The 57671-nt window shown below is 50.0% G+C and carries 52 protein-coding genes and 1 riboswitch (2 of these 53 cut by a window edge); of the genes, 19 read left to right on the plus strand and 33 right to left on the minus strand.

Annotated features, from left to right (window positions below; all coding sequences use genetic code 11):
* Together CWM47_RS27960 and CWM47_RS27965 are read right to left on the minus strand one after the other, a co-directional pair.
* Positions 1-104, minus strand: partial view of a Y-family DNA polymerase gene (locus CWM47_RS27960; protein ID WP_100991911.1) — the beginning only. 1183 nt of this gene lie to the left of the window's left edge; only the first 104 of its 1287 coding nucleotides appear in the window; it begins with the start codon at positions 102-104; its stop codon lies off the left edge, out of view.
* A gap of 2 nt (positions 105-106) precedes the next feature.
* A complete protein-coding gene (locus CWM47_RS27965; RefSeq protein WP_100991912.1) occupies positions 107-568 on the minus strand; it encodes a LexA family protein in 462 nt (153 codons plus the stop codon).
* Positions 569-1281: 713 nt separating this feature from the next.
* On the opposite strand from CWM47_RS27965, the gene CWM47_RS27970 reads away from it, so the two are divergent.
* The 3 genes from CWM47_RS27970 to CWM47_RS27980 are packed head-to-tail and all read left to right on the plus strand — an operon-like array spanning position 1282 to position 4326.
* Positions 1282-2082 (plus strand): SDR family oxidoreductase, encoded by an 801-nt coding sequence (locus CWM47_RS27970; protein ID WP_100991913.1) that lies wholly within the window; start codon positions 1282-1284, stop codon positions 2080-2082.
* A 28-nt stretch (positions 2083-2110) separates the two neighbouring features.
* Positions 2111-3565, plus strand: coding sequence for a sensor histidine kinase (locus CWM47_RS27975; RefSeq protein ID WP_100991914.1), 1455 nt, complete (start codon positions 2111-2113; stop codon positions 3563-3565).
* 32 nt (positions 3566-3597) lie between these two features.
* On the plus strand, positions 3598-4326 hold the full coding sequence (locus tag CWM47_RS27980; protein ID WP_100991915.1) for a LytR/AlgR family response regulator transcription factor: 729 nt from the start codon (positions 3598-3600) through the stop codon (positions 4324-4326).
* 10 nt (positions 4327-4336) lie between these two features.
* Here CWM47_RS27980 and CWM47_RS27985 read toward each other — a convergent pair whose 3' ends face one another.
* A complete protein-coding gene (locus tag CWM47_RS27985; RefSeq protein WP_100991916.1) occupies positions 4337-5443 on the minus strand; it encodes a replication initiation protein in 1107 nt (368 codons plus the stop codon).
* A gap of 626 nt (positions 5444-6069) precedes the next feature.
* Here CWM47_RS27985 and CWM47_RS27990 point away from each other — a divergent pair.
* The 8 genes from CWM47_RS27990 (at position 6070) to CWM47_RS28025 (ending at position 11223) form a co-directional block, all read left to right on the plus strand.
* Complete coding sequence (locus tag CWM47_RS27990; RefSeq protein WP_100991917.1) at positions 6070-6795, plus strand: hypothetical protein; 726 nt, start codon at positions 6070-6072, stop codon at positions 6793-6795.
* Positions 6796-6854: 59 nt separating this feature from the next.
* Positions 6855-7124: a helix-turn-helix domain-containing protein gene (locus CWM47_RS40375; protein WP_100991918.1), complete on the plus strand. Its 270-nt coding sequence runs from the start codon at positions 6855-6857 to the stop codon at positions 7122-7124.
* A 461-nt stretch (positions 7125-7585) separates the two neighbouring features.
* The gene (locus tag CWM47_RS28000) at positions 7586-7777 is read left to right on the plus strand and encodes a hypothetical protein (protein ID WP_100991919.1); all 192 of its coding nucleotides are present in this window, start codon (positions 7586-7588) and stop codon (positions 7775-7777) included.
* 173 nt (positions 7778-7950) lie between these two features.
* Positions 7951-8628 carry a recombinase family protein gene (locus CWM47_RS28005; RefSeq protein ID WP_100991920.1) on the plus strand — a complete coding sequence of 226 codons (678 nt, stop codon included), beginning with the start codon at positions 7951-7953 and terminating at the stop codon, positions 8626-8628.
* Between the two features lie 640 nt (positions 8629-9268).
* Positions 9269-10081, plus strand: coding sequence for a hypothetical protein (locus tag CWM47_RS28010; protein WP_100991921.1), 813 nt, complete (start codon positions 9269-9271; stop codon positions 10079-10081).
* 108 nt (positions 10082-10189) lie between these two features.
* The gene (locus CWM47_RS28015) at positions 10190-10651 is read left to right on the plus strand and encodes a hypothetical protein (RefSeq protein WP_100991922.1); all 462 of its coding nucleotides are present in this window, start codon (positions 10190-10192) and stop codon (positions 10649-10651) included.
* Between the two features lie 32 nt (positions 10652-10683).
* Positions 10684-10908, plus strand: a complete 225-nt coding sequence (locus CWM47_RS28020; RefSeq protein WP_100991923.1) for a hypothetical protein — start codon at positions 10684-10686, stop codon at positions 10906-10908.
* A gap of 84 nt (positions 10909-10992) precedes the next feature.
* Positions 10993-11223: a hypothetical protein gene (locus CWM47_RS28025; protein ID WP_100991924.1), complete on the plus strand. Its 231-nt coding sequence runs from the start codon at positions 10993-10995 to the stop codon at positions 11221-11223.
* Positions 11224-11307: 84 nt separating this feature from the next.
* Here the strand turns inward: CWM47_RS28025 and CWM47_RS28030 are convergent, their stop codons facing one another.
* The 19 genes from CWM47_RS28030 to CWM47_RS28120 all read right to left on the minus strand — a co-directional run bounded on the left by CWM47_RS28030 (position 11308) and on the right by CWM47_RS28120 (position 35502).
* Positions 11308-12162: a DNA/RNA non-specific endonuclease gene (locus CWM47_RS28030; RefSeq protein WP_240625496.1), complete on the minus strand. Its 855-nt coding sequence runs from the start codon at positions 12160-12162 to the stop codon at positions 11308-11310.
* A 660-nt stretch (positions 12163-12822) separates the two neighbouring features.
* Complete coding sequence (locus CWM47_RS28035) at positions 12823-15345, minus strand: PAS domain-containing protein (RefSeq protein WP_100991925.1); 2523 nt, start codon at positions 15343-15345, stop codon at positions 12823-12825.
* Positions 15346-16280: 935 nt separating this feature from the next.
* Complete coding sequence (locus tag CWM47_RS28045) at positions 16281-17057, minus strand: hypothetical protein (RefSeq protein ID WP_100991927.1); 777 nt, start codon at positions 17055-17057, stop codon at positions 16281-16283.
* Between the two features lie 145 nt (positions 17058-17202).
* Positions 17203-18042 (minus strand): prolipoprotein diacylglyceryl transferase, encoded by an 840-nt coding sequence (lgt, locus tag CWM47_RS28050; protein ID WP_240625497.1) that lies wholly within the window; start codon positions 18040-18042, stop codon positions 17203-17205.
* Positions 18043-18184: 142 nt separating this feature from the next.
* A complete protein-coding gene (locus CWM47_RS28055) occupies positions 18185-19327 on the minus strand; it encodes an efflux RND transporter periplasmic adaptor subunit (protein ID WP_100991928.1) in 1143 nt (380 codons plus the stop codon).
* Positions 19328-19422: 95 nt separating this feature from the next.
* A complete protein-coding gene (locus tag CWM47_RS28060) occupies positions 19423-22689 on the minus strand; it encodes an efflux RND transporter permease subunit (RefSeq protein WP_100991929.1) in 3267 nt (1088 codons plus the stop codon).
* A gap of 11 nt (positions 22690-22700) precedes the next feature.
* Complete coding sequence (locus CWM47_RS28065) at positions 22701-24125, minus strand: TolC family protein (protein WP_100991930.1); 1425 nt, start codon at positions 24123-24125, stop codon at positions 22701-22703.
* Positions 24126-24183: 58 nt separating this feature from the next.
* Entirely contained in the window at positions 24184-24450 is a 267-nt protein-coding gene (locus tag CWM47_RS28070) for a hypothetical protein (RefSeq protein ID WP_100991931.1), read from the minus strand.
* Positions 24451-24567: 117 nt separating this feature from the next.
* Positions 24568-25956, minus strand: a complete 1389-nt coding sequence (locus tag CWM47_RS28075) for a sensor histidine kinase (RefSeq protein WP_100991932.1) — start codon at positions 25954-25956, stop codon at positions 24568-24570.
* Positions 25957-25975: 19 nt separating this feature from the next.
* Entirely contained in the window at positions 25976-26647 is a 672-nt protein-coding gene (locus tag CWM47_RS28080; RefSeq protein WP_100991933.1) for a response regulator transcription factor, read from the minus strand.
* Positions 26648-26786: 139 nt separating this feature from the next.
* Positions 26787-28100 (minus strand): chloride channel protein, encoded by a 1314-nt coding sequence (locus CWM47_RS28085; RefSeq protein ID WP_100991934.1) that lies wholly within the window; start codon positions 28098-28100, stop codon positions 26787-26789.
* Between the two features lie 131 nt (positions 28101-28231).
* Positions 28232-29398, minus strand: coding sequence for a Na+/H+ antiporter NhaA (gene nhaA / locus CWM47_RS28090; RefSeq protein WP_100991935.1), 1167 nt, complete (start codon positions 29396-29398; stop codon positions 28232-28234).
* 23 nt (positions 29399-29421) lie between these two features.
* The gene (locus tag CWM47_RS28095; RefSeq protein WP_100991936.1) at positions 29422-29796 is read right to left on the minus strand and encodes a DUF190 domain-containing protein; all 375 of its coding nucleotides are present in this window, start codon (positions 29794-29796) and stop codon (positions 29422-29424) included.
* Complete coding sequence (locus CWM47_RS28100; RefSeq protein ID WP_100991937.1) at positions 29783-31111, minus strand: voltage-gated chloride channel family protein; 1329 nt, start codon at positions 31109-31111, stop codon at positions 29783-29785. The genes CWM47_RS28095 and CWM47_RS28100 overlap by 14 nt, the downstream gene beginning before the upstream one ends.
* A 35-nt stretch (positions 31112-31146) precedes the next feature.
* A riboswitch (Fluoride riboswitch) is annotated at positions 31147-31211 on the minus strand.
* A gap of 217 nt (positions 31212-31428) precedes the next feature.
* Positions 31429-31608: a hypothetical protein gene (locus CWM47_RS28105; RefSeq protein ID WP_100991938.1), complete on the minus strand. Its 180-nt coding sequence runs from the start codon at positions 31606-31608 to the stop codon at positions 31429-31431.
* Positions 31609-31729: 121 nt separating this feature from the next.
* Positions 31730-33898, minus strand: coding sequence for a TonB-dependent receptor (locus CWM47_RS28110; protein WP_100991939.1), 2169 nt, complete (start codon positions 33896-33898; stop codon positions 31730-31732).
* 73 nt (positions 33899-33971) lie between these two features.
* Complete coding sequence (locus tag CWM47_RS38350; protein ID WP_157816072.1) at positions 33972-34289, minus strand: hypothetical protein; 318 nt, start codon at positions 34287-34289, stop codon at positions 33972-33974.
* An 86-nt stretch (positions 34290-34375) separates the two neighbouring features.
* Complete coding sequence (locus CWM47_RS28115) at positions 34376-35050, minus strand: IS630 family transposase (protein WP_157816237.1); 675 nt, start codon at positions 35048-35050, stop codon at positions 34376-34378.
* Positions 35038-35502 (minus strand): helix-turn-helix domain-containing protein, encoded by a 465-nt coding sequence (locus CWM47_RS28120; protein WP_100991941.1) that lies wholly within the window; start codon positions 35500-35502, stop codon positions 35038-35040. The genes CWM47_RS28115 and CWM47_RS28120 overlap by 13 nt, the downstream gene beginning before the upstream one ends.
* Before the next feature lie 335 nt (positions 35503-35837).
* Here CWM47_RS28120 and CWM47_RS28125 point away from each other — a divergent pair, with 335 nt between their 5' ends.
* Positions 35838-36062, plus strand: coding sequence for a hypothetical protein (locus CWM47_RS28125; protein ID WP_100991942.1), 225 nt, complete (start codon positions 35838-35840; stop codon positions 36060-36062).
* 81 nt (positions 36063-36143) lie between these two features.
* On the opposite strand, the gene CWM47_RS28130 is transcribed toward CWM47_RS28125, so the two are convergent.
* The 5 genes from CWM47_RS28130 to CWM47_RS28155 all read right to left on the minus strand — a co-directional run bounded on the left by CWM47_RS28130 (position 36144) and on the right by CWM47_RS28155 (position 42657).
* Positions 36144-38165 carry a heavy metal translocating P-type ATPase gene (locus tag CWM47_RS28130; RefSeq protein ID WP_100991943.1) on the minus strand — a complete coding sequence of 674 codons (2022 nt, stop codon included), beginning with the start codon at positions 38163-38165 and terminating at the stop codon, positions 36144-36146.
* A gap of 8 nt (positions 38166-38173) precedes the next feature.
* Positions 38174-38824 carry a hypothetical protein gene (locus CWM47_RS28135; RefSeq protein WP_100991944.1) on the minus strand — a complete coding sequence of 217 codons (651 nt, stop codon included), beginning with the start codon at positions 38822-38824 and terminating at the stop codon, positions 38174-38176.
* 26 nt (positions 38825-38850) lie between these two features.
* Positions 38851-40116 (minus strand): MFS transporter, encoded by a 1266-nt coding sequence (locus CWM47_RS28140; RefSeq protein WP_100991945.1) that lies wholly within the window; start codon positions 40114-40116, stop codon positions 38851-38853.
* Positions 40117-40506: 390 nt separating this feature from the next.
* Positions 40507-41577, minus strand: a complete 1071-nt coding sequence (locus CWM47_RS28150) for an AI-2E family transporter (protein WP_100991946.1) — start codon at positions 41575-41577, stop codon at positions 40507-40509.
* Positions 41578-42243: 666 nt separating this feature from the next.
* Positions 42244-42657: a PepSY-like domain-containing protein gene (locus CWM47_RS28155; RefSeq protein ID WP_100991947.1), complete on the minus strand. Its 414-nt coding sequence runs from the start codon at positions 42655-42657 to the stop codon at positions 42244-42246.
* A 158-nt stretch (positions 42658-42815) separates the two neighbouring features.
* Here CWM47_RS28155 and CWM47_RS28160 point away from each other — a divergent pair, with 158 nt between their 5' ends.
* The 6 genes from CWM47_RS28160 (at position 42816) to CWM47_RS28185 (ending at position 51002) form a co-directional block, all read left to right on the plus strand.
* Positions 42816-43490: a response regulator transcription factor gene (locus CWM47_RS28160; RefSeq protein ID WP_100991948.1), complete on the plus strand. Its 675-nt coding sequence runs from the start codon at positions 42816-42818 to the stop codon at positions 43488-43490.
* A complete protein-coding gene (locus CWM47_RS28165; protein WP_100991949.1) occupies positions 43491-44771 on the plus strand; it encodes a sensor histidine kinase in 1281 nt (426 codons plus the stop codon).
* A 61-nt stretch (positions 44772-44832) separates the two neighbouring features.
* Positions 44833-46170: a TolC family protein gene (locus CWM47_RS28170; protein WP_240625498.1), complete on the plus strand. Its 1338-nt coding sequence runs from the start codon at positions 44833-44835 to the stop codon at positions 46168-46170.
* Positions 46145-47080 carry an efflux RND transporter periplasmic adaptor subunit gene (locus CWM47_RS28175; protein ID WP_100991950.1) on the plus strand — a complete coding sequence of 312 codons (936 nt, stop codon included), beginning with the start codon at positions 46145-46147 and terminating at the stop codon, positions 47078-47080. The genes CWM47_RS28170 and CWM47_RS28175 overlap by 26 nt, the downstream gene beginning before the upstream one ends.
* A complete protein-coding gene (locus tag CWM47_RS28180; RefSeq protein ID WP_100991951.1) occupies positions 47077-50268 on the plus strand; it encodes an efflux RND transporter permease subunit in 3192 nt (1063 codons plus the stop codon). Before CWM47_RS28175 ends, CWM47_RS28180 begins: the two co-directional genes overlap by 4 nt.
* The gene (locus tag CWM47_RS28185; RefSeq protein WP_100991952.1) at positions 50265-51002 is read left to right on the plus strand and encodes a COG4705 family protein; all 738 of its coding nucleotides are present in this window, start codon (positions 50265-50267) and stop codon (positions 51000-51002) included. Before CWM47_RS28180 ends, CWM47_RS28185 begins: the two co-directional genes overlap by 4 nt.
* Positions 51003-51078: 76 nt before the next feature.
* Here CWM47_RS28185 and CWM47_RS28190 read toward each other — a convergent pair whose 3' ends face one another.
* From CWM47_RS28190 to CWM47_RS28200, 3 genes are all read right to left on the minus strand, one after another.
* Positions 51079-51849 carry a phosphatase PAP2 family protein gene (locus CWM47_RS28190; RefSeq protein ID WP_240625499.1) on the minus strand — a complete coding sequence of 257 codons (771 nt, stop codon included), beginning with the start codon at positions 51847-51849 and terminating at the stop codon, positions 51079-51081.
* 78 nt (positions 51850-51927) lie between these two features.
* Positions 51928-52341 carry an EamA family transporter gene (locus CWM47_RS28195; protein WP_100991954.1) on the minus strand — a complete coding sequence of 138 codons (414 nt, stop codon included), beginning with the start codon at positions 52339-52341 and terminating at the stop codon, positions 51928-51930.
* A 30-nt stretch (positions 52342-52371) separates the two neighbouring features.
* The gene (locus CWM47_RS28200) at positions 52372-53367 is read right to left on the minus strand and encodes a metallophosphoesterase (protein ID WP_100991955.1); all 996 of its coding nucleotides are present in this window, start codon (positions 53365-53367) and stop codon (positions 52372-52374) included.
* A 434-nt stretch (positions 53368-53801) separates the two neighbouring features.
* On the opposite strand from CWM47_RS28200, the gene CWM47_RS39410 reads away from it, so the two are divergent.
* Entirely contained in the window at positions 53802-54083 is a 282-nt protein-coding gene (locus tag CWM47_RS39410; protein ID WP_240625500.1) for an RES family NAD+ phosphorylase, read from the plus strand.
* 319 nt (positions 54084-54402) lie between these two features.
* On the opposite strand, the gene CWM47_RS28210 is transcribed toward CWM47_RS39410, so the two are convergent.
* The 3 genes in view from CWM47_RS28210 to CWM47_RS28220 are tightly spaced (at most 54 nt apart) and all read right to left on the minus strand, a layout consistent with a single transcriptional unit that may run on beyond the window.
* Positions 54403-55419, minus strand: a complete 1017-nt coding sequence (locus CWM47_RS28210) for a YncE family protein (protein ID WP_100994086.1) — start codon at positions 55417-55419, stop codon at positions 54403-54405.
* 54 nt (positions 55420-55473) lie between these two features.
* Complete coding sequence (locus tag CWM47_RS28215) at positions 55474-56604, minus strand: hypothetical protein (protein ID WP_240625501.1); 1131 nt, start codon at positions 56602-56604, stop codon at positions 55474-55476.
* Between the two features lie 2 nt (positions 56605-56606).
* A protein-coding gene (locus CWM47_RS28220; protein WP_100991956.1) for a BamA/TamA family outer membrane protein crosses the window boundary here: on the minus strand, positions 56607-57671 show its 3' portion. It continues 12 nt past the right edge of the window; the window shows 1065 of its 1077 coding nt (coding positions 13-1077); its start codon lies off the right edge, out of view — the gene reads right to left on this strand; its stop codon occupies positions 56607-56609.

Genomic DNA, 57671 nt, shown 5'->3' on the forward strand with positions numbered 1-57671 from the left:
TCGTGATTCGAGAGCACAATCACGGGCTTGTCTTCCAGGCGTGGCTGAAAGCTCCGTTCACAGGAAACGTAAAAGGCATTCGCGTCAACCAGGCCGTAGAGCATCGCTAGATCAGTTTTTGAAAGGCGAATGTAACCCGACCACACACTTTGAATTTGTCGCCTTTATTGACGTAGATCGGTAGGTATTTAGGGTTAGATGATTCCAGAATGAGTTGATTGCTATCGACATAGTTAATGCGCTTAACGGCAAAATCTTCCCCTAGTTGAACGACGACAATTTTGCCGTGAGTGACTTCGGGCGAACAATAGTACGCGTCCCATAACAGAAAGTCGCCCCGGTCTATACGATCCCCGATCATACTATCTGACCCTACACGAATGAAGTAAGTAGCTTCTGGATGATAGATGCACAAATCATCTAGGCTCAATACCCGTTCAATATAGTTTTCGGCTGGCGAAGGAAAGCCAGCCTGTACATAGTCCATTAAAAAGGGGATGGCGTATTTGCGCTGGACTAGGGCGCGAAACACATCCTGGGCAGCAATACGGTCTTCGGGTTCAATCATAGCAATGGCTGCAATAATGGATCAAACCGCTATGATACACTTTTGTTATATATAATACAAATAGCGTATAAACAGCATCATATTACTTGTCATATTTTCGTTCAATGATTTCTACGACAGAACGAGAAGTTGACCTAAGTTCACTCGTCCTTAGTCGGCCCCGGACCCACCTTCCAGGACATCCAATTGAAGCTAGGCAATTCCTTATCTAATAAATACGTAGGTGGGAACGGCCAAGCCTAATTCACTTTCTGCATACATTAAGGGAGCAACCAGAGATGACTACCTTGGTATCTCTTTTTTAGTAATTTCATACCCTTTTATTAGGGAGTCCACAAGCATATTTACTATGACTCTTTACGAGTTCAATACGTTATCAAGTGAGGATCAGTACCAACGTGTTTGGGACCAGGGTTCTTTCTTGCTAAGTCGACCTGTCGGCAAATCACGCGTTAGCCTATATGCGCTAGGTGATTTTTTTGTTGAGATTCGCTACGAACGAGCGAAGAATCAAATCACTGGTTGCCGATCTTTCTACAATAAGGTCGCTTTGGAGCCTTACTTAAGCTCCATTACCATTACCTCATTGTTTGAATAATTGTTACCCGAAATAATTCAAATTTGCATTCTTCGGTTTCCTTTGAATAACGGTAGCTATTACTAACCGCCGATAGTGAGTTTACAGTTACAAATTCCGTGTTTTAGACTTTCTTATGGAAAAGATTATTTTGATTACAGGCGCTTCAACGGGCCTGGGGGAGACCATTGCCAATTACCTGACCAAGAAGAATTACGTAGTGTATGGCACCTCAAGGTCCATTGAACACCTGCCAAAATCATTCAATACGTTGAACATGGATGTACGCGACGACAAAAGCATTCAGGATGCTATTCGACGGATCATAGAAAAACATGGTCGAATAGACGTACTCATAAATAATGCTGGTCTGGCCATCGCAGGACCAATCGAAGCCCTTCCACTGGGAGAAGTACAGCGGGTATTTGATACTAACGTTATGGGTACCCTTCGTACCATCCAAGCTGTATTACCATCGATGCGTACCCACAGGTCAGGACTAATTATTAACGTCAGTTCGATAGCAGCTGAGGCGGGTTTGCCCTTCCGGGGCGGTTACTGCGCATCGAAAGCGGCCGTGGATCGGCTGACTGAAGCACTACGATTTGAGGTTGCGCAGTTTGGTATTCAAGCCTGTTACGTGCAGCCCGGCGGGACTAAGACTGACATTAATAAAAATAGACTCCGCGTTTCCCTGCCTGACAACAGTGTCTACAAAGAGACATTTGATCGAACCTATGAATTAATTGACGAGAGCGTCAGTGGGGGGATCGAAGCCGACGTATTTGGGCCATTGATTGAGAAAATTATTGAGTCGAAGCAGGTCGAGCGAATGTACCGGGTTGGTAAGCCACTAGAAAAGTTTTCCGTGGTGCTCAAGAAGTTACTGCCTACGGCCCTTTATGAGCGAATGATTCTGAATCACTATAAAATGTAGCTCCGTTGGTAAATTCCTTTGTACGCCTATGACACCACAAGAAAATCCACTTAATATCCCCCAGCTACTGTCGCGGGCACTTCAAGCAATAAGGCGTCCAGTGGCTGAAAGTCAGCGTCGGTTGCTGTTAGTCGTTAACATTACTTATCTGGTGCTGGCAGTTGAGTATATCCTAACAGAATGGTTCTCCACTGGCAAGGCGGTACCCGAGCAAGTTTTATGGTATGTCTATGTGCTGGTTGGCGTTACTAATGCCATTTCGTGCGTCTATACTTATGTTAATATGAGTCCTGGTAAATCCCGGAAGATACTGGGGTTTACTATCGCTTTTAAAACAACCAATAAGTTTGAACAACGCCTGCGGTGGGCAAGCCTGATCGCCATCATGATGATGAGCTTCTGCTTTATGATTGGCCTGGGCAATCCCAGCAACGATACGTTACTAACCGATTTTGCATTGGGGCATTCACTAATCGTACTCGTTGCAATGCTGCTGGGTAGGGAAGCGTCGTTTATCTGGTTTTCAATTGTATTGAGTATTCTGGTATATACAACTTTTATCCAGAAAGGGTATTCCTACCAGTACAACTACATGACGCAAGCTGAATCGATGCGGTATGAAAGCGCGTTGGCCAAGGGAGAAAAATGGGCCGTCAACCGGCAAGAATTGTTGAAGAGCCAGCATATGAATTCTCCCAAAGCTTCCCGCTATTTCAACATGTGGTTTTGCTTTATCGTGGTAGCGTATCTGTCGGCCTATTTTTTTACCGAGAGCGCCAGAAAAGTGGATGATATTGTCCCCTCTGTCGAAAAGGATATGAAGGTGGCTATCGAGGAAGCACACCGGCAGGATATGGCAAATGCACTGGTTATGCAGGAAGCGCTAAATGCAGAACTGAAGAACTTAAAGGCTCAGATTAATCCTCACTTTTTGTTCAACACCCTGAATTACTTCTACATGAAAAGCTTGGATTACTCCCAGGAATTAGCCAGTTCCATTCTGATGCTTTCTGATATCATGCAGTACAGTGTACGGGAAAACGTAGATCGGGTAGGATTAGACGAAGAGATCAAACACATGCGGCACTTTATCGAACTGCTCCAGCTACGTAACAACAACAAACTATACATTGACTTTAAGGTAAAGGGGCCAGTGAACCAGATCCAGATACTACCTTTCCTCTTTATTGGTCTGTTAGAAAACGCGTTCAAACATGGTAACATGCTGAATGCCAATAAGCCTCTAATCATTACTATTGAAGCTACCCCTCCACACCTTAAATTTTATACCTGCAATCAGAAAAACCGAAAAAAGAAGGTCAGCTCAACGCTTATCGGCCTGAGCAACACGCGTCGGCGATTGGATTTAACGTATCAAAATTACTCTTTTGACGTTGATCAAGACGAAGAAAGCTTTTGTATTAATTTATCAGTAAACACGAATGACTTAAAAGGTGGATTTGAGTTTCATACTGTGGTATAACCCAATTCACTTTTTTATTAAATGAAAATAGTATGACCTGCATTGTTTTGGATGATGAAGAATTAGCCGTTAATTTTTTAGTTGATAGAAATATCAAGAAAGTTCCTTACTTAACGCTAATGGGGGCTTTCACCGATCCCCAGGAAGCCCTTCTTTTTTTACAGACCACCACCGTCGACTTGATCTTTTTGGATATAGAGATGCCAAATGCAAACATCGATGGGATTGATTTTATGAAACTGATGAAAGCCGACCAGCGGTACATCCTGGTAACGGCTCACCCTGAATACGCCCTAGAGAGCTATGAATACAATGTAGTCGATTACCTACGTAAGCCGTTTTCGTTTGAGCGCTTTGCTAAAGCCGTTCAGAAAGCACAGCACTTTGTAAAGCCAGGCGAAATAAGTAGTAAATCAGTTGATGCTACCAAACCAAAAGATTCGTTGTTCCTAAAATCAGATAAAAAACTGCAACGGGTATTGTTTGATTCAATATGCTACGTAGAAGCAGATAGGAACTACGCGACTATTTTTCGCGATGCTGATCAGATTGCTACTAAAATCACCTTAAATAAACTGGAGAAAGACTTACCAACTAGTCAGTTCATCCGGGTTCATAAATCCCATATCGTTTCCCTGGATAAAATTGCGTTTGTCGAAAAGGATCAGATTGGTATAACTCGAACCGAGGGAACCGTCACGATTCCGCTGAGTATCCAGCACAAGAAAACCTTCCTTCAGGCAATCGAAAAACGTTCCTAATACTCTAAAATCAGCCATTCTTAGGGAGCAGAAGGTTAATTATGTCGGAAACCGGTCTGTCTCCTTTTATTCGTTTGTCAGTGGATGAGGGAGTAAAACTTAATTGAGGCTCATAGGCAGGAGGCACAATCTGATTCTTACGAGGAGCTTTCAGCTTGTCTAGGCCCAGGCTCCGGGCCATGTATTTGCTCTTGTCTTTTACTTCTGGCCGTCGCTGGTTCTCAAATTCAGAATGCAGTCGAAATAACGTATCCAGCAAGCCCGGCTCCGTTATGATATGATCCTTCTGCCAGGGTTTCAGGGCGTATTTAGCCATCACCTGATAGCCCAAAATAACCCGCTGGTTTGGGTCAAGCGTCGCAAGACGTGCTTCATCATTCTCTACATGTTCAGTAGCTAAATGCTTTAAAGTCTTAACGACAAACTCAAGTTCAACTACTTTCTTGCCAACTTTCTGGACAGGAAACCAATCCAGGACATATTCTGCTTTTTGCTTCAGTTCGCGCTGACTAACTTCAAGCACGTATTGAACGAAATCGTTGTAGCGATAGCTTTCCGGGCAATTAAGAATATAACGCAGTTCATCAACCTGAAATCTGAATGTATTCTTTTGTACATGGTAGTGCATACACATGATCTCGTAAATGCGCATTGCGTAAATGGACGAAAGCGACCACATCACGTCCAACTCATACTTGGTGAAGCGTTTACCTAAGGCAGCAAAATGAGGGACCACGTCGGCCAGCACTTTTATGTCGATGTAACGGCGATTGTTTTCTATTCTGGAGCTAACGTAGGGAAAAGGGGTAACAAAAATGTATTCCCCCTTGGCTTCATCCTTGTAAGAAATCCGCTTTTTCGATAAGCCCTCAGCCGCTTCAGTGACCTGGCTATGGTGGTTTTTCGTCAATTCAGCGTATGGAATACTGAATTCAAGATTCCGATCCGGTTGAATCTTCCCTTTAACAGCCATATTGCCCAGTTGATTGACAACCAGGATGACGATTTTCTTCTCTAATTCCGTGAATTCCTGACGGGATAGGGTAAAGATATTCGACTGATAATTAGTCGAATGACGCTCGAAAATAGTAAGTTGACCTGCTGAATCTTCTTTCATAAACAAAGATTAAAAAAAGCATATACAACTACAAGGATGAATAGGCCATTTTTGTTTTTAACCTGTTATATAGCCCCACATTGACCTTGTAATAGGAGTTAGCTACTCCCCCTAAAACTTGTTTTTCCCCCTAAAATCGGGTCTTGTTCAGGGCTGTTTAGGTGACTAAATGCCCTATCTGGGGGACAAAACCAGTGAATTTGGGGACAAGATGGTATAAAAGTGGCTGTGTGTCACATTAATCATATGTAATAGCCAACTATTTACCTGTACCCCCTAAAACTTGTAATAGCACCCCTCAAAACTTGTAATGACCGATATCACCACTTAAAACTTGTTTTTCTCCACCTTAAAACTTGTTTTACTTCACCCTAAAACTTGTTTTACAAGGTATATTGCTACTCCTAAAACTTGTAATAAGGCCACTTAAAACTTGTTTTTCGTCCTATAAAATCCTAATAATTAGCTAGTTATGACCCCCCTAAATCAATCAAAAAGGTTTATTGATAAACATCAAAAAATCAAAACGCTAATCTTGATTATATAAAAGGGTAAAAAGTGAAATCTAATAATAACTATTTACCTTGCAGGGAAATAGTACTGTCTAATTTACTAACAATTCCATTATGGCTAAAGCCAAGCAATCCGATCTGGCTCCACTGCCTGCCATCCGCTTAGTATTAAAGCATTACAAAACGGAGCTGCAACCTGTTGTCCACCAAGTTAGCGCCATGCCCACTGAATCCGATCTGGAGTATTACTTCGTGTCGGCTGAACATATGGAACTGTTTCGACCATACCACCGGCCCGGTAAGCCGTATAAAAACTTCAAGCTTGTCAACTTCGAGCGTCCGGCCATATCGCTCACCTTTTACAACAAGCACAAATACCAAATCAGTCGGGGCATTAGGATCGAATCAGCCCTGGCCATTTTGAAAGAACAAAGGGATAATCTATACACAAAATCTTATTTGGATCAGTTGACGCCTGGCCAGCAGCAGAAACTCCAGGACATTGACAATCTGTTACGAGCCGTTCGACAAACGCCCGAAAAATTTGAGTTCTGTAGTTCAAACTACGAACATTATTATCGCTACTGGTACTGTTCATTCCGATTCTTTGAAGATACCGAGCTGACTAAAACCGGCACGGCCAATGATCATCTCTTAAAGCATGTGCAGGCCACTGACGGGCAGTCCACTATTGAGCGACTCAACATTATCTTTATAGATCCCAAATTTATCACGCGGCCAGTAGCGTACGATAATAAGCTCATCGACCGTGAGCTGGAAACCTATACGGAAAAGGTAAGCTATGGGAAGTCATCGCTTTATATCCGTTCAATCGAATAAGCCCAAAGTGGCTTTTAGCCACTTTTCGAGCCTTCAGTGCCGATTATCTTTGCCGTTCTATGACAAAGGTGAGCCCTATATCAGTGGCATTTGGAAAGGCGGTTAAACAAGCACGGCTGAAAAAAGGATGGACGCAAGATGATCTGGCTTATGAGAGTGGATTAGATCGCTCTTACATCTCCCAGATCGAAGGAGGACTAAGAAACCCGAGCTTGCCGGTAGTTTGGGACTTAGCAGTTAAATTGGATACCTCTTTCCTGACATTAATGGCCGCAGCTGTACAGTTAATGCCAGAAGCCTCAAGTGAATCGAATAAACCTAGGGAGTAGGTATAAACAGGCTCTAATCAGTTGGTTTACGTTAATTAATGTTTATGCGCCCTATAGGGTGTAAGTTCATGATCAGTGAATAGTAGGGTAGGGTTACCGTATATGGAGTGAACATAAATTTACTTATTGGAGCAGATCGATAGGTCGATCTGCTCCAATAGATAGTTCAGTACAATAAGCCGCAACGGCGGACAGTAACTTTTCATTTAAAGAGTCAAGTATTCTTTTTCCGACCTGGCGACCGTCCGACTGGAAGGGTACCTAAGAAATGAGCTTACTATAGGTAATGAATTTGGGTAGCCAACGAACCTATAAAAATAAAGTGCTAAATAAAATCTCTCTTGTTTCTGGATACACAATAAACCGCTTAAACGGACGTTTTTATTCTGTTACGTTACTTCAGCCCCATTGGTATAACCCGTGGGGCTTTTTTGTATTAATTACTACGTATTCTTTCTGGCATGGAAGATGTATCTGATCAGCTCCCGGCTCAACCCGAGCAACCAGCTCCGGAGAAACTGCGGTTTGATGCCGCCAATGATTTTCTGACCATCTGTGACCGATTATCGACCGGCTATGACAGTGGCTATTATTGGGAAGATGTACAACGAGCCTTACGCATTGCCGCAGGTTTAGAAAAGTGGCCAGACTAATTTCCTCTCAAGTGGGCTTCGTTCATTAAGTAACCAAAGATAAAGGTTTATTTAGTTTAACATGAGTCTACCTATCAACGAAAGATCTTTGTCTAAGTTTTACATTTTTTAAACGTGCGTTTAGAAAATGTAAAATAACCTTATCTTTACAGAATAACCTTTGAATTTGTGCCGTGGAACATCAATTTGGACACAAACAGTACGTCGCCTACTTTCGGGTGTCGACTCAACGACAGGGAGCCAGTGGACTGGGTCTCTCGGCGCAGCGCACCAGTGTTAGTTCCTATATCTATAATCGGGGAGAGATTGTCGCTGAATTCACCGACATCGAGTCGGGCAAAAAAAACAACCGACCCCAACTGCTTAAAGCCATTGCGCTTTGCAAGGAAAAGGGAGGCGTGCTACTCATTGCCAAGCTTGACCGGTTGACACGGAACGTAGCCTTTATTTTTACGCTCAGGGATTCAGGCGCCGAGTTTGTTTGCGCCGATATGCCTGAAGCCAACACACTTACCATAGGGGTGATGGCCACGATGGCCCAGCATGAACGGGAAGTCATTGGTGATCGTACCCGCAAAGCACTGGCCGAAAAGAAACGGGCTGGCTATGTATTGGGCAAGCCTGAAAATCTCACCGCAGCCGCCACTCAAAAGGGATTAGCAATTCGACAGCAAAATGCCCGCGAGCATGAGAACAATCGCCGCGCAGCTGCCTTTGCTCGGTCGCTGCGCGGGGCAGGGGAGAACTGGAGCAAGATTGCCGCTACGTTAAATGAACACGGGTTCCGTACTCGGAAGGGAAAGCAATTTCAGGCGGTGCAAGTGCAACGGTTAATTGCACTTTTCAACTAATTGGAGCGATAAACTGAACGAAATCATAAGATTTTAAAATTGTACTTATTAATGAAACAGCTGGTAATAATACTGACAAAATAGAATTAGACAAAATAGTACGTTTCCAATAGGCTTGTCATACTTAAAATGACAAGCCTGCTATTTCCCGCTCCTTCTTTTTCAAGCATACGTATTCCATTGAACGGGCTGCCACCCATGGCGATGTGGGGCAACACATCAAGAATTACCAGAATGAGTTACAAAACTAATCCCTCATGGAGCAACTCAGCGTTAGCCAACTTAAAGAACTTCAGCAGACGGACGAACTGTTGCGTATCGTGCGGTAGCAGCCCGATGCCTACCAGGCCTGTTTTTCCAATTACCACCACAAATAGTACTACTGGTATTGTACCTGCCGCTATTTTGATGATCTGGCAACTCTGAAAACCACCACTTCTAGTGAACGCTTACTCAAGCACACCGAGTGAGTTGGCCATGAGGTGCCTGACGGCTTAATATCATTTTTATTGATCCTGAGTACATTACTGAAGCAGTGCCCCACGATCACAAATTAATTGTCCGGGAGCTACCCGATCCACCTTCAACAAGGCATCACTACTTTATATATTCGTAAAACCTGATTTAAAGTCCTACCCCAATGGCACAAAAAAAGAAAACCAAGCCGTTTCCAGATTACATTATTCGAGATTGGGAGGTGAGTGACGGCGTAAATTTTGCAATCGCCTTGAGCAGGCTTACTGGCTGGCTACTACACGTTGACTGGTGGACGCCTACGGACGACAAGGAAGTCGCTGAAAACATGAAATCGTTACGGGTATATGTCGGCAATAACGCCAGTCAAGTGTATGACTTTAAAGGCAAGCAATCTCTGGCAACTTTTGTAAAGAACATTATTCAACCGATATCGCAGAAACGAGGAGCAAACTACGGCAGTATTCTAACAAGATTTTATAGTGAAAGCCAATTATTCAGTTTACCAATGAGAGTAAAGCCTACTGAAAACAAAATAAATACGGCACAAAAAATAATTATTGATAATAAAGATTTTCTAGGAAAAATTCCGAAGCGGCAAGCGCCAAACATTCCTGCACACATTGCCGCTGACTTTTCCTATAGAAGCTGTAATCTTTTTGCAACGGCTCTGAATGATTTGAGAGATTATAAACCGGTAGCATTAATGGCTAAAAAATACAGTGATTTATTCGGTGGAGGTGAACTTGGCTATGTCCATAGCTTTGTTTTCGATAACGATGGAAACGCTATTGACATTTGGGGAAAGGACACGGTAGAAAATATAGCCCAGAGATACGGCGTGGTAGAGTATGAATTAAGCGAACCGGAACATGTTAATGTTAATCAAAAGCTAAAGACTAACTCACCAGAAAACTATGAGAAAATGTACGAAAAATCGGTAGCCATTATTAATGAATACTTTCCTGCGATCAAATAGAAGTTTTCTGACTAACTGGGCCACTAAATGGCCCGGCGTACAACCTTTATTTTGTAAAGCCCCTTGCCCATTGTGAATGATCACCTGCCCTCGCCTCATCATTCCTTGATGCGGAGTTTCTTGCACCAGAGCCATGTTCAGCATGTTTCCATTATTGGATTACTGGCAATGGCTTACCAGACGCGCGTTCTGATGAGCGAACCGGAAAAACCCCTTCGCGAAGATATTTCTCTAGCGGGTTGGCCACCCCCATATATGTCCCATCTGATGGATGAATTAGATGTAAACTCCTTCGAGCTAACTCAATATGCTCGGCTAGGTAATGATTTTTGGAGTTCTCAACTCAGACTGATGCCCATCTTTCAACGCACAATCGTTATGGGCTTGGCTACGATTATTCTTACCCCGTCGGCGAGCAACATGAATCCCAACCGATACACCCCCTGGATGGGATACTGGTCAAATGAGCTCAATTTAGATAGCCTAACCATGTCACGTTGGATGGAAGTTCAGGGCATCACATTGATCAATTATTTACTGGCTCGCGGGTTTATCCCTAGTGAATTTTAATTAATCGAACCAATTAACTGAACTACCCTACCATGAGCAATAGTAAGCTGAGTAATCTTCTAACCGATAATCAAACATTGATTGACCAAGCGCGGGCTTACCTGGCCGAAAATAGCATTGACCATACTCTATCCGAATGGATTACGATTAGCGAGTATGCGCAACGGTATAATCTGGAGAGTCAGCTTATAGAAGGATTGATCACTGGGGAACCATACCTGCTGACGAGGTACAGTACTTCGGAGAGCCTAAAATAGCCGATTCACCCCAGGCTATTTTAGGCTCTCCCCTATTAAAGGACACCGTTCGTTACCACACGCACAGCGCTACGTCCAAGAAGCATGTTCGACAAAGTAGTTATGTTGCTGTTGGAGGGCGCCTTCCGGGTGCTCGGACCCATTGCCGTATTTATGATGCGGTTTGAGAAAAAGCGCCCGCCTATAGAGCCAACTAAGGACGAAATAGATCGCTATAGTCGGGAGCGAGCCTATTACGAGGCAGGTCCAGGAAAGGAAGAAATTGCCAGTCTGGCCAGTGCCATGATTGAGGCCGCTAAAAAAGCCCCACGCTGATAGCGGGATTATAAACGGCGAATTGTATATGATTCGGAAGATCTACCCAAGTTTTGCACCTGATAACGAAACAGACTCGTATAGTCATAGCAAGCTATTGTCTGCCCTCGCTTCAATCATCCGCTGCATACTCTCCGGTATGTTCGATAGGAGGTTATACCCGGTCTGCTTCTCTACCTCATCCACACTGACCCGGTAACTTCCCCAAGCGCCTTCACCCGTTGCATTGGAATTGGGCATCCAAACGGCAATAACCCGTGTCTGCGCGTTGATCCGATTCACATCATCCGATCCTACCGGCAATACCACAATCACCTTCCACAGCGCGGCCGGAACGCTCAGTTTACCACTGGCTATACTGCTAGCCTTGCCGTTATCGCCCTCACCACCTTTACCCGCAGTTCCGGCGATGATATATAATTCATTTCCCTGAGCCACCAGCGTTCGGGCGTAGTCCTCCAGGCGTAGCCAGGATTGCCGGTTGACTTGTGGAGCTTGGGGTACAATATTAGTTAGGATAAAGGTCGTCTTATTCTCCTCGGCCGTGCTATCCCGATCGTCCGAAGGGCAGAGGTGGCCTCTGTCAAAGCCACTATTGGTATAGTCAGCATGGCGAGTCTGATACCAGGCAGCCGGTAGGGATTGATCAGGAATGAAGCTACCCGCATAACGCGATGCTGATCCCTTCCAGGCTGTGCTTAAATGCCAGCTACACCAGTTGGCAATGCCCGTCGACTGATTGTATGATAGCGAATACGTAGAGCGGGTGATGAGGTAAGCATTGGGGCTGGACTCGGCAGGTCTGGCGCCATCCGGATTACCCAAGGCCATGTTGTCATCGCGGGTGGGTGTCGTATTTTGTGGAACCAGTACGGACGGCTGCTGGCATTGGCTAAGGGCTAAAAGCAGTAGCATCGCGATGCTAATTCGGCTAGCCATCCAGCGTGATTGTTTAGGTAAAGTTGGAGTCATGAAACCGGTCAGCCCTCATTAAATGAGGGCGAACTTAGCTTTATTTTCTGATTTAGATGCAGCGGGAAGCCTACTGATTTCGCTTGAAGCATACGTCTTAATAATGCGATCATCTATGATTTACCGCCGTCGGCGAGGGATCAATATAGGGTAAATCGAAAAAAAGGGACCGCATCGGCCGGCGGCCGCCAAATTCGTCACTTGGGAAAAAGTCTCACAAACTCAGCTAAAATGTGAGATTTTGATTTTGATTAATGAGATGACAATTTGAGATTGAAGTTTGAACAGAATGACTTTGCCAAGACAAGGACTGTATCCATTTCTTTAAATGGGTGTTATTTGAAACACTTTTAAGGGTATAAGTATATTCGAACAACAAGCCGACGGTCTACTACGGAGCACCGGTTGCCGATAGACTCTGCCCACTCCGATAGGCCTCTTGCACCAGAAAAGTAGATAGAGTGTCTAAAGAGAAGCAAGGTGTGCTAAAATAATCACTTGGTTTTTCACTACGTCCGTCTTAATGTGGGTTGCAACTACCAAAGCGGACCACCGTGCGGTTCCCCGCCGGGACGCGGTCAGATAGCAAAAGGGTTCCGAGTCAGCCTGTTTTCGGGGTATTAACTTTTAACCAGCGTAAATAATTTGATCAGGAAAATAAACGCTAAAGGTGGCTCCCTGACCGGGTTGGCTGCGAGCGGTAATCGCACCACCGTGATTGGCCACTACTTTCTCACAGATCGCTAAGCCGATACCGGTTCCCGCGTACTGGCTTTTGCCGTTTAAACGCTGGAAGACCTGAAAGATGCGGTCCAGATACTGCTCCTCGAAACCAATGCCGTTGTCTGATACGTCAATGCGATAATAAGCCGCAGCCAGACGGGTTGGCTTAACGGAGGAAGGGAGGTCAATAGCGGCTACCGATTGACAGCTTATCCGAATCTGAGGCAAGACACCGACCCGGTTGAACTTCAAGGCATTGCTGAGCAGATTTTGAAACAGTTGGTTCAATTGGGAGGAATTGCCCCACACCGTTGGTAACGAATCGACCCTTACGGATGCACCGGTTTCTTCAATCAGCAAGTCTAAGTCAGCTAAGGTCCTTTTCAGAACATCCGTCAGCCATACGGGTTGGCTACTCTCCTGCCCCGTCGCAATCCGCGAATAGGTCAGCAGGTCCCGAATCAGGATCGACATCCGGCTGGCGGCCGTCTGCATTCGCTGAAGGTGATCGACTCCATCTCCCAACTCCACGCCATACTGGCTTTTAAGCAAATCACCGAACGACTGAATCTTCCGTAGGGGCTCCTGCAGATCATGGCTGGCAATGTAGGCAAACTGCTGGAGGTTGGTATTCGAGCGTTCTAAATCATGGACGGATGCCTGCAATTGTTGAGTGCGCTGGTGCACTTGCTGCTCTAATTCAGTCGATAAGAGTCGGTAGCGACGCTCGCTTTGCTCAAGTCTTTGTCGGGATAGCACCCGTTCGGTTACCTCGTTCGCCAGCACCATCACCCCGGTTATGATCCCGAAGGAATCACGGAGTGGCGTATAGAGTAAATCAAAATAGACATCTTCCAGCTGGCCACGCCGGTTCAATTTGACCAGTAAATTAGCCCCGGAGAAAGGCTCACCACTGTCATAAACGCCTTCCAGCAATTCGATGTATCCTTGCCCTTTTATCTCGGGTAATGCCTCAATGACGGGCAGGCCAATAATGGATGGATCTTTATCCCACACCTCAAAAATCAGATCATTGCCAATCTCAATGACCATTTCCCGTCCCCTAAACAAGCCAATGGCCATGGGAGCCTGCTCGACGATACTGCGGAAACGGGATTCACTGGCTTTCGACTGCTGTTCAGCTAGCACTTGTTCGGTTACATCAACCGCCATTTGCATAATCGCATAGATCTCGCCTGATGCATTGAGGAGCGGTTTGTAGGAAAAGTCGAAATAATAAGCACCCAATAGGCCATCTACTTCTAATTCAGCCCGGGCACCCCTTGACTCGTAGGCTTTACCGCTCGTGAAGACCTCATCCAGAATGGCCAGAAAGGGTTGTCCAGCCAGTTCCGGTATCGCTTTGGCTAGTGGTTGGCCCAGAACGGACGAATCTTTGCCCCAGTAACCCAGCATGATTTCATTGGCTACCTCAATGTTTAATTCCTGACCCACAAACAGGCACGTAGCGACGGGTGCTTCCTCGATTAAGGAGCGAAATTTAGCTTCACTTTCTTCAATGGCTTTCCGAGCGGTTACCTGTTGGGTAATCTCAACACACAGCACAATAATGCCGGAAATGGTACCGTCTGACTCATAGTAAGGATCGTAGACGAAGTTGATAAAGGTTTGTTCCATCCGGCCGTTCCGTTCCAGGGTAACGGGCAATTCGCTGGCCACAAAGCGTTCGCCCGTCGTATACACACCGTGCAGTAATTCTTCAAAGCCCTGACCGCTGGCCTCGGGTAAAGCCTCGAACAAGGGCTTGTTGATGACCTGCTGGCGGCTTCGTCCCCAAAATTGGAGCACCCGTTCGTTAGCCAGGGTAATAACAAACGCAGGACCGCTGAACAGCGCGACCGCGACCGGTGCCTGCTCGACAATACTGCGGAAGCGATTTTCACTGGTTTTCAATCTGTTGCGGTCCTGTACGGCACCCGTCGTTTCGGTGCAAATCACCAGCACACCCGCCGCTTGACCCGACTCGTCTTTGACCGCGCTGTAGCCAAAGGTCCAGTATACGTCTTCTAACTGACCGTTTCGGTAGATAGGAATCAGCTGATCTTCGTTCCAGATCGCCTCACCACCGCCCAACACCTGGTCGATTAAGGGTTTGATCGTTGGCCATATTTCGGGCCAGCAATCGGCCCCCTGTTGGCCGAGCGCGGTTGGATGTTTGCCCTTATCCCCTAAGCTGGGTCGGTACGCATCGTTGTAAAACTGAATCAGATCAGAGCCCCACCACAAGAACATCGGGGATTTGGTATTAAGCAGGATGCTCAGCGTAGCGCGTAGGCTTTGGGGCCACCCATCAGGCGTACCTAATGAGGTGGTTTGCCAGTCATACTGACGGGTCAGTTCACCGAGCTCCCCACCGCCTGAAAGAAACGGATACGCATTGACCGGAGTAGTTGCTTTACTTAACATATTCAGGTACAACTCAATCCAGAACGTATTTGATTAATTTACCCAGACCCTATCCCCAAGAGGCTGGGCCAGCCCGATACTGTCGACTTAGCTGGCGGAATGGCTCACCGGTCTCGCAGACGCTTTAACGGATGCTTTTCTAGCCAGTTAGCCAGATTCCGTATGCCACTAATTAGATTGGACAGATAGTAAAATCAGTTGTCCCAAAAAACGCTCCCATGTGAGACGAAGGAAAATTTATGTGTATGCCTCTTAAATGAAATATTTAAATATACTGTAGCATATTAAATATCAATTTAGGTGACATTCGCTATTTAAATAACTTAGAGGCAGATACATAATCCTTATTTCTTTTCAGACTGACAAAACCTGTAGGAATTAACCAGACCATAAGAACCGTGCGAATCGGTCGTCAATAGTTGCTCATTGGTTAGTTGATTCAGCAACTCCATCATACAGTCATCCTGACTGAATACTTGTCGACAAGTTCGCCGGTTCAAGTTGTAAATGGTACTTGTGGGGGTCAGACTAAAATAATGGTAGTCCCCAGACGTAGTCCCCCAGGCTTGGGTAAGGTATACCATCAAAGGTCCTTGTTGCCTTACTTCGTAACTAGTCCCGTCTTTAAGCCGAAACGATTTATTATCTTGGGTACGGTATCCCCAAATTGAATCAGCTGGTAGCCACCAGTGATGCCCTGTTCGGCCAATGATGTGTACCTGGTTGGAACGGGACCTTGTTCGAATCGTTTTTACCCACGTTTCCCCTAATGAACTTGTTAGTTTACGGGATGTACGAAGTACCTGCAATGCCGGTTGATTGCAGCCAAAGAGGGTCAGTGTAAAAAAAAGATAACACCAACCGAATCGTTTCATAAGGCGGGCGAGGTAGTTACTTTGGTTTACACAGGACATAGTTAGTCGAATAAAGAGAACTTAGCGAACCGACCATTGCGGACGTAAATAAGTTGCTGTCAGGTGGAGGTCGCGTTCCGTTTGCATGCGCTGATCAATTAAAAAACTCGTATTAATAAATTGAGTGACAAAGTCTTCCGGAATTATTTGGCCTGTTTTTAACGACCAGCTTAACCGGTTTAGGGAAGGTATTTTCAGAAAGGACTGGTTTTGTCGGTCAACGGTTCTTTTCAGCAATTCAAATCGATTACTCCACTGCTTATAAACGGAACCGGACTTCCCCCAACTCAAAAAGCACCTTTTTCTAACCAGCTTTGGGTAGATCGTGTCTGACAAGTTAACCGTTCGATCACCATTTAAGGCGACAAGCGCTTGTTCCAGTCGGGTAACATCAGCTTCTTTTTGGGTGTATTTGGCCTGGATATCGGCTAACCAGAAGCCAATGAACTGATCCACTAAATCCGTTCTGGCGAGTTGATAACGCCAGGAAAAAGTTTGGAAAAGGTCACGGATAAGTTGTTGGCGATGGTTTAGTTCGTTCAGGCGTTTTCGTTGATAAATTAATTGAATATAACTCAGTCTGGCTTGTCGATGAATCGTCTGACGCAGGACCTGGTACTTTATTTGTTCCTTACGAAGGGCCTGACGAGATGGTTGACCAAGAAGTTGCTGGCCTAATCCACTCGCCTTTTGGGTTACACGCAGAGCTTTTTGGGCGGCCTGGCAAGAGTCAATCCATATGTGAGCCGACCGTAAATAAAGGTTATTACTGTCAAGAGCCGCCAAGTAGGTATCCAACGTTGATTGGCCACAACAAGGTAGTAAACTGCAAAGGGTTAGCATCGTTGCCAAACCTAACCACGTAAACTGGCGCATAAACCGTAATCAATCACGTAAATACTCCGGGAATTTGCACCCTTATTGACACCAAAACGAACCTGGCTTATCCAGGCAAATGGCGATGTAGTACGGAGTTATAGCTCCTGAGTAGTAAGTACACGCCAATCAACACGGCAGGAACACTTAATAGCTGACCCACATTCAAACGCATCTGATCTTCAAACGCAACCTGGTTCTCCTTCAAGAATTCATATAAAAAACGTAGGCTAAAGACCCAGATCATAAATACCCCAACCAGTAAGCCATGGGGTGTTTGCGCCCTGTAGCGAGACCAGATCCCCAGCAGCACACCAAACAAAAGAAGACTGGTCAGGGCTTCATATAATTGGGCTGGGTGGCGCGGTACGGCAGAATACGCCGTGTTGTTTGCGAAGATAAATCCCCAGGGCAGATTTGTCGGTCGGCCAATAATTTCGGAATTCATTAAATTACCCAGCCGAATAAAGAAGCCGCTTAGGGCCACAACGATAGCAATCCGGTCGGCTACCCATAGAAAAGAGGCTCCCCGTGCTTGTCGGCTACGCACGTAGAAAAATATACCTAATAAAATTCCAACAGCGGCCCCGTGGCTGGCTAAACCCCGGTAGGGTGGTAAGAGTACGTCCAGGGGATGTTGCCAGAGCATCGTGGGTTCATAAAACAGGAAATGCCCCAACCGAGCACCCGTGATTGTTGATATGACTATATACAACAGGAGTGAATCGACTTCGCCTACCGGCTTGTCCTCCTGTTTAAAGAGATAGGTAATTACCTGAAGGCCAATAATAAAACTCAGACCAAAAAACAGCCCATACCAGGTTACCGCAAACGGCCCTAGACGAAACAGTTCTGCTTTTGCCGTCCAGATAATAACACTGGGCAAGAAGTTCATGCGGGGCGGCATAAGCATGTTTAGGTTTATAGAATTTCGTTAGCCATTGACTTTCCGGTTCGCCATCAACGCCAAGCCAGGGGTAGTATTCAGCTAAATCGATGTCCATACCGGTCATCGAATGGCCTGGCTTCTTTTAGCCAAACGCCTGTCCCTAGTTTACCGCTTCGTGACGGGCGACTTTTGGTTCAGCAACGGTTTTAATCGCCATATTATCCCGAATATCATCCGACCCATTGACGAGCACCTGATCGGCGGGTTTAAGATGGCCAATTACTTCGATCTGATCATCTGACTCATTGCCGGTTTGAACGGTTACCCAATGTGTTTTCCCGTTCACTACCGTAATCACGTAGCTGCCTTCCATCGAAATGACCACAGCTGATTTGGGCACGTACAGACTTTTACTTTGCCGTTGAACCGGAAAGCCGACCGTCGCGTACATCCCCGGCATAAGTTGCAGTCCCGGATTTTTCACCTCGATCTCAATCAGTTCAGCCCGCACACTCCGTTCGACGTTGTAGGAAATTCGGTTAATCTTACCTCTAAATACTTTGCCCGGAAAGGCATTTACCGAATACGTCACGGGCGCATTCTGCCGGATCTGGCCCGCATACACTTCCGGCACGGTTACCTGCAGGCGCAACCGCCCAATTTCTTTAAGTTTCAGCATTGGCTGCGCATCTTTCTGCGTCGGTCCAACCAGCGCGCCAGGACTCAGGATGCGTTCCGTAACGACCCCATCGAAGGGAGCCGTAAGCATCAAATATTGCTTCATCTGCCGGGCTCCCGCGACCCGTTGCTGCTGACTGGTCAGATTAGCACTATCCCCCATGACAACCGCCTGGGCCTGCTCTAACTCCTGGGGGGCTACCGCTCCCGCCGTTTTAGCAGCCTGCACCAAGCGCCGATAATTACTTTTACTGATAGTAAGTCGACCCCTGGCGGCTGTTAGTTCGGACAGCATCCGACTTAACTCCGATTCCAGTTCGGGCGCTTCCATAATGGCCAATACCTGTCCCTGATGCACTTTATCGCCTACATCAACGGGCATGCGTTTAATAAAGCCGTTCACTTTGGCGTAGAGGGCCACATCGTAATAGGGACTGAATTCGCCTGGTAACGCCAATTGTTTGGCCCGGGTCTCGACGGAAACAGGGACCGTCTGGAAGGCCGTCTCGGGGCTCGTTGCGGCTTGTTGGCCAGCTGATTTTTTTGACTGTTCGTCCGAGGAGCAGGCCGGCAGGAAACAAGCCGTTCCGAGCAGCAACACGCTGTAATACAACAGGTTTTTCATGAGAATCGATTGATTGGTGCCCGGCCTGACGTTCGGTGTTCCGGCTATCAGGGACCGGTCATACTAACCGGACTGAACATCAGGCCTTGGGCGGGTTAGTTGGGGTGCGTGGTTAAGAGTTGTTTTTTCAGCGGGTCAATTCCATCATAAAACTCACTTTCTTCGTCGTTGGGATTCAGGGAGGCTGATTTGACGGAAGCTTTGCCCTGGACGCTGGCAAAAATGACGGGTAGAATCAACAGGGCCGCAAACGCCGAGAAAAACAGCCCGCCAATTACTGCCCGGCCCAGCGGAGCGGATTGATCGCCGGCTTCCCCCAGCCCGGAGGCCATGGGAATCATCCCGGCAATCATGGCCAGCGAGGTCATCATGATCGGGCGTAGCCGCATACCACCTGCCGTGAGGGCCGCTTTGGTCGAGTCGTTATAGACCAACCGTAACTGCTCAGCATTGGTAATTAAGAGAATGGCGTTGGCAACCGATACCCCAACCGACATAATGATGCCCATGTAGGACTGCAAATTGAGCGTACTGCCCGTCAGGCTTAATAACCCCAGCGATCCGGCCAGCACCGCAGGAATCGTTGACAGGACCACAAAGGCCACCCCAAAGGATTGAAAGTTGGCCATCAAGACCAGGAAGATTACCACAATGGCCAGGCCCAGACCCGTTTGCAGACTCCCAAGTGTTTCGCGCAGCAATTGGGCCATTCCCTGTAACTCAACCAGAGTACCTTTGGGCGGGGTGCCTAGTCCGTCAATCACTCGCTGTACATCGCGGGTAGCCGTTCCCAGGTCTTTATTGAAAATATTAGCCGATACCGTCACGAGTCTACGCGGGCCGCTGCGGTCATACTCGCCCGGTACGGTGGTCCGTCTGATGGTGGCCACGTCGCCCAGCGTGGGCCGGAGTTGACCTTTGACCAAGGGAATATTTTCCATGTCTTCCAGAGAACTCATCTCGTATTCAGGCAGTTGCACCTGAACCTGATAGGCATAACCGGTTTTTCGATCCAGCCAGAGATTCTTGGCCGTGAATCGGCTCGACGAGGTCGCGGCCACCAGACTTTTCGATATGTCATCGGCCGTGAGGCCAAACTGAGCCGCTTTGATCCGGTCAAACTGAATATCCAGCGTAGGGTAATTCAACGGTTGTTTAATGCGAATATCCCGCAGATAGGGAATGGATTTGAGCCCATCCTGTAATCGCTTGGCGTAGGCCTGGCCATCTTCCAGGCTTTTGCCCCCGACCTGCACCTCAATCGGCGTTGAGGCACCCTGACTCATAATTTTATCGGTCAACTCGATGGGTTCGTAGGAAATGCCCACGCCCGGTAGTTGTTTCCGCACAGCGGCCCGCAGGTTATCCCGGAGGACGTCCATGTTGCCGGAATAGTCTTCACTTAGGGCTACCTGCACGGTTGCTTCGTGAGGTCCGGCGTTGAACACGTAGAGATTACTGGTCCCGTAACTGGACGGTGTCATGCCCACAAAAGCCGAGGAAATCTCGACGTTTTCTTTACCGACCAACTGCTCGATGATGCCCAGTACCTGCTGAACCCGTTCTTCTGTCCGTTCGATACGCATGCCCTGGGGCGCAATGACGCGTACCTGGAATTGTTTGGCATTGCTCTTAGGCAACATATCCTGACCGATGTTCATAAACAGTAGTCCCGCCAGCCCGAACGTAATCAGCACGTAACAACTGATGACCAGCGTTCGATGACGTAGCAGCGTTTCCACCAGGGAGACGTACCGCGCTTTAAATTTATCAAATCCCTTTAGCTCGTGTTTCGTCGTCTTTTCGTAGTGGGCATGGTTTTCTACCTGATCCAGTTCCTGCGAGTCGAGTACCTGGACGGCCTCTTCGTGGTCCCCTTTATGATGCGATTTCATCCACCAGTTCGATAAGACCGGCACCAGCGTCAGGGCCAGAAAAAAAGCCACAATCATGGCAAAGCCAATCGAGAGCGAAAGCGGTAAAAACATGGCCTTGGGCACGCCACTCATTAAAAAGGAGGGCGCAAAAACAGCCAGAATACAGATCAGGATCAAAAATTCGGGGAAAGCAATTTCCAGACAGGCATCGTAAATCGCCCGAGCTTTGGGTTTGCCCATCTCCAGATGCTGGTGAATATTTTCAATGGTTACCGTCGCTTCATCAACCAGGATACCAATGGCTAGTGCCAGCCCGGATAGGGTCATGATGTTGATGGTCTGGCCAGCTGCATTTAAGCACATCACAGCCGCTAAGATGGCCACTGGTATGGTTAAAACCACGATCAGCGAGCTGCGCCAGTCGCGCAGAAACAGCAGTACTGTGAGGCCCGTTAGGACGGCCCCGATGATGCCTTCGCTCATCAGCCCACTCACGGCGTTGGAGACGTAGACCGACTGATCGAATTCGTAGCTGAGCCGTACATCGTCAGGCAAGAGACTCTGCATCTCAGCCAGTTTGGCTTTCAAAGCCGTCACCACCGCCATGGTCGAAGCATCTCCCGTTTTGGTTACCGGGATGTAAACCGCCCGCTTCCCATTCACCAACGCGTAGCCCACCGTCTGATCCGCTGCATCATTAACCGTGGCCACGTCGCCCAGCAGGACGGTTGGTCCCGTACCTAGTTTAAGGGGAATTTGCGCGAATTCACCCACGGTATTGATGACCGAATTCGACGGTGTCATGTAAGCGTAGTCTTTCATGCGCACCACCCCCGCCGGCGAAATCTGGTTGGCCTTCACCACCGATTGGACAATCTGATCGGGGGTCAGGGCATAGGACTGCATCTTGGCCGGATCGACTTTAATCACCACGGTTCGCTCGTTGCCGCCGAAAGGTGGCGGGGAGGAGGCCCCCGGAATCTTGGCCAGCAGGGGTCTGATCTTGGTCGAGGCCAAATCCTGAATCTCGGATAATGACCGGGTCTTGGAATTGAATACGAGCTGACCGACGGGCAGCGTCGACGCATCGAAACGGACCACCACCGGCGGCTGCGAGCCAGGCGGCAGGTAGGAAAGCACCCGGCTGACCTGGTTAGCCACCTCGCCTGCCGCCTGGGCCATGTTTGTGTTTTCGTAAAACGAACATTTGACCAGCGTCAGCCCCTGGACGTTTTTGACATCCACATCCTTCACGCCCGAAACGTAGAGCATCTGGTTCTGGTACCGGGTGGCAATAAAGCCTTCCATCTGGGAGGGCATCATGCCGCCGTAGGATTGAGCGATGTAGATGGTTGGGGCGTTTAGTTTGGGGAAGATATCGACCGGGATGTTCAGCACGGCCATGACCGAGAACACCAGCAGGCCCAGCACCAGCACCACAATGGTGACCGGTCGGGTGAGTGCAGACGCGATGAGTTGGTTCATCTGGAGCAGGGTTATTTGGTAGTCAGTTTAATAAAATCCGTGAGGTCGCCTTCGGCAGCGGACTTAAGTAGGAGCGCCCGCCAGACATTATTGGTGGTGACGAATTGGTCGATTTCCGCCCGATTGAGCAGGGTAAAGGCCTGGGTAAATTCGTAGATGTTTGACAAACCCGCTGCGTAACGGGCCTGGGCCTGTTGATAAGCCGCCCGGGCCGCCCCCAATTGCACCGGGGCCTGCTGAGCGGCCTCATAGGCGTTTTGAATTTGCAGATCGGCCGTTTGCTGCTCGGCTTTGATCCGGAGCACTTCCTGATCGTAAAGGTACTGTTCCCCCTGCGTTCGAAGGACTTGCGCCTTGGTTTCCTGCCGGGTCCGAAACACATCACTAAAGCGCCAAAACGTACTCACCCCCACAAAATAGTTGGCTACCCGGAAGGGCAACCCCGCTCCCAGCGATGGGTTATAGATGAAGTTACCTTCGGGGGTCGTGTTGTCACTGATCCCCGACCCCCTGGCCCAGAACGAGCCATTGAGCGCGATAGCGGGTAAATAGGATTTTCGGATGGCTTCCACCCGGGCCTGGCTAAACTCAATCTGCCGTCGGAAGTAGGATAGGACCGGATGATTGGCCAGCTTTTCGGCTGAAAACTGGAAATCGGGGGGGATGGCTGCCTGAAAGGTAGTGGTATCCAGCTGGAAGGTCGAACCGGGTAGTCCCATAAACTCGCCCAGTTGCACCCGTTGCTGCTGGGCGAGTCGGCGACTCTCAATCAGTAGCAACCGGGCTTTGGCCACCTCGGCATCGGCCAGTACGCTATCGACACCAGGCCGTCGGCCCGAGCGGGTATTGGCCTGCATCACGGTCCGAAAGGCGTCGATCCGGGCCAGGTTAGCGGCCTGTACCTTGACCGTCTGGTCAATAATCAGGGCCATTAGATAGACATCCGCCACCCGAACCCGGTGCACGAACAGTTCCTGAGTATAATCGGCATTCGCTCGCTGGATCGCCGATTTGGCCAGCGCCAGTTCCGCTTTGTTACGACCGAAGGTAATGGCTTTCCAGTTGACGTTTAACGAACTCAAACTTCCCCAAACTGCATCGGCCGTCGGCCCATTGACTTTAACCCCACTGGACACCGAGTTGGTTGACCCTTCATTGGGAAAGGTAGCCCCCCGAACATTGTTGGAGGTGGCGTACAGGGCCTGTGCCTGAAAGGAGGCAGCGGGCAGGAAACTGGCTTTTCGGGCGGCCAGATCCGCTTGGGTGGCCTGGGTTTCGGTCAGTTTTTGTTTGATGGACGGGTAGTTCTGGGTTGCCAGTTCCAGAGCGCTGGCTAGTGTCAGGGTCGAATCGGCGGGTACCGATTGTGCCGACAGACTACTGATGATCAGTAGTGACTGGATAGCAAGGCAATAGCTAAAAAGAAGGGTACGCATACGTACAGGGATCAGAATAAGTCACAATAGAAAAAAATAGCCTAACCAACCCGCTTGTCTAAGGATCTGATACCGAAAGGGATGGAAAACCCGTTGGGGCCACCTTATTCTTCAAAACCGTAATGACACTGTCTTTCCGGATGTTTTCCCGGCTACAGCTCGATAATTGCTGAAGGAGCTGGGCCGTTTCGGCTTCGATTGGTTCTGAATCGGCAAACCAATGGGCGTTCGGCCGGTAGAGCTGGTAGACGTTTATCGCCAGCGACGCCAGGAGCCCAATGCCCAGCATAACCGCTAAAAAATTAAAGGAGGTAGTCCGCTTCATACATCCGAGCCGTTTTAGCCTTCGGACACAAAGATGCGGTTGCGGGATTAGAGCCGTCTTAGCCCGAGATTAGAATTCATTAGAATGGGGAATTCAGGGGCGAAGCGAAACGTCAAGCTAAGCCGTCCGAAGTACTTTGGCATCATAAGCGGGTAGTTCGATGCGCACGATGGTACCCGTCGCTGGGGAGGATACCAGACTTATTTCGCCCTGATGACGCACAATGATCTGCTGGGTGATGGCCAGCCCTACGCCAAACCCCTCCGCCTGCCCCGCGTTTTGCCCCCGGTACAAGGGTTCGAACACATGGGGTTGATCGGCGAGCGGAATACCGATGCCTTGATCGGTAACGGTGATCACGTGTAGGGCAGTGTCCGGCTGGGTGAACAGATCGACCAAAACGGCCTGCCGGGAATATTTGCAGGCATTGTCGATGACATTTTGCAGGGCCGTCGTCAGCAGGATTTCATTGCCCATGACCTCGAAAAAATCATCGGCGGGCATCTGCCCAAACTGAAACGAAACGGTACAGTCGGCTCGCTTCTGCTTGACCTGACTAACCGCCGACATCACGCATTCCTCCAATCGAGTCGGGCTCATGGCCAGCGAACCGTCGCCCGTGTTGGCTAGCTTCAAGAGGCTATTGGTCAGCCCAACCAGTTTAGTTAATTCCCGCATGGCCACCTCCATACTGATTCGCCAGTCGGCGGGATTGGTATCGTACTGGTGGGAGGTTTCGAGTGTTCCCAATACTGTCGTTAAGGGTGTGCGGAGTTCATGGGAGGCGTGGGATACGAACTGCCGCTGGTTCTCAAAGGTGGTTTGAAGCTGGGTTAATAACTGGTTAAAGGTCATAGCCAGCTGGGCAATTTCATCGGTTTGGTTGCCTTCATTCAATCGAAACGTCAGATGGGCGTCGGCCTGTACCCCTCTAACCCGGCTGACCATGTTGGCAAGGGGACGCAAAAACAGGCCCACAAAGTACCAGCCCGAAATCATGATCAGCAAAAAGCCACCCAGATTAGCGACGAGCAAGATAACCAGCAGGTTCTGTTGTTTGGAATGGCCCAGTCGGTCATAACCGGTTACAAAGATGGAATAGGGCAGGCCCTGGTCCCGGTACACGATCCCAACGCCTTCGTTGCGGTTGATGGTAAACTGAATGGAGGGTTGTTTGGCCAGTGCCGGAATGAAGCGAGCTTCTTTTTGCACGTAAGCGGGCGACTGATTGGTAAACACCAGGTTGCCTTGCTGATCAAAGATGCTGATATGCTCTTCGGTGAGGGTTTGCAGATCCGTGGCATTCAGGGCGCGATCCAGTACACCCTGACTGGAATGACGGGAAATCATGACCCGCCCAAATAGCCGGGCTTTCCCCTGCAAACGTACGGTAAATCCCTGCTCCCGGTAAACCGAGTAAAAGGTATAGACAAAGCTGGTGAAGGCAATCTGGATGGCCAGACCGATTGCCGTAAACAGGATCGTTAATTTATGTCGGATTAACATGATCGTCGGCCTCGTTCAGTTAGGATTCATGCAGCGAGTAGCCCATGCCGATTACGGTGTGTAAGAGTTTGGAGGAGAACTCCTTATCAATTTTTTTGCGCAGGTAATTGATGTACACATCGATCACATTGGTATTCGAGTCAAAGTCTGTATCCCAGACCCGTTCGGCCAGCTCAGCGCGGGAAATGATTTTGCCTTTATGCAGCAGCATGTATTCCAGCAAGGCAAACTCTTTGGACGTCAACTCAATGCGTCTTTCGGCGCGGGTAACCACTTTTCTGTCTAAATCCAGGGTCAGGTCGGCCAGGCGCAAGATAGTAGAATGACTAAGCACATGGCGTTTAGTAATGGCTCGAATCCGCAGCAGCAGTTCCTTAAAGGCAAAGGGTTTAGGCAGGTAATCATCCGCCCCCGCGTCAAAGCCTTTGATTTTATCATCCAGGGTATCCAGCGCCGTCAGCATCAGAACCGGTATTCGTTCGTTCTCCCGTTTGATCAGTCGACACAGGTCAAACCCGTTTAAGGAAGGCAAATTAACGTCCAGAATGACGGCATCGTACTCATTTTTCTGAAAGAGTTGTTTGCCGACGTAACCGTCATAGGCTAGGTCGGTACTGAATGATTCGGCCTCCAGTCCTTTTTTGATGAACGAAGCTAGACTAACTTCGTCTTCAACGAGCAATATCTTCATAACCGTACTAACTGGTATCTCAATGAGCTAAAGGTATACCAAATAAATCCTTTCCTTGGGAGCCCAGGTTCTGCCGTTACCCTAGAACCCTATATCTATTGGCTAGTAATTCTCCGACCAAAGGTAGTTCGGGTGACCATCATTCCCGACGTTTTTTAAACCAATCCATAAACCAAAGCTCCGAGTTTTTTATCGTATTTCGTACGTCGCTGATCTGTTTTCCTGTCTCAATGGTAATCGCCCGTGATTTGCTGATACTCAGGATCTGGGAAGTGTACAGACTTCGATGCCCGGACATCAGAAACGCAATGACACAGGATACGGCGGCATAGGGTGCTACCGCTGCGCCAAACAACTCGATGGCCAGAATGCTCGACGCAATGGGCGTATTGGTGGTACCCGCCAGCAGACTAACAAACCCAATGGCGGCAAACGTACCCGGATCCGCCCCAACCGTATGACCAAAGAAACTACCCGCCGTAGCCCCGATGAATAAAACCGGGGTAATAACGCTACCACTCCGGCTAATACTTAGGGTGATAATAGTGAAGAGTGCTTTGAGCAGGAAAGCGTAACCCAGTACGGTCGCCCCTTTTATACTCCCCTCCATCAGATTAAGTCCCAGCCCCAGGTAGTCCCGTGAAAACAGGAGCGTTAGTCCAGCCAGGATTACCCCGCCCAGCAGACCCTTCCAGGGACGCCAAATGGGAATGCGATTGGTAAAGGCCGTGCTGTATTGAATTGCGTTGATGAGGGCGTAGGCACACAAACCAAAGAAAATGCCTCCCGCTAGCAATCGGATAAAGAATCCCTCTTCAAAGGTGGGGACAAAATGGAGCGGATAATAAAAGAAGGTAACCCCCAGGGCTGATGAAACCTGAAAAGCGGTAATGGAAGCCACGAAAGCCGGGAGCAGCACGTCATATAAAATGACCCCGACGGCCAGCAGCTCGATGCCAAACAGGGCACCCGCCAGGGGTGCGCCAAAGACGCATGAAAAACCTGCACAAAAGCCGCATAAGACCATTTTTCTACGGTCAATATCATCCACCCGCAATAGATTAGCACATACACTGCCAATACCCGCGCCAATTTGAGCGCACGGACTTTCTTTCCCGGCCGAGCCCCCCGTTGCCAAAATGAGCACAATATTGACGACTTTCGTCGGGATGAAACTGCCCTCTATTTTGCCATAATTTTTGTTGATCGCGGCAATTAATGCATCGGTACCAACATGCTTTTTTAGTAAGAACTGACTTAGTAAGTTAGCGATGAAAAAGCTAAGGGGCAGTAAGTAAAATACGTGCTGATACTGGTTGCTTTGCTCGATAACGAAATGAATGAAGAGAATGAATCCTGATGCTGCTAGTCCCACCAGACATCCAATCAGACTGGAAATGAACAGCCATTTAAGGACGGTAAAAAATAGAACCACTTCTTCATTAACGCGCATACCACAAGGAACACATTTTACGGGTAAATGTCCTGATGAGACTCAACATTCATTGTCTTAATTTAGGCCGGGAACGCTGCAGTCAGCCTTTGGCTTATAAACCTGTTGCATATTAAAATTATACAATGGCTTTATACTTGTTGGGCCTTTTTTGTCGTCAAACGTAGCATTAGTAAACCCAATAATCCAGACACCAATGAACCAGTAAGTGTAGCCAGCTTAGCCAAATTTAAAAAGTACATCTCCTTAAAGGATAGGGTGGCCACAAATACGGATATGGTGAAGCCAATACCGGCCAGAAAACCCACCCCCACTAATTGCGGCCAGGTCGCACCCGCAGGCAGACGAGCCAGTCGGCTTTTTATCAGGCTGAAACAGGTGAATAAGACACCCAGCGGTTTCCCGATAATCAGTCCCAGCAGTACGCCCAAACCAACTGGTTGAGTAAACATAGCAAACGCATCAGAAGTAAGCGTTATGGCAGTATTTGTCAACGCAAACAAAGGGAGAATACCATAATTGACGGTAAAGTGCAGTCGATCTACCAGGCTAGTAATTCGGTTTAACGGCATTACGGAAGCCAGCAAAACCCCAGCCAGCGTTGCGTGAACGCCCGATTGCAGGACGCAAAACCACAACCCAAAACCGACCATTAGATAGGGCCATAAAAGTGAAAGATTGCACCGGTTGAATACGATCAATAGGCCCAACAACCCTACAGAGGCTAGCAGGTAAGGTGCCTGTAATGACTTTGTATAGAAAAAGGCAATGATGAAAATTGCCCCGGAATCGTCAATAATGGCCAGGGCGGCAAGAAAGACTTTCAATGAAACCGGAACCCGCTTGCCCAGGAGGGAAAGTATGGCCAGTGAAAAGGCTATATCCGTTGCGGCAGGAATGGCCCAGCCGCCAGCCGCATCCGTATCCGCGTTCAGGCTTAAATAAATCAGGCCTGGGACTAGTATACCTCCCAAAGCGGCCCCAATGGGCAGGATCGACCGGCTTAGATCGGACAGCTCCCCAACCAAAAGCTCACGTTTGATTTCAATCCCCACCAGGAAGAAAAAAATGGCCATTAGCCCGTCGTTGATCCACTGTTCGACCGGTAGTGTCAGCCAGGAAAACCCAATGGGCATTTCCCAAAAATGGAGGTAGCCCAGACCCACGGATGAGTTGGCGACCAACATTGAGCAAACGGTGGCCAGTAAAAGAATCAACCCGCTTAACTGCCCGTTTCGATTCAGTTGGTCGAACCAGCGATGGACCCACCAATTTGGGTACGTTTCAGGGAATGGCATCGTATTGAACGGATTGCGGGTTTCTATGCCCGCTGGATGAGTTGATAGGTTTGTGGATTTTCCAGAATCACATGTGTATTGGTCAACAACCTTTGGTGCTGCTGGATAAAGTCTTTCAGTGTTTGGGGTTCATCGACCAATTCAATGCATACTGGCATCTGCCGGGGCGTTGCTTCCGCATGGGTAAATACCAACTCCGCATCGCGTAAAAACCCGGCTCGGATCGGGTATAAAATTGCCTGCTTCAATCCTGCCAGTTTCGCTTCTTTCAGAATGGCATGGGCCAGATTTTTGCCGAGCAGCTTCTCCCACATACTGTCGGTGGGCACCCGTTGGCCGTGATGAAGATAGATACGCACCGTGGAAAGATTCAGCAAGGTAAAATCAGAGGTTCTCATGGGCCTGTTTTTTGGGGTTTGTTCTCAGATCGGATAATCGTTTGCCTTCGTGGTGGCCATAAACGAGGTGCTTGGGTTGGCCCACAACTTGTGCTCCATAAATGCCGCGATGCCCAGAGAAGAAGTATGCCATGACGCAGGCCACGAATGCATAAACCCCACAGTCCGCCCCGAACAGTTCCACCGCCATCAGGGTGCAGGCCAGGGGCGTATTGGCGGCACCAGCAAAGACTGCGACAAACCCCAGCCCAGCCAGCAGGCCCATTGGTAAGGGGATAAAATAGGCCAGCGCGTTGCCCAGCGTTGCCCCGATAAAAAACAGGGGAGTAACTTCACCACCTTTAAAGGCCGCCCCCAGTGTCAGGGCCGTAAACAGCATCTTTAAGGCGAAATCAAAGGGAGGTAACGAGCTGGTGAAGGATTCGACAATCGTGGGAATTCCTAGCCCGATATAGTTGGTGGTTCCCAAGCCGAACACCGCCAGCGCGACTAGGGCACCGCCGATTACAGGCCGCAGAGGAGGATAGCCAACCCGTTTTTTGAAAAATCCGCTAATGCCATGCGTCAGGTTGCTAAAAACAACTGAGCACAGACCGAAGCAGATCCCGGCGAGCATGGTCCACAGTACCGGCATAATCGAGATTGGAGGAACCAGCGGAATGTGATAATGCGTATGACCAACACCCCATGCCTTAGTGGTGAGGTCAGCGAAAATGGAGGCAGCCAGCGCCGGGAACAAGCCACTATATTGCAGCCGTCCCAGCATAAAAACTTCCAGGCCAAAGACGGCCCCAGCCAGGGGGGTACCGAATACCGAGCCGAACCCGGCAGCGATTCCGGCAATCAGGATTAGCCGCCGGTCCCGTGGGCGCAGCCGGAACAGGTGCGTGAATTGATCGGCTATTGAGCCACCGATTTGCAGCGCCGTACCCTCCCGGCCCGCCGAACCGCCGAACAGGTGCGTGGCGAGGGTGCCGATCAACACAAACGGGGCCATCTTGAGGGGGATGATCCGGGAAGGACGATGAATATTTTCCAGCAGAAGATTATTTCCCGCTTCCACATCCTTGCCCAGGTAGTGATACAGGCAACCGATCAGGAAACCGGCCACCGGTAACAGAGCAATAATCCATTGATGACTTTCCCGCCAGTTCGTAGCCCAATCCAATGTAACCAGAAATAGAGCGGATGCCGAGCCGACGCACAGGCCGATCAGGGCCGAAAGCAAGAGCCACTTGCCCAGAAAAAACAAAATAGGCTGATGCCAGAAAAGCGAAGTAACGATGCGAGGAATCTTGAAATGAGACGATGACATAAACTAATACCTATCAATGAACAAAACAGTGTTTGAACCAGATAGGCGTCATCAGCCCTGAGGGCGGTTTCAGCAGGAAGACACCATTTCCTGTAACGAGTGCAAACATAGCGGAAAACAGGCAGAGATGCCACATTCACTATCGCTTTTGTTCATATGCAAACGGCTCGTATTGTTGCAAAAACTAATCATCAACGCATTCCACAAGGAGAAGTTGGAGGATACGATAAGAGGCTTCCTTATCAAAGAAAGCTGTTCAATCGAGTTGAGTATACCTCCTGTCAACGATCAAGTTCGTTATCTTCATTTAGATTGTATCAATGCGACGCCTTTTCGAAGGGCATGATAAAGGCCCGAATCAGGAATTTATCATGCCCTTTCTCTTTATACTCCTGAACCGCAATCATAGTAGTCTCCGCTTTTGGGGCTTCATTAAAGCTGAACAGAAAAATTGAATCTACCTGCTCGCTTCCATTGGCAAACCAGTTGTCCAGCAAGTTAGACGAATCGTCTCCTGAACCTGCTACGTCAAACTGGTCATGACTTTAAGCATAATCTTGCTATCCAGTAAAAGAGAGCAAGTCCATGTAAAGACAAACGGGTTTTCTGTACAAGAGGCTACAGGCTTAGTTTGAATCCGCCATTGTAAATGAACCCATCCGTTGGTGCCCAAATGTTGTTGAACTGCGGATTCTGTATGGTGCCTGTGTAGGAAGGCTCGAAACGGGATTGGCGTGCATCGGTGAAATTTTCCGCATTGATAAATAGGCTAACGTGCTTCCATTTGTATTCCGCCGACACGCCCATGACCCAATAGGCAGGCTTGTTATCCCCGTTCCGAATGGTTTGTTGGCCAATAAAAAACAATTCATAGCCTAACCGCAGACGAGGTTCGAGTTCATACAACAGGGTCGTGTAAATCCGGTTTTTTGAGGTGAAGGGCTGTTGTTGGATCACTCCCCCGTAACGGGTCTTTGCATCAATGTAGGTGTAGCCCGCATACAGGGCTAACTCATCGTAGGTCAGCTTGACATTGGTCTCAAACCCTTTGGAATCTATATACCCCGCTGCACTGGAAAAAGCATATTGGCCGTTTGCATCGGGCGTGCTGTTGAGCACGGCGGGATGGTTGAGACGGGTGTAGAAAAACAACTGATTGATTGACAGGCTAACCGTCTCGAAGAGCATCGTTCGATAATTCATATCAGCATTGCCTCCGATGGAGGTTTCAGTACGCAACGTAGTCAGATCGAGCGGACGAACATTTTGGTAACCCCGCTCTTCGGATTCATCCGAAAAAGGAGTTGGTGACCGATACCCCAACCCACCACCGAGCCGAGCCGTGAAATGGGGTGAGAACTTGTACAGCACCGACACACGGGGCAGCACCAGCAAGGCTTTCCGGCTCGTGTAATCGGTCCGTAAGCCGGTTTCTACGACCAGTTTATCGGTCGGCTTCCAGTTGCTTTGCGCGAAAGCCCCCGCCGTCGTCAGGCTGTAATCCAGCGGTAGGGGCGTGGGCTTCTGTTGGGTGAATTGATCCGTCCACAGGTTGGCTCCAACAACCCATTCAAAGACCAGTTGTGGGCGGTTGTAACTAAGTTCGGTAAAGCTAGCCACTTGCCTACCACCAAAGCTATATCCCGGACGGGTCAATGACCGGGTAAAGGAACTGACACTATTTTTTAAGGTGAGTCCGGCTTGATTCGCTACTGTTTTATCGACTCGGAATTGAGTGGAAAAGCGGTCGGTTTTGTTGCGCTCGAAATACTGATGGAGGTTGTCACTCTGCCCAGCCACGACCTGCATATCGCCCCCCAGCCGGTTCTCAAACGTGGTGTTCAATCCCAAACTAATCGTGGTGGTGGGATCGAGGTAATAGAACAGTTTTGGATTTAGGGTATAGCGGACAAATTGCGGAATATCGGAGAAGCCGTCTTTGTTGACATCATAAGCTGCTTGGGTGTTGCGGGCGGTGTAGAGCGTCAAACCGATCCTGCCGAATCGCTTCGCATAGAACCCACTCAAATCCAGGGCCTGCGTTTGATTATAATTGGCCAGTACCGTCAGTTCCCGTGTGGCAGTGGGTTCTTTGGTAATTAGATTAATGAGTCCAGCAATGGCCCCGCCCCCGTAGAGCGTGGAGGAAGCCCCTTTGAGGACTTCGACGCGCCGAAGATTGAGGGGTGGGATTTGGATAATACTTAGCCCACTGGCAAAGCCCGAATAAAGCGGAAAGCCATCTTGCAATAACTGTGTGTACTTGCCATCCAGCCCTTGAATTCGGATCGTGGCATTGGCAGAGGTAGCGGACGTTTGCTGGGTTTGAATGCCGGTACTTTCCGACAGCAGGGTTCGGATATTGCTGGGTTGCCCACTGACTTTCTCGTCCAGCTCTCCGGCAGAAATAATTTCCAGGCGGGATGGAATATCGCCGATGGTTCGACTGCTTCGGGTAGTGGATACGGTGATTTCGCCTAATTCTTCACCGGCAGGCGCTAGCAGAATGGTCAGTGTGTCGGCCCGTTTTAGCGGAAATTCGTACTCGTTCTCGACTTCTTTATAGCCGATGAATCGCATTTCAATTTCATGCTCACCGGCTGGAATATCGGTCAGGGTGACTAGTCCGTTCGCATCGGCAGCGGCTCCCCGTTTGAGGGCTTTAATTTGCGCGGTCGCACCGGGTAATGGGGTGTTGGAGGATGCATCCAGGATGCGAACCACAAAGGTATTTTGAGCCAATGCAGAGGAAGAAATCAGCAGCAATAGACATAGACTGTTTTTCATTGGAGTGGGATTTAGACGACATGAGGGCACAGCTCCGCCCAATGGGGGAGCCTGACAAGGCACGGCTACTGGTCTAAATCAGCCACTGACAACATTGGAGGTAGATTCGCCTGAAAGGGCGGGAGATTAGTCGATAATTGCCCCGGCAAAAACCAGTAATCGGAGTGAGAAACAGAGCGGCAGGTTGTAGCGTCTGGCTAACACTGCCCGTCAACCGCCAGGGAGATACGGTAGCCGATTGAATAGAATCGGCGGCATACTCGACGGGTAAGTACGCATCGTAACAATCGCCCCATGTATTGGCGATCTCGTCTGTATTCACTTCAAAGGCTGAAATGAAGAAGCAGAGGGTCAGCAGGGGTAACAGCCAAAGACGCCAGCGAGTATTCACGCCCTAAAGATAGGACGATTGCAAAGCCCTGCTTTTACCATTTTGTTATTTCTTTCTACTAGTACTCATCCAATTTAATCCTTACATCAATCTGCCTTGTTAGCTGGATTGACTTGCTCATACCACCGTTTGAGTTTATTCTCAGCCGTAGCTGCGGTAAAACTCCAATGCACCTTAACGGCACGTTGATTGCGCTCACTGACCCAAAAGCTGACCTGCCGCTCCAATTCCTCCAGACTGCCAATGCGTCGATTCAAGCACTGGCGGGCCAATGCCGAAAATTCGATCTCCGCTGCGTTCAACCAAGAACCATGCTTAGGGGTATAATGAAACACCAATTTGCGACTCAATAATCGGGCTTGGGCTAGCGGTAAATGCTCATAAAAGGAACCGTATTTATGGGTATTCAAATTATCCTGCACCAAATCAATGTACTCAACATCAGCATAGTAAGTTGTCACTATCTGGTGCATAAACTGTGCATAATCGGCCTTTGTGCGCTGCTTGCGCACTTGAGTGTAGCGTTGACCTGTGTCCGTATCATAAGCTAATAATACCACACACGTTCCTTGTCTGACATACTCATTATCCTCTTTAGCGGATTTGCCCGGCTGAATGGGTAGGGCTGCTATCACCTCGTCCAATAATTGACACGGTCGTTCATCGAAGCATAACCGCGCTCGGCCTGGTGGAGTTAGCTGGTTATAAACGGCCAAAACGTTCTCCATTTTGGCCAAGTATTCACCATCTACCTGCCCGATGCACCATTGCTTTTTGAGCCATGGCTTGAGCTTACTTTTTTTAGGGCTAAACGTACCGACTCGTCATCAATGTGGATCTCGAGTTTGACTAAGCGTTCATTAATCAGACTTGCTGTCCAGCGAGTACGCCCATCAGGAGCCTCGCTACAGGCGATTTGAGTGATATGGGCCTCCACTTGGGGGGTCACTTTGCGGGGTTGGCCGGGTCGGGCTTTCTCACCAATGGCTCTTTGCAACCCCTCTAGCTGATAGCGTTTACGTAAGTTGAAGACCGTGGCCAGACTGATACCCAATGATTGGCTAATCTGTAGTGGGTGTTGCCCCTGATGGGAAAACTGCAAGGCTCTGGCTCGGGTCAACTTACGGGCAGCGTCTTTCCCTTTACGAACGAGTTGGTCAAGTGTTGTGAGATCGGCTTCCGACAGCACAAACGGTTTAGCGATTTGGCCCATGTCGGAAAGATAGCTATTTTTATCTAACCATTAAATTGGAAGAGTACTAGTCTGTTCAACTATAAACGAGCGTATGCTTGTGAACAATGACAGATGAAAAGCTGTAAGGGCCCCTATTAGTTTGTTAATCCCATTTTGCACAGTCTCACGAAAACGCTCCATAACGTGAGCTGAAGACTAACTTTACAACCTATAAACTACCTTTGGAGCCGCCGTGGCATGGCCCGGCGATAATTACGCCCGTTTGCAACAAATATCCCTGGAGTGTCGGATCGTCAAACATTCAGGGTAGGCGCGTGTTGATAACAGACCAACAGTACCCAAAACCTACAATTATGGCACACGAACATCACAAAGAAGCCGCTTATCACTTTCGTAAGGCGGCTGAATACCACGAGCACGCCCAGCAGCTTCATGAAGCCGGTGATCACGAAAAAGAAGCCCACGAGGCTTATGTGGCCTACGGCCATCACAATGTAGCCGACCAACACGCGCAGGCAGCTGCGGAACACCACGCCGAGAAGCATGACACCAGCGGTCATCGCGACCCGATTAACTAACTGTCATCAGCAGCCTATAGAGCCTAAAACAGACCAACAAACCGCTGTTTTTAACTTGCGGGGTGTTGGTCTGTTTTAGGCTTATTTAAATGTCAGATTCTGCACCCGCACGGCGTTCAGGATGGCCAGCATGGCTACGCCTACATCGGCAAAAACCGCTTCCCACATGGTAGCCAGCCCACCCGCGCCGAGAATCAACACAATTGCTTTCACCACCATCGACAGGGTGATGTTCTGCCAGACGATTCGACGCGTGGCCCGGCCAATGGCCACGGCCGTGGCAATTTTGGCCGGTTCGTCGTTTTGAATAATGACGTCAGCCGTTTCGATGGTCGCATCCGAGCCGAGCCCACCCATGGCAATACCGACATCGGCTAAGGCCACTACCGGTGCGTCATTCACGCCATCGCCGACAAACGCTAACTTGGCTTTTGAATTGGTGGCCTGCTGTGCTTTTAACCGCTCTACTTCCCGAACCTTGTCTTCCGGCAGCAAATCGCCGTGCCACTCATCTACGCCCACCTGTTTGGCGACCGCTTCCACGACCGCTGCTTTGTCGCCCGACAGCATCACGGTGCGAATGCCATCGGCTTTCAGGCGTTTGACCGCATCGGCGGCATCAGCCTTTACCTCGTCGGCGATGGTAAAATAACCCGCGAAGACTCCGTTAATAGCCGTCATGACGATCGTAAACGGAATTTGGGTTAGGGCTTCATCAAACGATACATTGAATTTGCGAAGGAGTTTGGCATTGCCCGCCAGCATTTCTTTTCCGTCGACGGTCCCTTTTAGACCATGCCCGGAAATTTCCTCTACATTTTCGACGGTCACCGTCTCGTACCCCTTTTCCCCGACGTGGACACGGGCATGCTCAATCAGGGCTGTGGCGACCGGGTGAGTCGATTGGCTTTCCAGCGCGGCCGTTAGGCGGGCTAATTCAGTAGCATCGATACCGACCGGTTTGACTTCCTGCACCTTAAAAACACCTTTGGTCATCGTACCGGTTTTATCCATGACGACAGTTTTGAGTTGCGTCATCAGATCTAGAAATACAGAGCCTTTAAACAGAATGCCTTGCTTCGACCCGGCACCAATCCCCCCGAAGTAGCCCAACGGGATGGAAATGACCAGGGCACACGGACAGCCGATCACTAAAAATACCAGCCCCCGGTAAAGCCAGTCCCGGAATTGGTAGTCGGCGACCACAAAATACGGGACAAGAGTAATCAGTAATGCCAGTCCGCAGATAGCCGGGGTATAGATCTTCGCAAACCGGGCAATGAACTCCTGGGTCTGAGCCTTGCGACCCGTGGCCTGCTGCACCAGCTTGAGAATTCGCGACAGCTTGGAATCCTGGTAGGGTGTAGTGACATCCATCTCGACGACCGACTGCCGGTTGATCATCCCTGCCAATACGGCTTCCCCTTTCTCAATGGTGCGGGGTACGCTTTCACCGGTCAGGGCTGCCGTATCGAACGTACCGGAGACGGAGCGCAGGGTGCCATCTAACCCTACTCTTTCGCCTGCCTTTATCTGAATCACCTCGCCAACGCTCACCGCAGCGGCCTTTACGGTTTGTGCCTGTCCGTTTCGCAGCAGGGTCACTTCATCGGGGCGAACATCCAGCAGGGCTTTGATGGAGCGACGCGCCCGCAAAACGGCGGCATCCTGGAATAACTCACCAATGGTGTAAAATAGCATCACGGCCACCCCTTCGGGATACTCCCGGATACCAAAGGCACCCAGGGTAGCTACGCCCATCAGAAAAAATTCCGTAAACACATCGCCGTTCCTGATGCTACTCCAGGCACGTTTGAGTACTGGCCAACCAACAGGCAGGTAGGCGACCACGTACCAGATAAGCCGGACAGGGCCCCTCCAGACCGGGTCTTTAAACCAGCTTTCGGCGTACCTGTCAAACCCGATGCCCCCCAGTAGCAGCGCTAGGCTGATGGCGGCCGGTGCGTACGTTCGCCAGGCCTGGTCAGGGCTTTCTTTCGTAGCCGCTGCCGCTGGCGTGGTGCCTTCTTCGATCAGGTCAATATCGTCACCATGATCGTGATCATCGTGGCCGCCCTGGATTGGGTTGTGGTCGAGTGCCATGTGTTGCTTTAGAGCTCAATAAAATAGGTGAAAATGCCGAGGGCAATCAGGATGCCGCCGGTAATGCGTTTTTCGTTATGGTCAAGCCAGTGCGAATCCACCGCACCGGCAGACCGGCCGGGCCAGTTCACACGGGCCAGCCCCCGATAAGAGAGCGCCGTCAGGCCTACCATACAGGCGATGGTCACCACCGTGTAGACCACCGCCAGGGTACTGATGGCGGGCCAGCCAAGCGCACCGGCCGTAAAGAAGAAGGTTTCAATTTCCAGGCAGGGAGAGAATAACATGGCTACTGAGAGCGTCGTAATGATGGTTGCTTTGGAACGGCCCGCCAACCCCCTGGGAACGTGTTCATGGGGCGCGTTGGCATCGTGCATGGCAAAGTAGATCAGCCCCATGAACACCAGCAGCAGGGAGGCAATCAACCGGGTCTGGGCTTCGAGCCGTTCGGAGACTTCCACTCCGATCGCCCCGATGGCAATTCCCAACATGACGGTACTCAGTGTATGGAAGAATCCGCTTAGGGCCACCACGGCCAGTATTTCCCGCTCCGACCAGTTTTCGGCGCGGCCAATGAGCACCACCTGCAACCAATGGTTGGGTATGGCTGCATGGACCGATCCCAGCAAGGTGCTACCGAGTAGTATGTTCCAAAACATGGGCTTTATTCTTGAGTCAAGTCGATTTAGACTGGGAAGGTTGGGGTTCCCGGATTTGTCGGGACCTGTTTAGGACGAAAAACCAGCAACGTTATCCCCAGGAAGGCCAGCGTAAGCAGCCCGCCGTAGAAAAAATTCTGATTTGGAAACCGACTGCCCGTAAAGCCCGCAATCGGATAGGCAATAGCCCACCACAGGTGCGAAAACGCGAAATGGGAGCCAAACACCTTCCCTTGCTGGCTGGCGTCAATCTGCTCGCCAATCAGTGTTTCTGACGGCATTTCGGCCAAGCTCTGTCCCAGCCCAGCGCAGAGCCACAATACCAGCAACACCGAATAGCCCACATAGTTTGCGCCTATAATGGCTACGCCCAGCCCAAAGGCCCCACTGATCAGCGAAATCCGTCGGCTGGGGGAAGTATCCAGTGCGCCGGACAAAAACGCGGCCAGCGTCGCCCCGACCCCGAAGGCGGCCATGACCCAGCCGTAATACACTTCCGACCGGCCCAGGACGTCTTTGACGTGACTGATAGTGTTGACCAGAATCTGGGCACCCGCCATAGCGGAGACGAATTCAATGGCTAAGGCAAATCGGATAACGGGCGTGCCGAACAGCAGTTTAGCCCCACGCATCACATCAGACCAGGCCGATAGCGGTTTAGCCATTCCCTCATCCGTCGGTGAACGATTCAGTAACTCGCCCGGCAACAGCAGAATCAGCACGCCCGCCAGCACAAACGATAGAGCATCTACGAAGAAAATATCTCTTGCGCCAAACCAGATAGCCAGCAGGCCGGCCAATCCCGGACCCAGTACGCCCAGCAGTTGAAACGTAGCCGTCGATAATCCAATCGCCTGCCGGTAGTAACGCGTATCGATGACCTGTGGGATAACGGCTTTATAGGTCGGCGTAAAAAAAGCGTTGAACACATTCAGCGTAAACACCAGCCCGTAGATCTGCCACGGGGTAGTCACAAACGGCAGACAAGCCACAATACCCATCCGGATGAAGTGGGTGACATAGAGAATCTTCTTCCGATCGATTCGGTCGGCCAGCACCCCGGCTACGGGCGAGAAGAGAATAAAGGCCAGCACCCGAAGCGTGAGCGCCGTGGAGAGGATCACCGCTGACTGCTCGCGGCCAAATTGATAGGCCAGTAACGCCAGCCCCACCCAGGTAACTGCGTCGCCCAGCAGACTGATTGTCTCGGCAAAATAGAGCGTAGCGAAAACCCGGCTTTTAAGGGCCTGAAAGGGTTCCAGTAAGCGAGACAGGTTATTTTTCAGGGACATCCTCTTCGCACATTTACTAATTTACCATTCCCAGAATCAGGAATAACAGAAATCCAACAAAGAACATGGCCGTCAGCCACGGTTTTTCACCGTCTTCGTGGGCCTCAGCCAGCAGTTCTTTGGTCACTAAAAATAAGAGCGCGGCCAACCCAAATGATATACCCTAGCTGAAGCGGGTCGACTCGTTACCGGCAGGATTTGTGCCGGTCAAGCTCACCAAGCAGCCTTAGGTCGAAGCCGTTGAATAGTCACCTGTAGCAATGCCAAAGCATCAATCCCCTTCATAAGCTCATTCGTTCCATCAAATGAGCTTATGGAATCCCGTTTTTCCGACTAAATCGGCAACACTATACGTATCCCTCAGGTGTGATAGGACGTTAACAGCCTCGCTTAAACTTGTATTGACTCATCCTCTAACACGTCCTGTATATAGAGCATCTTCACCAACACGAGTATAATTGCCATAACAGGTGTCGCCAGAATCAAGCCTATACCACCGACAAAAACACCCATAACCAACTGAGAGATCAGCACCAGCGCGGGGGGCATAGAAATCATTTTATTCTGTACCAGTGGCGTTAACAGATTGCTCTCGATTAACTGAATGCCCGTGTAGAGCAGCACAACATAGAGAGCCTGCTGCGGCCCATCGGAAAAGGCAAACAAAACCGCCGGAACCAACGCTAGGATGGGACCAAAATTGGGAATAAACGTAATTAACCCCGCAAAGAGGGACAATATAGCGGCCATTTTCACGCCCAGTAACCACAGGCCCAAAAAGCTCAATACCCCAACAACTACCATCGAAAAGAGTTTGCCGATCAGCCAGTTTAGCAGGGTCTTGCCAAGTTTGTCCAGCACCTCCGCCCCCCGCTTCCGTCCCGGCTTGGGTACGAGTAGGAGTAACCCTTCCTGATACAGGCTGGGCTGTGCGGCCAAAAAAGCGGCCAGAAAAATGATGACGTATACATCGGCCAATAGGCCAATCGTGGAGCTTACGGCGCCAAATACCTTGCTCAGGGACCGGCTCCGGCCCTCAAACAGTTTGTCCATAGAAGGTACAGCATCAACAAGCCGCTGACCCCATTCCGAACCGGTGAGGCTGTCCCGAGCTTGTTTAATGGCGCTAGATAGCTGCCCGGCCAGCCCGTTCATCTGCCCACCAATGGACGACGACAACGTCCAGACTAGTGCTGTCAACAGACCTAACGTTAAGATAGCCACCACCGCCAGACAAATGCCTTCTTTCCAACTGGTCTTCTGACTTAACCATCGTGCACCCGCCCGCAGCGGCAGCGCAATCAGGACGGCGGCCAGAACGAGCATAAGTATATCAATGATTGCGCCCAGAAGGCCCAGTAATAATAGAGCCGTCAGGGTAAGTCCCAGAATAATGCTGACTTGTCGGACAAGCAGGTTATGATCAAAGGCTGATGAATTATTTTCGGTTGGTTGCTTCATGGATATAGTTTGAATTAAAAAATGAATTCATCCGGCATTAAATGCCAACCCGATGGAGTTTGCAGTCTAAAGGAAGCTAACTAAGGCCAACGATCAACGGCGATTGAAGAGCTTATGAATTAGCTAGATGACAAGTGCAATGCATCCAACCAAGACTAGGACACTAAATCCAGACACCGGTCTCAAACTTGTCATCTACCAATTCACGATTGGTACTACTTGTATCAATGAATATCAGCAGGAGCAGCGCTAGCCGTTGACACCAGAAGTAATCCATTTTCATCTATACGCAAGTATTAAAATGACATACCGCAAGTACTAGCTGACAAAAACCAGGCTACCTGTTCCTTTAGTTATTCACTAATACGCTTTGCCATTCAATTGATGCAAAGTTGCTTAAATGGTATAAGTTAAACCCGGCAGTACTTAGAAAAACCTTAATTCTGCATTAGAATCTACTTAGAAGTAGGGTATGGTCTCAGGATGAGATGAGTGGGGTCTTGCAAAGAAAATGGCAATACAGCTTATAATTCAGCGCATGCCCATTCATATGGGTTTGAACCGCAAGGTCTATAGCCGAAAAGCTATATCGGGCAAGTCATCCTCAGTGAATACACTCATTTGGGCCGAAGCAAATGCTCCGGCCCGGCTAAACAACTACTCTTTTTATTTGATTAGCTTCCCATCGACGCTGAACATCAGGTCTTTGCCACCCACTTCAGCTTCGTACTTTTTAACCCCGGCGGCATCCACAATGATAGCGGCCTCCTTAATTTTCTTTCCCGGCATTTGTTTGGCTACGTAATCCCGGACAGCAGCCGGTAGTTCCAGAACCGCAATGTCGGTTTCTGTCTCTTTCAATTGGCCCTTGGCATCAAAGAGTAAAGACATCGTTTTCCCTTTGTCCTTGAAACTGGCTTCGTAACCACCGTCTTCCCCATCCCATTTGGGCCCTGTGGCGCTGGGATAGAGTTTAGCAAATGTCGATTTAGCGGCGGCGGGAACCGACCCCGTCTGCGCGAAAGAAACCGTTGCCAGGGTAAGCATTCCCACTAAACTTGTGAACAGTTGACGTTTCATGATTCGTTGCGTTTGATTGGTTAATTGGTTAACCGATTCGAAGCTAAACCCCAATTGTGGAGTTCGTCTGGAGTCCAATCGTGTCATAAATCATGCGTACCATAGTTTAGTATAATAGGCTCCAGAATTACTCCACAATTTAGAGGCATCTTAGCAGCATGAAACTACTGTTGGTTGAGGATGAGCCTGACTTATCGGGGGATATACAGGCCTATCTGGGGCAGGAAGGGTACAGTTGCGAGCTGGCTTCTACCTTCAATACAGCGGCTGAAAAAATCGTCCTGTATGAGTACGACTGCGTTATCGTGGACATCACGCTACCTGGTGGTAACGGTCTGGATCTAGTTCGTACCTTAAAGAAGTTCAATAACCCTACAGGTATCGTTATCATTTCGGCCAAAGACGCCTTGTCCGATAAGGTGACCGGCCTGCAGCTCGGCGCCGACGATTACCTGACAAAGCCCTTTCACCTGGCCGAACTCAGTGCCCGGCTCCAATCGGTGCTCCGTCGTCGGCACTTCAACGGGCAAAAAGAAATTGTGGTACGGGGTATTACGATCCGGCCTGATGAGAATCTGGTGCTCATTGGCAGTCAACCGCTCGAACTAACCCGGAAGGAATATGATTTATGGCTGTTTTTTATAGCCAACCCAGGGCGGGTGCTGACCAAAGAAGCCATTGCTGAACATCTTTGGGGCGATAACATGGATCAGGCTGATTCACTGGATATCATTTACACCCATATCAAAAACCTCCGGCGTAAGATTAACGAGCGGGGCGAAGCGGATGGCATCAAAACCATCTATGGACTAGGCTATAAATTTGAGGTCTAGATGAAACTCCTGGACCGTACTCTGCGCACCTATTTAGTTTATTCCGGTGTGGTCATCCTGATCAGCACACCGGTTTTTTACGGCGTAATTGACAAGCTCTTCATTGATGATGTCGATGAAGCCCTGCTACTGCGCAAGCAAACTATTCAACAACAACTGGGACGGTTTACCAATGAGCAGGTAATGTTCAACTGGCGCGACCTGGAAGGTAACACGTTGCTTCGCCCGGTTGTTGCCCGAACGCCCATTCGCGATTCGATCTATGATGCCGTATATACCGAACAGGTAGAACCCGGCATCTCGGAGCCTGAACCCTTTCGGGAATTATCAGCCCGGCTGATTTACCGGTCTCATCCGGTGCACCTGATCACCCGAATTTCTCTAGTAGAACGGGAAGATCTATTACAGGCGGTTGTCCTGACCCAGGCAGGCCTATTGACCCTGCTGCTGGTCGGATTTCTGCTGCTTAATCGACGTATCGCCCGCAGACTTTGGCAACCTTTTTACGTAACCCTGGAAAAACTACGGCAATTTGAAGTGGATGGAAATGAACCCCTCCACCTGTCCTCATCCGACATTGTTGAGTTCGATGAACTGAATCAGACCCTTAGGGGGCTTACCTCGCGCAGTCACCAGACGTATCTGGGACAGAAAGAATTTACTGAACATGCAGCGCATGAGATGCAAACCCCCCTGGCCATTTTTCAGGCAAAACTCGAACGACTTTCCCAGACTCAGCCCCTGACCGACGAACAGGCCGACTTACTTGGGTCGCTCAATGGGGTCACCGTTCGCTTGTCCCGGCTGAATAAAAGCCTGTTGCTGCTGGCCCGGATCGAAAATCATCTGTACGGACAGACCGAATCGGTGAACGCATCGCTTCTGGTGGATTACCTGCTGAATCAAGCCACCGAATCGATGCAGGCTAAAGGAGTAAGGCTGGTGCGAACGGGCCTCAAGGAGGGGCCGATCCTGCAAACAAACCGGTCTTTACTGGAGAGTTTGCAGGCCAATCTGCTCAGTAATGCCATTCGGTATACGCCACCCGGCGGCCAGATTACGGTCGATTTACAACCGCAGGCTTTCTCAATCGCGAATACGGGTGAACCGCTGTCCATCCCCCCCGACAAGTTATTTGCCCGCTTTCAGAAAGGGGAGGCTCAAACCGGAGGGGTAGGGTTAGGACTAGCTATCGCCAAGAAAGTTGCCGATGTCAATGGCTATACACTGACTTACCGCTACCAAGCCAATCAACACCTGTTCCTGCTGACCATGGGCTGACTCCAGATTAACTCCAGGATTGCTCCCTAGCTTGCCTTGCGTTTATTCGCGTATATAAACTATGAGATTCGTAACGGCCAGGATGAGTTTATGGAGTGGGTTGGTAGGGCTGATGATGCACGTGTCTGGATTAGCCCAACCGCCTGTTTCCGACTCACCCCGGCCAGCCCAAAAGGGTCTGTCTTTCTACCTCGAAAACGCCCGCCAGACCAGCCCGCTTATTCGCGATAACCAGAATCAGCTGCTGAGCAACGCCCTCGAAGCACAGCGGCTGCAAGCCCTTTACACCAAACCACTGGTGCAGGTAACCGGGGCGGTGCAGTTTGCGCCTATTTTCTCCACGGATAATGGGGGCATACGGCCCGAGCTTAACTCGAACGGGGCCAGCCGCTATTATGGGTATGACTTGGCCGTTTCCAACGGGGGGCTTTATCAGGGACTGGTCAATGTTACCCAGCCCATTTCCAATCTATTTCGAGCGAAAGCCTTCGCCGAACCCTTTGTGGTAGCCTCGCAGATTGGACAGACCGTCATTGGTCTGGGGCAGCACGATGTGGAGCGTATCGTGACCGACCAGTATATCCTGTGTTTACAGGATCGTTTACAGGTGCAATACACCGATAGTTTACTCCGGTTGTTAAACGAACAACGGGGCATTGTGCAAAAATTTGTCGAATCGAGTTTGTTAAAACAATCGGATTTGACGCTGGTGGATATCGAAACCCAGACCCAGCACAACCTGCGAGTGGGTTACCAGACAGCCTACCGACGGGATATTCTTGAGCTGAATGCACTGAGTGGCTTGGCCGATACGACCCTGGTCGATCTGGCTCCATTGCAGTTATCCCTAGCGGCTGATATTGGCCCACTGGAATCAGGATTCACCCGGCGGTATGCCCTGGATAGTTTAGCCCTGCTGGCTCAGCAAACAATATTCGAACTCCGGTATAAGCCCCAGTGGAATTTTATTGCCAATGGCGGGCTCAATACCTCGTACTTACCCGATTTACCCCGCCGACTGGGGTTCAGCACGGGGGTGTCGCTGGTCTGGACATTGTACGATGGTCACCAGAAACGGTTGAACAGTCAGCGGACGGCTATCCAGCAGCAGAGTTTGGGCAACTACCGCCAGTTCATTAACACGCAAAACCGGGTACGCCGGGAGCGGCTGCTTGGCGAACTGAGCGGGTTGGCCGAACGGTTAACGGTCTTCCGGCAGCAACTGACAGGATACGAAAGCGTTTTATCGTCCTATCGCCGTGAATTACTACAGGGGCAACTCTCCATCATCAACTACATTACGGTGCTTAAAAATATGGTGGCTGTCCGGCGGGACATGCTGCTGCTGCAATCCAACCGTCAACTACTCATCAATGCGTACAACTATTATAACTGGTAGCGGGTGGATTATTCTAGTATTGGGGCTGTCGGCCTGCGGCTCTTCGGAGAAAACCGATTCAGCCCCCGTGCAGATCATTGCCCGCACGCCCGTAATGGTGCAAACCGTGGGACGCGGGGGTATTAGCAACAGCCTGACCCTGTTTGGTAGCACGCTGTACCTCCGCCGAAACGCGGTTACGGCACCGGTTGCGGCCTTTATTACGAAGGTCTACGTAAGTTTGGGGGCACGGGTGAAGACTGGGCAACCGCTCTATGAACTCGAAACCAAAGAACGCCGGGCCTTAGGTACCTTAACCATTGCGGGCGATTCTGCTATTATTGGCCGGGTAACAGTACGAGCTTCGTCGGGTGGATTGATCACCACGTTTGATAAACAGCAAACCGGCGACTACGTGCTGGAAGGTACCCAACTGTGCACCATCGCGGAAGACAATGCGCTGGCCGTTCAGGTCAACGTTCCGTATGAATATCAGGCACTGGCCCGACCCGGTCGAAGCTGCCGGGTCCGGTTGCCCGATGGGCGAACGCTCACGGCCATGTTCACTACGCCCCTGACAACGGTTAACGCACTGGCCCAGACTCAGAGCGTACTGGCCCGGATAACCCAGCCCGTGCCCTTACCCGAAAACCTAACTGTTCAGGTCGATGTGACCAGCCAGGCCAATGCCCATGCGCAACTGTTGCCTAAAACGGCCATTCTGACCGATGAAATGCTGCGGGAGTTCTGGGTGATGCGTTTAGTCAATGATAGCACCGCGGTGAAAGTACCCGTGCAACTCGGTGAGCGAACCCCCTCGACGGTCGAGGTTCGCTCGCCCATCTTCGGCACTGGCGACCGCATTATTATTGAGGGCAATTACGGCCTGCCCGACACGGCCCGGGTGCAGGTAAATCCTAGGAAACCATGATCGACCAGCCGCCCCACCCCGTATCGGCTCCGGCCAGTCGGCCCGAAGAGCCAAATCCGGTCCGCCGGTCCTATTTCGAGATTTTTAGCCGCCCGATACTGTTTACGGGGGTATTGCTGCTCCTGGCGGGTGTCTTTGCCTACACCCGGATGCAGACCAATCTGTTTCCCGAAGTGCTGTTCCCACGCGTCTCCATTATCGCCGATAATGGCCAGCAGCCCAGCGACCGGATGATGATTACTGTCACTAAGCCGCTCGAAAGCGCCGTTAAGAAAGTTAACGGGGTAACGGTGGTGAAGAGCAGTACCAGCCGGGGCAACTGCACCATTGATGTGTTTTTTGAGTGGGGTCAAAACATCTACACCCAGAAAACCCAGGTCGAAAGCCGCATCAACGAGATTCGCAACTTCCTGCCGCCGGGCGTGAATCTATCCATCGAGGCCATGAACCAGTCGCTGTTTCCGGTCTACGGATACACGCTAGAAAATGACCGGGCTGCGGGGGGGCGCCACGGTCTGGTGGCGCTACGCGACCGGGCGAATCTGCTGGTCAGACCCATTTTTTCGCAAGTAGCAGGTATTTCCAACGTAGTCGTGCGAGGGGGAAAGGCCAAAGAAATTGTGGTGCTGCCGGATGCAGTCAAACTGGCCTCGGTTAATTTGTCCATTTCGGCGCTGATGACGGCCATTAACGCCAGTAACAACGTACTCTCTAACGGCTACGTGGCCGATTACCGGCGGCTCTACCTAACCCTGACCGATACACGGGTACTGGATGTCGATGCCCTGCGTGCCTTGATCGTCAAAAACGATGGCATACGGGTGGTACGCCTGGGAGAGATTGCCCGAATCGAGGTGCAGGAACAGCAGCAGGAGTTTTTAGTCATCAATGCCAACGGCCAGGATGCTGTACAGATCGATTTGGTGAAACAGCCGGGCGTAAACCTGATTGATTTCGCCAAAAACGCCGAAGCGAAAGCCGTCGAAATCAACCGGGTGCTGCCCAAAGGGATGCGGCTCAAACCCTACTACAACCAGTCTGCTTTCGTAGGCGATAGTATCCACAGCGTGGAAAAAACCATTTATGAAGGGCTGTTGCTGGCCATTCTGGTGATGATCGTATTTTTGCGCTCCTGGCGGGCCAGTACGGTTGTCCTGCTGACAATCCCTGTTACCCTGGCGTTTACGATTTTAGTGCTCTATGTAGTAGGCATTACCATCAACATCATGTCGCTGGGGGCCATTGCTGCATCCATCGGGTTAATTATCGACGACGCCATTGTCATTATCGAGCAAATTTACCGCGTTCACGAGGAGGAACCGGAAAAGAACCGGTTTGCCGTGGTACAAGAAGCGATTCATAACCTGTTTCCGGCCATGGTCGGCTCGTCGCTGAGCACGATTGTGATCCACTTTCCCTTCCGGCTGATGAGTGGGTTGGCGGGTAGTTTCTTTCGGGAGCTCTCCGATACGATGCAGATTACAATGATCTGCTCCTTTCTGGTCACCTGGTTGCTGCTGCCCGTATTGCACCTGATGATTGGGTTTAAACCGGCTAAAAATGCGCAGGCCGTCGATGAAGCGGCCAATGTCCGCAAACTGCGCTGGCTAACCAATCAGTTCCGCCGGCCGTTGGTGTCGCTGGTGTTTGTCGCTTTACTGGGGCTGGGTGCGTGGTTTTCCTACGGTCGCCTGGAAACGGGTTTCTTACCCGATCTGGACGAGGGGACAATCGTACTCGACTACTTCACACCCCCCGGCACGGCCATTGCCGAAACAGACCGCATTTTGCGTGAAGCCGAAAAAATTATCGTCGCGCATCCCGATGTAGCGACCTACTCCCGGCGGACAGGTATCCGCATGGCCTTTCGGGGCGTACCCGCCAACTTTGGTGACTACTCGATTCAACTGAAAGCCAACCGTACCAAATCGACCGTTGAGGTGATTGACGAGTTGCGAACCCGCATCAGTGCCTCGCAACCCGTGCTGGATATTTCCTTTGGGCAACGTATCGCCGATTTACTGGGCGATCTGATGAGTACCCCCCAGCCGATTGAAATCAAGCTGTTCGGGGACAATTACGTCTTGTTACAGAATTTATCGCGACAGGCGGCCGGGATTCTGGAAACCGTACCGGGCGTAGTCGATGTAAATGACGGCCTGATTGAAGCCGGGCCTTCCCTGGTTTTTGAGCCGGACCAGGCCAAACTGAGTCAATATAAAATTGGGTTGACCGATTTTCAGTTGCAGTTAACCGCTTACACAGGGGGCGTTGCACTGGGTCCGAACGCGGCCCAGCCTGTGCCCTCGCCGGCCCAGGCGGCTCTGACGGCTGGCATTCAGGTGGGTTCGTACCAAGACGGCGAACAGATGCGCCGGATGGTGCTTCGGTTTGCCGATTTCGATCAGAATGACCTGGATCAGCTGCGCAACGTACTGATTTTTCTGCCGGATGGTACCACGCGGCCCTTGTCGTTTTTCTGCCGGGTGAGTGTAATCGGTGGGGAACTGGAACAGCGTCGGGAAGACCTTAAGTCCACGGTAGTCCTGACGGCTCGCCTGGACGGGCGTGATTTGGGCAGTGCCATTGCCGAAATACAAACCAAACTGGCTCAGAAATTGCCCCTGCCCCAAGGATACACCATTGGGTATGGCGGGGCCTATGCTGAGCAGCAGCAATCGTTTAGCGAACTGCTACTGATTCTGACGCTGGCCTCCCTGCTGGTATTGGCCGTACTAATGTTTCTTTTCAAAGACTGGTGGCTCTCAGTGCTGGTGCTTGTTTTGTCACTTATGGGTATCACGGGCTGTATAACGGCACTTTACCTGACGGGTATTGCCTTGAACGTAAGCAGCTACACGGGCATCATCATGATCGTGGGCATCATTGCCGAGAATGCCATTTTCACCGTCAATCAGTTTGAGCACACGCTGGCCCGCACTGGTGACGTGGACGCATCGGTCAATTATGCGATTGCGCTGCGGCTGCGCCCCAAGCTAATGACGGCCATCGGCGCCATACTGGCCCTGATGCCACTGGCATTGGGTTTCGGGCTGGGCGCCCAAATGCAGCAACCGCTGGCCGTGGCGGTTATCGGCGGGTTTGTGGCAGGGTTACCGCTTCTGCTGCTCGTGTTTCCAACGGCCTTGCGGGCCTTATTTCACAATCGTCTAAAAAAATCAATATGAAAAAAGTACCCGAGATTACCCTGTTGTTCTGGGTGATGAAAATCTGTGCCACCACCCTGGGCGAGACGGCGGGTGATTTGTTAGCCCAAACGCTGAATGTGGGCTATGCGGTTAGTTCGCTGCTTTTAATCGGCATTTTCGGGATAACCCTGATAGCCCAGTTAAAGGCCAAGAAATATATTCCGGTGTTGTACTGGTCGGTTATTCTGGCCACCAGTACGGCCGGGACAACGATGTCAGACTACATGGATCGGACGCTTGGGTTAGGCTATGCCACCGGCTCGTCCATTCTGGTCACGATTCTGGTGATTATTCTGGCGGTCTGGTATCGAAGGGAGGGAACCCTGTCGGTCACCGATATCAAAACTACCCGGCCCGAACTATTTTACTGGACGGCTATTCTGTTCTCAAACACGCTGGGTACGGCCCTGGGCGATTTCTTGGCCGATGATTCGGGACTTGGTTTTGGCGGGGGTGCCCTGCTGATCGGCAGCCTGATTGGCAGGGTGATTCTGTGCCACTATTTCACGGAAATCTCGTCGGTAATCTTGTTCTGGATTGCCTTTGTGCTGACCCGTCCGTTTGGGGCAACCTTTGGCGATTTACTGACGAAATCAACCGAAAAAGGTGGTTTGGGCTTTGGTACACAAGGCTCTTCGCTCATCTTGTTTGGCATCCTGGTGGGACTGATTCTGTACACATCCAGTCAAAAGAAAAAGCAGTACATGGCCTGACGGCATAACGTCTTTGTTATACAATCCTTATCTAAGCGTGCCCCACTTAAGCGAGTCTGCTTTGTTTGCTGAATTGCTAGGCAACGTTTGGTGCGTGAATTGTTCGCTGCCATTCGGTAAGCACAATTCCCACAATTAGCCAGCAAGTACCTAGTAGATAGCCGCCCAGCACATCACTCAAAAAATGAACGCCTAAATAAATTCGGCTAAACCCAACCACCAAAATTAACCCAACTGTACAACAGCCTACCAGCCACCGGTTCCGAAGACGGCGACGTCCCCGAACCAGCCAGTAACCCAGCAATCCATAAAGTGTCATGGCCGTAGCCGAATGACCACTGGGAAAGGAATAGCCCGTTTCTGCATAATAAGCAACCTGAGCAGGACGCTTCCGAATGAATGTACGTTTACCAACCTGAATAAACAGCCCGACACCTGCCATTAAAATCCATAAGATTAGCATGTTGCGTCCTTTTTTTTGACGGTACAATACCAGTGATCCAAGTAGTGTCAGGCCTATGGTGACGTAAGCTGATCCCAGCCAGGTAAGGGCATAGAGTAGTTGGCTGATCGATTTGCTCCGCTCCTGAAAAAGCCAGTGCGTAAACCCCTGATCTATCTGGACCATCGGCTCGGCATTAACCAGATTTTCGGCTATTTCGGAGAGTACCATCACGTTGATGATCAGCAATACGGAAAGTACCGTCAGGGGTAAACCTCGAAAATGTTCGGTCGACAACCGATCGGCCAGCCAGTGAACTAGCCCTGGGTAGCGGGTCGCTAATCGGCCAAAGCGATGGTGAATATGATATTGTAGTTGGTTTGTCGTCATTTGGCGAGCGCTCACCCTAGAGCTAGGATAAGGAGGACAAACTAACAATGGCATTCTGAAGAAACTTTGAAGTTGCTGGTTAATCAAGCTAACTCACAGAATCAACACCAGCGTGCCGCCAATTATTAAGATTGCCCCAATTGCTGCTTTCCAGGTTAATACTTCGCCCAGAAAAACAACTGATAGAATTATAACGATGGCTACGCTGAGCTTATCAACGGGGGCTACCTGCGAAACCTTACCCAGTTGCAGCGCTTTAAAATAGAAAATCCACGAGAGCCCGGTAGCTACACCTGATAAGACCAAAAACAGCCAGTTCTGGCGACTGAGCGTAGGTAATGTATCAATACCACCTCGCCAGAATACCAGTCCCCAGGCCACAAACAAAATGACAACCGTTCTAATGGCTGTTGCCAGGTCAGTATTGACCCCTTTAATACCGACTTTCGCCAGGATGGCCGTCAGTGCGGCAAATAAGGCCGAGAGTAATGCATATATCCACCACATGGTTAAACAAGTTATCAGGGTAACGTACTACTACCGGGTCCGGGCGCGTTGCCAACTATATAGGAGCTTACCATTGGTATCAACAAATCCCATTCGCAAGCTGTCTGCATTCATTGAAAACACGGAAAAACCGCCACTTGATCGCGCAAATTGCGCTTTGGTCGAGTCAGCAATAGGGCCAAGCGGTGCGCCACCACCTCCGGAAATAACAAAATCCGTTTGACCGACAGGCGGCAAATGCTGTAGCGTGTGTGAGTGGCCACACAAATACAAGTGAACGCCATATTTCTGAAACAGTGGCCCCAACTGTTGCAACAGTTCAGTCTGATTCCCGTGATCGGCTCCTACGGAATAAAGCGGATGATGCCCCACTACTATCTTCCAGGGTTCCGTTGTATTAGCCAATACACTGTCAATCCAGCGCACTTGCTTACCCGTGTCCTGCAAAATGTCGGGGAACGTTGCCGTGTTTTGCCGATATTCTTCCAAAAAGGGATTGGTGTCAATGACAATGAGCCGCAGGGCACTCTGGTTGTTGATAGTAATTCGCTGGGAGTAGTAACGGGAAGGCATAATCCAGCGTGGATGTTGACGCCCGTAATCGAGTTGAGCCTGTACGCTCTGCTGGTAGTCGTGATTGCCCAGGGCTACGTAGAACGAGGACGGTAGATGGGTTCCGGTATAGATGTTCTCGAAGGAAAGTTTCCACTGCGGGTCCGTAACACTGCTAACACCAATCTGGTAAAAATTATCCCCGGCCATCACCAGAAACGAGGGCGTCAGTCCAGCCGCGTAAGTCTCCAGTTGACCCGCAACCTGCTGCTGGTGTAATAATCCCAATACGCCCCAGTCGCCCATCGCAAAAAACGTCAGACCATTTGATAATGGTTTTATGGGTAACGTACTGGTGACGGGATTCGTCACGGGGTCCGAACTGCCGGATTTGCAGGCGTGGATGCCTAAACTGCCGGACACCAAGACCACTAAACAAAAACCAATCGACTGACGTACAAAGTAGCGTTTCATAAATCATTCCCTTTTTGATTTCACAACCATGGTGGCTACGGGCTTTCGCCCGGCAAGCTAAGGCCTAAAACTGATGAGAATCTGAAGCTACAGATCACGCAAACAGATTGACTGATGAGCACTCTACTTAAAATCAGGCAACTGCTGTACCGTTTCCGTGAAACGTAATAACACATAAACCATTCAATCGAATACATCCGTCAGGTGGTGGTTGGCATCGATCGAAATCAGAATGTTCATCTATTCCATGACGTCTGTCAGGAGGATTTGGACGTCGGAATCACTCAGGCGCAAATTTTGATGGAGTGTAGCCATCCAGTTCACCCGCTCCGGAAGAATGCCGTGTTTGCTGAACCGATACTGCTGGAGGATCGATAGGAGTTCGACTGGTTGAAGACATCCTGGGACGTATCGAATATGGTGTTTTTAAGCTAATGCCAACGACCCTATACCGAATTCAAACCGACAACCATCGTGATACCCTTTTAGACGGTATTAGCGCCCAGTTGCGGGGTGGGCGCTGGAATCTTCGCGGGAGACCCATGGTATATACGGCCACCCCGCCTGAACTGTGCTTTCTGGAATACATGCCGGGCCGCCGCTGCGGTTCATCTGGAGCGAAAGTCCCTGTCCGATTTACCTCCCCTGATTCTCTGCGAAATCGAAATTCCAAACGGGGCCATTACGTGGCTGGCAGCTCAGGTATTGCCCGTTAACTGGAATGATCCCTATGTAACGCCAATAGGATTGCCATAATTTACCGACGCGCAAGTTCGACAAAACAGTACGTTAGGTTTAGATTTGCCATCAGTGGCAGTTCCTTTATCGCCATCAAACAATGTGTTACTTAACCCACTGCATCCATTACAGGCAGCGTGCCGCGTTGTTCGGATTGAGCCTTATCCCGTTGATCCAAGACTACCAATGGCTACGTTGTGATTAACAATTGATCAATAACCCCAAGGGATTGGCTGGTTAGTTTGTGAATAAGCCAATGGGAATCAATGGTCTACTACAAGCTAACCAGCCATACGGTCACTTGGCAGCATATTCCAGTACCATGAACGTACCGGGCTTTACGGCAGGTCGGGGTTTGGGATTTTCTGTCGTGGCGGCTGGGGCTGGCCCAAATTCAGCCGTTGTGATAAAAATGTGGTGGCTTTTAGGGTCGATGGTAATCGTGCGGGCACCCCGTGTGGTCAGCACGGTTTGAACGACCTCAAATTGGCCCGGTTTGATTTCCTTCACGACCGTTAGCGTGCCTTCTCCGTTGGAGCTGATAGCCGAGCCTGTTGACGTGTCAAATACGGCACCATCGGTTCCGCTACCGGTCGTTACTTCCGCCAGCACCTTGCCCGTTTGTGAGTCCAGCACCACCATGACCTTATTGCAGGTGCTGAACAATTGATGATGCGGTTTGTCAAAAGCCAGTCCGGTGGGTTCTTCGCCCTTGCCTAATTTCCAGTGATGTTTGACCACCAGTGACCTGGCGTCGAAAACGGCTACCTCATTTTTGTCTTCCAGGTTCACGAAAATCGTTCCGTGATCATCGGTAACGGCAGCTTCAGGCGCGCCACCCAACTCGACTGTGCCAAATACGTTGCCCGTAGCGGCATCGAGAACCGTCGCGCTGTTGCCTTCATTGTTGAAGATGAAGACCCGCTTGGAGAAAGCGTCGTACATGATCGCGTCAGGTTTTTTGCCCGTTGGGATTTCTTTGGTGGCTTTGAGCGTCTTCGTGTCAAACATCGTTGCCGTATTAGGTCGGCCATTGGTTGTGTAGCCGACATTGGTGCCGGGTACAACGGCAATACCGTGAACACCCGGTGTCGGCATAATAACCCCCAGTTTCTCGTGGCTTTTCAGGTCGAGCACTTCCACCTGTGTCCCGTGGGAGACGTAGAGCCGACCGCCATCCGCATCGGCCATCAGATAATCCCACCCCCCTTCGCCCCCGATGATCGTTTTCTTGATGAGGTGATAATCCGCCGATTGGGCGAAGAGTGAGCCCGTTAGAGACAGGCATACAGCAGAAATCCAGAATGCTTTCATAGGAATCATACTTGGTTGATTGGGTTGTTAAACGTTTAATTTAAGGCTGCTGGATTAGGGAGCCTCATTACGTAATACCGGGTACTCCGCAAACTCCAGCATTTGTTTATAGTAGTGTCTGGCTTGTTTTTCATGGCCCTGAAGGCCGGCGATTCGGGCCAGAACCAGATAGGCATAGGCCCGCACGGATTCATCCCGCACCGAACTGCGAACCACTTCATCGGCCAGGTTTTGGGCGACTGATCGCTGCCCTTTTTCCAGCGCGTACCGAGCCTTTAGCAGCGTTCCCATCTGATGATAGACTACCTCCGAAGAAGCCATTAAGTGATTAATTTCCTGGGGAATGGCCGCTACTTGATGGGCGTTTAGAAGGGATTCTGCATACTTGTAGCGCCAGTACGGATTGTTGGGATAGGTAATAACCAATTGAGCCAAGTAGGGTAACGCATCGGCAGGTTTGTTTTCGTAATCGGTCAGTAAATGCGTCAGGTAGAGAATGGCTTCGGTTCGTACTAGGAGCGCTTTTTGGGTCGCGATCTGGAGTTGATTCATACCCAGTTTTTTATCCCCGGCCGTCATCACCCAGGCAACGGTTTTATAAAACGGGTGAATTTCAGGATACACGTCGCGGTAGAAATTATAAAGACCTGTCGAGAGGTAAAAGTCTGGGTACTGCTGCTGGAACGTCTTGCCTTTCTGAATATATGGATACGCATTTTTGGCATGCCGAATAGCTGCTAAAGATTCGTGCTCGAAATGACTAATTTTAGCCAGCATAGCCTCCGCCGTGAAATACAGAAACATTGCTTCGGGCAGGTCGAAGCCTTTGCTTTTCTTCTGTGCTTTCTGCCAGTCGTCGGCTTTTTTTGCCGTTACGTCCAACTGCTGCGTACAGCGCTGCTTCAGCTTGGCATCCGTGCGGGCCGGGTACCACTGATAGTATAAACTAACACCCCGTAATAAATCGACTGCCGGATGACCGGGTGCCAGTTTCTCCAGTTGGGCGAAGGTGGCTTCAGCGGCTGTAAATTGATCATCATAGACTTGGTCCAAACCCGCGGTCAATAAAGACCGAGCGGTTGGATTATTGTTTATCACCGGATACTGCGCCAGAACACGGCCTGTAAACAGGACGAAAACAGCGATGAGCGTCAGCGTATTCAGGGGGAGATTTCGTGTCAACATAGTTAAAAAGCTTCCGATATATTGACATAAATGCCATGGGTTTGCTGGCCCACTGCCACATCGAATCGCAAATTCAGGTGTTCTTTCCGGCTGATCAGGAAGCGGAGTCCGCCCCCCCCCGCCACTTTCCACTCCGTAGGTGAAAACTCACTTAGTACATTCGCGACGTTTCCCGCCGACGCAAACACAACACCACCCAGACGTCCGATGAGTTGTTGTCGCACTTCAGCTTGAAAGACCAGCGCGTGGTTATCGCGGTAACGTCCGTTGTAATAGCCGCGTAGTACAAAAGGCCCACCCAACGTAGCGGCCAGTTTAAACGGAACTTCACCAACATTCAGGTTGGCAAAGCCCTGCACCGCCAGAACGGTAGTAGGAGATAGTAATTTGTACCGCCGAACGTCTATTGTGTAGTTGGTAAAGGCAAACTGACTTCCCAGGACGCGACCATATAGCATACTGGATACATCAGCGTACCAGCCCCGAACGGGCGAATAAATATTATCCCGCGTATCCAGCACAGCTGCCACGCCCATTCCATTGACCACGCTGCCTAACCCGCCAATCAGCGTATTCATCGGAAACGGCGTTTCTGACGAACGGTTGACATCAAACGTTTTGACATACTGTTGTTGCAGACCGATAAACAAACCGGTCTTAACCTGCCTCAGAAACCGGTTGTAAGCCCGAAAGCTTTTATAGGAAATCAGTTCCTTCTGACTGTCGGCAGTTTCATTGCCAAGCCCGTAATAAAATTCCGGGAACTGCGTATAGAGCATCATGCCCCGAATCAGGTAATGCTCGTGATGCGTGAAAATGGTGTAGGTTGGTTCGATAACCGTTTGCCCGTTGAGTGTATGAATGAGAGCTAAATCCACATTAGACGTTCGGGCAGCACTATCCGTTCGGAATAGGTAAACGCCTAACAGACCACAACCTAGATGGGTCTCGGGGGTATAGTATACGACGGGTAACGGAATAAACTGAGCTCGTCTAGGGCGAACAGAATCTGGTCTGGATTCCTGTGCCCTTACCTTAACAGAGTAGAGAAGTAAGGCTAATAACAG

This window comes from Spirosoma pollinicola (assembly GCF_002831565.1).
Classification (GTDB): Bacteria; Bacteroidota; Bacteroidia; order Cytophagales; family Spirosomataceae; genus Spirosoma; species Spirosoma pollinicola.

Excerpts from the sequence above, each read along its gene's own strand:
- CWM47_RS27965 (WP_100991912.1), bottom strand. The coding sequence starts at position 568 with ATGATTGAACCCGAAGACCGTATTGCTGCCCAGGATGTGTTTCGCGCC.
- CWM47_RS27970 (WP_100991913.1), top strand. The coding sequence starts at position 1,282 with ATGGAAAAGATTATTTTGATTACAGGCGCTTCAACGGGCCTGGGGGAG.
- CWM47_RS27975 (WP_100991914.1), top strand. The coding sequence starts at position 2,111 with ATGACACCACAAGAAAATCCACTTAATATCCCCCAGCTACTGTCGCGG.
- CWM47_RS27980 (WP_100991915.1), top strand. The coding sequence starts at position 3,598 with ATGACCTGCATTGTTTTGGATGATGAAGAATTAGCCGTTAATTTTTTA.
- CWM47_RS27985 (WP_100991916.1), bottom strand. The coding sequence starts at position 5,443 with ATGAAAGAAGATTCAGCAGGTCAACTTACTATTTTCGAGCGTCATTCG.
- CWM47_RS27990 (WP_100991917.1), top strand. The coding sequence starts at position 6,070 with ATGGCTAAAGCCAAGCAATCCGATCTGGCTCCACTGCCTGCCATCCGC.
- CWM47_RS40375 (WP_100991918.1), top strand. The coding sequence starts at position 6,855 with ATGACAAAGGTGAGCCCTATATCAGTGGCATTTGGAAAGGCGGTTAAA.
- CWM47_RS28000 (WP_100991919.1), top strand. The coding sequence starts at position 7,586 with ATGGAAGATGTATCTGATCAGCTCCCGGCTCAACCCGAGCAACCAGCT.
- CWM47_RS28010 (WP_100991921.1), top strand. The coding sequence starts at position 9,269 with ATGGCACAAAAAAAGAAAACCAAGCCGTTTCCAGATTACATTATTCGA.
- CWM47_RS28015 (WP_100991922.1), top strand. The coding sequence starts at position 10,190 with ATGCGGAGTTTCTTGCACCAGAGCCATGTTCAGCATGTTTCCATTATT.
- CWM47_RS28020 (WP_100991923.1), top strand. The coding sequence starts at position 10,684 with ATGAGCAATAGTAAGCTGAGTAATCTTCTAACCGATAATCAAACATTG.
- CWM47_RS28025 (WP_100991924.1), top strand. The coding sequence starts at position 10,993 with ATGTTCGACAAAGTAGTTATGTTGCTGTTGGAGGGCGCCTTCCGGGTG.
- CWM47_RS28030 (WP_240625496.1), bottom strand. The coding sequence starts at position 12,162 with ATGGCTAGCCGAATTAGCATCGCGATGCTACTGCTTTTAGCCCTTAGC.
- CWM47_RS28035 (WP_100991925.1), bottom strand. The coding sequence starts at position 15,345 with ATGTTAAGTAAAGCAACTACTCCGGTCAATGCGTATCCGTTTCTTTCA.
- lgt (WP_240625497.1), bottom strand. The coding sequence starts at position 18,042 with ATGCCGCCCCGCATGAACTTCTTGCCCAGTGTTATTATCTGGACGGCA.
- CWM47_RS28055 (WP_100991928.1), bottom strand. The coding sequence starts at position 19,327 with ATGAAAAACCTGTTGTATTACAGCGTGTTGCTGCTCGGAACGGCTTGT.
- CWM47_RS28060 (WP_100991929.1), bottom strand. The coding sequence starts at position 22,689 with ATGAACCAACTCATCGCGTCTGCACTCACCCGACCGGTCACCATTGTG.
- CWM47_RS28065 (WP_100991930.1), bottom strand. The coding sequence starts at position 24,125 with ATGCGTACCCTTCTTTTTAGCTATTGCCTTGCTATCCAGTCACTACTG.
- CWM47_RS28070 (WP_100991931.1), bottom strand. The coding sequence starts at position 24,450 with ATGAAGCGGACTACCTCCTTTAATTTTTTAGCGGTTATGCTGGGCATT.
- CWM47_RS28075 (WP_100991932.1), bottom strand. The coding sequence starts at position 25,956 with ATGTTAATCCGACATAAATTAACGATCCTGTTTACGGCAATCGGTCTG.
- CWM47_RS28080 (WP_100991933.1), bottom strand. The coding sequence starts at position 26,647 with ATGAAGATATTGCTCGTTGAAGACGAAGTTAGTCTAGCTTCGTTCATC.
- CWM47_RS28085 (WP_100991934.1), bottom strand. The coding sequence starts at position 28,100 with ATGCGCGTTAATGAAGAAGTGGTTCTATTTTTTACCGTCCTTAAATGG.
- nhaA (WP_100991935.1), bottom strand. The coding sequence starts at position 29,398 with ATGCCATTCCCTGAAACGTACCCAAATTGGTGGGTCCATCGCTGGTTC.
- CWM47_RS28095 (WP_100991936.1), bottom strand. The coding sequence starts at position 29,796 with ATGAGAACCTCTGATTTTACCTTGCTGAATCTTTCCACGGTGCGTATC.
- CWM47_RS28100 (WP_100991937.1), bottom strand. The coding sequence starts at position 31,111 with ATGTCATCGTCTCATTTCAAGATTCCTCGCATCGTTACTTCGCTTTTC.
- CWM47_RS28110 (WP_100991939.1), bottom strand. The coding sequence starts at position 33,898 with ATGAAAAACAGTCTATGTCTATTGCTGCTGATTTCTTCCTCTGCATTG.
- CWM47_RS28120 (WP_100991941.1), bottom strand. The coding sequence starts at position 35,502 with ATGGGCCAAATCGCTAAACCGTTTGTGCTGTCGGAAGCCGATCTCACA.
- CWM47_RS28125 (WP_100991942.1), top strand. The coding sequence starts at position 35,838 with ATGGCACACGAACATCACAAAGAAGCCGCTTATCACTTTCGTAAGGCG.
- CWM47_RS28130 (WP_100991943.1), bottom strand. The coding sequence starts at position 38,165 with ATGGCACTCGACCACAACCCAATCCAGGGCGGCCACGATGATCACGAT.
- CWM47_RS28135 (WP_100991944.1), bottom strand. The coding sequence starts at position 38,824 with ATGTTTTGGAACATACTACTCGGTAGCACCTTGCTGGGATCGGTCCAT.
- CWM47_RS28140 (WP_100991945.1), bottom strand. The coding sequence starts at position 40,116 with ATGTCCCTGAAAAATAACCTGTCTCGCTTACTGGAACCCTTTCAGGCC.
- CWM47_RS28150 (WP_100991946.1), bottom strand. The coding sequence starts at position 41,577 with ATGAAGCAACCAACCGAAAATAATTCATCAGCCTTTGATCATAACCTG.
- CWM47_RS28155 (WP_100991947.1), bottom strand. The coding sequence starts at position 42,657 with ATGAAACGTCAACTGTTCACAAGTTTAGTGGGAATGCTTACCCTGGCA.
- CWM47_RS28160 (WP_100991948.1), top strand. The coding sequence starts at position 42,816 with ATGAAACTACTGTTGGTTGAGGATGAGCCTGACTTATCGGGGGATATA.
- CWM47_RS28165 (WP_100991949.1), top strand. The coding sequence starts at position 43,491 with ATGAAACTCCTGGACCGTACTCTGCGCACCTATTTAGTTTATTCCGGT.
- CWM47_RS28170 (WP_240625498.1), top strand. The coding sequence starts at position 44,833 with ATGAGATTCGTAACGGCCAGGATGAGTTTATGGAGTGGGTTGGTAGGG.
- CWM47_RS28175 (WP_100991950.1), top strand. The coding sequence starts at position 46,145 with ATGCGTACAACTATTATAACTGGTAGCGGGTGGATTATTCTAGTATTG.
- CWM47_RS28180 (WP_100991951.1), top strand. The coding sequence starts at position 47,077 with ATGATCGACCAGCCGCCCCACCCCGTATCGGCTCCGGCCAGTCGGCCC.
- CWM47_RS28185 (WP_100991952.1), top strand. The coding sequence starts at position 50,265 with ATGAAAAAAGTACCCGAGATTACCCTGTTGTTCTGGGTGATGAAAATC.
- CWM47_RS28195 (WP_100991954.1), bottom strand. The coding sequence starts at position 52,341 with ATGTGGTGGATATATGCATTACTCTCGGCCTTATTTGCCGCACTGACG.
- CWM47_RS28200 (WP_100991955.1), bottom strand. The coding sequence starts at position 53,367 with ATGAAACGCTACTTTGTACGTCAGTCGATTGGTTTTTGTTTAGTGGTC.
- CWM47_RS39410 (WP_240625500.1), top strand. The coding sequence starts at position 53,802 with ATGCCAACGACCCTATACCGAATTCAAACCGACAACCATCGTGATACC.
- CWM47_RS28210 (WP_100994086.1), bottom strand. The coding sequence starts at position 55,419 with ATGAAAGCATTCTGGATTTCTGCTGTATGCCTGTCTCTAACGGGCTCA.
- CWM47_RS28215 (WP_240625501.1), bottom strand. The coding sequence starts at position 56,604 with ATGTTGACACGAAATCTCCCCCTGAATACGCTGACGCTCATCGCTGTT.